General features: G+C 70.0%; 50 protein-coding genes and 1 pseudogene (1 of these 51 cut by a window edge). 29 read left to right on the top strand and 22 right to left on the bottom strand.

The features are described from left to right. Positions 1–128: 128 nt before the first annotated feature. The 4 genes and pseudogenes from ACGFNK_RS30150 to der all read left to right on the top strand — a co-directional run. A pseudogene (locus ACGFNK_RS30150) lies at positions 129–248 on the top strand (prephenate dehydrogenase); the annotation flags it as partial. 215 nt (positions 249–463) lie between these two features. After that, positions 464–1,159: a (d)CMP kinase gene (cmk, locus tag ACGFNK_RS30155; protein WP_393420929.1), complete on the top strand. Its 696-nt coding sequence runs from the start codon at positions 464–466 to the stop codon at positions 1,157–1,159. Beyond that, positions 1,117–1,830 carry a lysophospholipid acyltransferase family protein gene (locus ACGFNK_RS30160; protein WP_393420931.1) on the top strand — a complete coding sequence of 238 codons (714 nt, stop codon included), beginning with the start codon at positions 1,117–1,119 and terminating at the stop codon, positions 1,828–1,830. The genes cmk and ACGFNK_RS30160 overlap by 43 nt, the downstream gene beginning before the upstream one ends. Before the next feature lie 76 nt (positions 1,831–1,906). Further along, positions 1,907–3,376 (top strand): ribosome biogenesis GTPase Der, encoded by a 1,470-nt coding sequence (gene der / locus ACGFNK_RS30165; RefSeq protein WP_393420933.1) that lies wholly within the window; start codon positions 1,907–1,909, stop codon positions 3,374–3,376. A gap of 100 nt (positions 3,377–3,476) precedes the next feature. On the opposite strand, the gene ACGFNK_RS30170 is transcribed toward der, so the two are convergent. Beyond that, positions 3,477–3,800 (bottom strand): hypothetical protein, encoded by a 324-nt coding sequence (locus ACGFNK_RS30170; RefSeq protein WP_393420935.1) that lies wholly within the window; start codon positions 3,798–3,800, stop codon positions 3,477–3,479. A 198-nt stretch (positions 3,801–3,998) separates the two neighbouring features. After that, entirely contained in the window at positions 3,999–4,793 is a 795-nt protein-coding gene (locus tag ACGFNK_RS30175; protein WP_386344157.1) for a hypothetical protein, read from the bottom strand. A gap of 539 nt (positions 4,794–5,332) precedes the next feature. Here ACGFNK_RS30175 and ACGFNK_RS30180 point away from each other — a divergent pair. Both ACGFNK_RS30180 and ACGFNK_RS30185 read left to right on the top strand, forming a co-directional pair. Further along, positions 5,333–5,953, top strand: a complete 621-nt coding sequence (locus ACGFNK_RS30180; RefSeq protein WP_393420937.1) for a transglycosylase family protein — start codon at positions 5,333–5,335, stop codon at positions 5,951–5,953. Between the two features lie 130 nt (positions 5,954–6,083). After that, positions 6,084–6,713 carry a transglycosylase family protein gene (locus ACGFNK_RS30185; RefSeq protein ID WP_393420939.1) on the top strand — a complete coding sequence of 210 codons (630 nt, stop codon included), beginning with the start codon at positions 6,084–6,086 and terminating at the stop codon, positions 6,711–6,713. On the opposite strand, the gene ACGFNK_RS30190 is transcribed toward ACGFNK_RS30185, so the two are convergent. The 3 genes from ACGFNK_RS30190 to ACGFNK_RS30200 are packed head-to-tail and all read right to left on the bottom strand — an operon-like array spanning position 6,655 to position 10,797. Beyond that, complete coding sequence (locus ACGFNK_RS30190) at positions 6,655–7,332, bottom strand: ATP-binding cassette domain-containing protein (protein ID WP_393420941.1); 678 nt, start codon at positions 7,330–7,332, stop codon at positions 6,655–6,657. The two genes, ACGFNK_RS30185 and ACGFNK_RS30190, sit on opposite strands and share 59 nt — an antisense overlap. Next, positions 7,329–10,295, bottom strand: coding sequence for an ATP-binding cassette domain-containing protein (locus ACGFNK_RS30195; RefSeq protein WP_393420943.1), 2,967 nt, complete (start codon positions 10,293–10,295; stop codon positions 7,329–7,331). The genes ACGFNK_RS30190 and ACGFNK_RS30195 overlap by 4 nt, the downstream gene beginning before the upstream one ends. 13 nt (positions 10,296–10,308) lie before the next feature. Further along, positions 10,309–10,797, bottom strand: coding sequence for a hypothetical protein (locus ACGFNK_RS30200; RefSeq protein WP_393420945.1), 489 nt, complete (start codon positions 10,795–10,797; stop codon positions 10,309–10,311). A gap of 131 nt (positions 10,798–10,928) precedes the next feature. Between ACGFNK_RS30200 and ACGFNK_RS30205 the strand changes: the two genes are divergently transcribed. From ACGFNK_RS30205 to ACGFNK_RS30220, 4 genes are all read left to right on the top strand, one after another. Then, entirely contained in the window at positions 10,929–11,498 is a 570-nt protein-coding gene (locus ACGFNK_RS30205; protein ID WP_393421260.1) for a hypothetical protein, read from the top strand. Then, on the top strand, positions 11,473–12,774 hold the full coding sequence (locus tag ACGFNK_RS30210; protein WP_393420947.1) for an ABC transporter substrate-binding protein: 1,302 nt from the start codon (positions 11,473–11,475) through the stop codon (positions 12,772–12,774). The genes ACGFNK_RS30205 and ACGFNK_RS30210 overlap by 26 nt, the downstream gene beginning before the upstream one ends. Before the next feature lie 181 nt (positions 12,775–12,955). Continuing rightward, a complete protein-coding gene (locus ACGFNK_RS30215) occupies positions 12,956–14,227 on the top strand; it encodes a glycosyltransferase family 4 protein (protein ID WP_393420949.1) in 1,272 nt (423 codons plus the stop codon). Then, complete coding sequence (locus ACGFNK_RS30220; RefSeq protein ID WP_393420951.1) at positions 14,224–15,051, top strand: hypothetical protein; 828 nt, start codon at positions 14,224–14,226, stop codon at positions 15,049–15,051. The genes ACGFNK_RS30215 and ACGFNK_RS30220 overlap by 4 nt, the downstream gene beginning before the upstream one ends. Here ACGFNK_RS30220 and ctaD read toward each other — a convergent pair. Then, entirely contained in the window at positions 15,035–16,726 is a 1,692-nt protein-coding gene (ctaD, locus tag ACGFNK_RS30225; protein ID WP_393420953.1) for a cytochrome c oxidase subunit I, read from the bottom strand. The genes ACGFNK_RS30220 and ctaD overlap by 17 nt on opposite strands. Before the next feature lie 414 nt (positions 16,727–17,140). Between ctaD and ACGFNK_RS30230 the strand changes: the two genes are divergently transcribed. Further along, entirely contained in the window at positions 17,141–17,356 is a 216-nt protein-coding gene (locus tag ACGFNK_RS30230; RefSeq protein ID WP_165340214.1) for an I78 family peptidase inhibitor, read from the top strand. Between the two features lie 99 nt (positions 17,357–17,455). Here ACGFNK_RS30230 and ACGFNK_RS30235 read toward each other — a convergent pair whose 3' ends face one another. Both ACGFNK_RS30235 and ACGFNK_RS30240 read right to left on the bottom strand, forming a co-directional pair. After that, positions 17,456–18,529 (bottom strand): phosphatase PAP2 family protein, encoded by a 1,074-nt coding sequence (locus tag ACGFNK_RS30235; RefSeq protein WP_393420955.1) that lies wholly within the window; start codon positions 18,527–18,529, stop codon positions 17,456–17,458. Positions 18,530–18,778: 249 nt separating this feature from the next. Then, entirely contained in the window at positions 18,779–20,023 is a 1,245-nt protein-coding gene (locus ACGFNK_RS30240) for a glycosyltransferase family 39 protein (RefSeq protein WP_393420957.1), read from the bottom strand. 261 nt (positions 20,024–20,284) lie between these two features. Here ACGFNK_RS30240 and ACGFNK_RS30245 point away from each other — a divergent pair, with 261 nt between their 5' ends. Together ACGFNK_RS30245 and ACGFNK_RS30250 are read left to right on the top strand one after the other, a co-directional pair. Then, positions 20,285–21,901 (top strand): MFS transporter, encoded by a 1,617-nt coding sequence (locus ACGFNK_RS30245; protein ID WP_393420959.1) that lies wholly within the window; start codon positions 20,285–20,287, stop codon positions 21,899–21,901. Positions 21,902–22,149: 248 nt separating this feature from the next. Further along, entirely contained in the window at positions 22,150–23,340 is a 1,191-nt protein-coding gene (locus ACGFNK_RS30250) for an acyl-CoA dehydrogenase family protein (RefSeq protein ID WP_393420961.1), read from the top strand. Between the two features lie 41 nt (positions 23,341–23,381). On the opposite strand, the gene ACGFNK_RS30255 is transcribed toward ACGFNK_RS30250, so the two are convergent. Further along, positions 23,382–23,825: a cell division protein SepF gene (locus ACGFNK_RS30255; RefSeq protein WP_393420963.1), complete on the bottom strand. Its 444-nt coding sequence runs from the start codon at positions 23,823–23,825 to the stop codon at positions 23,382–23,384. Positions 23,826–24,400: 575 nt separating this feature from the next. On the opposite strand from ACGFNK_RS30255, the gene ACGFNK_RS30260 reads away from it, so the two are divergent. Continuing rightward, positions 24,401–25,303 (top strand): S1 family peptidase, encoded by a 903-nt coding sequence (locus tag ACGFNK_RS30260; protein WP_386344192.1) that lies wholly within the window; start codon positions 24,401–24,403, stop codon positions 25,301–25,303. A gap of 112 nt (positions 25,304–25,415) precedes the next feature. On the opposite strand, the gene ACGFNK_RS30265 is transcribed toward ACGFNK_RS30260, so the two are convergent. After that, positions 25,416–26,291 (bottom strand): alpha/beta fold hydrolase, encoded by an 876-nt coding sequence (locus ACGFNK_RS30265; RefSeq protein ID WP_386344195.1) that lies wholly within the window; start codon positions 26,289–26,291, stop codon positions 25,416–25,418. A gap of 89 nt (positions 26,292–26,380) precedes the next feature. Here ACGFNK_RS30265 and ACGFNK_RS30270 point away from each other — a divergent pair, with 89 nt between their 5' ends. From ACGFNK_RS30270 to ACGFNK_RS30285, 4 genes are all read left to right on the top strand, one after another. Further along, complete coding sequence (locus ACGFNK_RS30270) at positions 26,381–27,427, top strand: slipin family protein (protein ID WP_393421262.1); 1,047 nt, start codon at positions 26,381–26,383, stop codon at positions 27,425–27,427. Positions 27,428–27,713: 286 nt separating this feature from the next. Further along, positions 27,714–28,796 (top strand): S1 family peptidase, encoded by a 1,083-nt coding sequence (locus ACGFNK_RS30275; RefSeq protein WP_393420965.1) that lies wholly within the window; start codon positions 27,714–27,716, stop codon positions 28,794–28,796. A gap of 282 nt (positions 28,797–29,078) precedes the next feature. Continuing rightward, the gene (locus tag ACGFNK_RS30280; protein WP_393420967.1) at positions 29,079–32,552 is read left to right on the top strand and encodes a DNA polymerase III subunit alpha; all 3,474 of its coding nucleotides are present in this window, start codon (positions 29,079–29,081) and stop codon (positions 32,550–32,552) included. Then, entirely contained in the window at positions 32,549–33,526 is a 978-nt protein-coding gene (locus ACGFNK_RS30285; RefSeq protein WP_393420969.1) for a hypothetical protein, read from the top strand. The genes ACGFNK_RS30280 and ACGFNK_RS30285 overlap by 4 nt, the downstream gene beginning before the upstream one ends. Before the next feature lie 17 nt (positions 33,527–33,543). Here ACGFNK_RS30285 and ACGFNK_RS30290 read toward each other — a convergent pair whose 3' ends face one another. Further along, positions 33,544–33,918, bottom strand: a complete 375-nt coding sequence (locus ACGFNK_RS30290; protein ID WP_393420971.1) for a cupin domain-containing protein — start codon at positions 33,916–33,918, stop codon at positions 33,544–33,546. A 94-nt stretch (positions 33,919–34,012) separates the two neighbouring features. Between ACGFNK_RS30290 and ACGFNK_RS30295 the strand changes: the two genes are divergently transcribed. Both ACGFNK_RS30295 and ACGFNK_RS30300 read left to right on the top strand, forming a co-directional pair. Beyond that, complete coding sequence (locus ACGFNK_RS30295) at positions 34,013–34,459, top strand: MarR family winged helix-turn-helix transcriptional regulator (RefSeq protein ID WP_393420973.1); 447 nt, start codon at positions 34,013–34,015, stop codon at positions 34,457–34,459. A gap of 173 nt (positions 34,460–34,632) precedes the next feature. After that, positions 34,633–35,493 (top strand): esterase/lipase family protein, encoded by an 861-nt coding sequence (locus ACGFNK_RS30300; RefSeq protein ID WP_393420975.1) that lies wholly within the window; start codon positions 34,633–34,635, stop codon positions 35,491–35,493. Here ACGFNK_RS30300 and ACGFNK_RS30305 read toward each other — a convergent pair. Further along, positions 35,490–36,164, bottom strand: coding sequence for a response regulator (locus ACGFNK_RS30305; protein WP_388675649.1), 675 nt, complete (start codon positions 36,162–36,164; stop codon positions 35,490–35,492). The genes ACGFNK_RS30300 and ACGFNK_RS30305 overlap by 4 nt on opposite strands. Next, the gene (locus ACGFNK_RS30310) at positions 36,161–37,858 is read right to left on the bottom strand and encodes an ATP-binding protein (protein WP_393420977.1); all 1,698 of its coding nucleotides are present in this window, start codon (positions 37,856–37,858) and stop codon (positions 36,161–36,163) included. Before ACGFNK_RS30310 ends, ACGFNK_RS30305 begins: the two co-directional genes overlap by 4 nt. Before the next feature lie 97 nt (positions 37,859–37,955). Between ACGFNK_RS30310 and ACGFNK_RS30315 the strand changes: the two genes are divergently transcribed. The 6 genes from ACGFNK_RS30315 (at position 37,956) to ACGFNK_RS30340 (ending at position 43,243) form a co-directional block, all read left to right on the top strand. Beyond that, positions 37,956–38,966, top strand: a complete 1,011-nt coding sequence (locus tag ACGFNK_RS30315; protein WP_393420979.1) for a Bug family tripartite tricarboxylate transporter substrate binding protein — start codon at positions 37,956–37,958, stop codon at positions 38,964–38,966. Next, positions 38,963–39,496 carry a tripartite tricarboxylate transporter TctB family protein gene (locus ACGFNK_RS30320; protein ID WP_386344222.1) on the top strand — a complete coding sequence of 178 codons (534 nt, stop codon included), beginning with the start codon at positions 38,963–38,965 and terminating at the stop codon, positions 39,494–39,496. Before ACGFNK_RS30315 ends, ACGFNK_RS30320 begins: the two co-directional genes overlap by 4 nt. Next, a complete protein-coding gene (locus tag ACGFNK_RS30325; RefSeq protein WP_393420981.1) occupies positions 39,496–40,995 on the top strand; it encodes a tripartite tricarboxylate transporter permease in 1,500 nt (499 codons plus the stop codon). The genes ACGFNK_RS30320 and ACGFNK_RS30325 overlap by 1 nt, the downstream gene beginning before the upstream one ends. 17 nt (positions 40,996–41,012) lie before the next feature. Further along, complete coding sequence (locus tag ACGFNK_RS30330; protein ID WP_386344225.1) at positions 41,013–41,408, top strand: universal stress protein; 396 nt, start codon at positions 41,013–41,015, stop codon at positions 41,406–41,408. A gap of 97 nt (positions 41,409–41,505) precedes the next feature. Then, a complete protein-coding gene (locus ACGFNK_RS30335) occupies positions 41,506–42,651 on the top strand; it encodes a DUF475 domain-containing protein (RefSeq protein WP_393420983.1) in 1,146 nt (381 codons plus the stop codon). Between the two features lie 106 nt (positions 42,652–42,757). Then, complete coding sequence (locus tag ACGFNK_RS30340; RefSeq protein ID WP_393420985.1) at positions 42,758–43,243, top strand: GNAT family N-acetyltransferase; 486 nt, start codon at positions 42,758–42,760, stop codon at positions 43,241–43,243. A gap of 44 nt (positions 43,244–43,287) precedes the next feature. Here the strand turns inward: ACGFNK_RS30340 and ACGFNK_RS30345 are convergent, their stop codons facing one another. Continuing rightward, positions 43,288–43,422: a hypothetical protein gene (locus tag ACGFNK_RS30345; RefSeq protein WP_386344231.1), complete on the bottom strand. Its 135-nt coding sequence runs from the start codon at positions 43,420–43,422 to the stop codon at positions 43,288–43,290. 174 nt (positions 43,423–43,596) lie between these two features. On the opposite strand from ACGFNK_RS30345, the gene ACGFNK_RS30350 reads away from it, so the two are divergent. Beyond that, complete coding sequence (locus ACGFNK_RS30350; RefSeq protein WP_393420987.1) at positions 43,597–44,211, top strand: class I SAM-dependent methyltransferase; 615 nt, start codon at positions 43,597–43,599, stop codon at positions 44,209–44,211. 20 nt (positions 44,212–44,231) lie between these two features. Here the strand turns inward: ACGFNK_RS30350 and ACGFNK_RS30355 are convergent, their stop codons facing one another. Further along, entirely contained in the window at positions 44,232–44,732 is a 501-nt protein-coding gene (locus ACGFNK_RS30355) for a DUF402 domain-containing protein (RefSeq protein ID WP_393420989.1), read from the bottom strand. Beyond that, entirely contained in the window at positions 44,713–45,633 is a 921-nt protein-coding gene (locus ACGFNK_RS30360; protein WP_393420991.1) for a GNAT family N-acetyltransferase, read from the bottom strand. Before ACGFNK_RS30360 ends, ACGFNK_RS30355 begins: the two co-directional genes overlap by 20 nt. 69 nt (positions 45,634–45,702) lie before the next feature. Between ACGFNK_RS30360 and ACGFNK_RS30365 the strand changes: the two genes are divergently transcribed. Next, complete coding sequence (locus tag ACGFNK_RS30365) at positions 45,703–46,083, top strand: GntR family transcriptional regulator (protein WP_393420993.1); 381 nt, start codon at positions 45,703–45,705, stop codon at positions 46,081–46,083. 547 nt (positions 46,084–46,630) lie between these two features. On the opposite strand, the gene ACGFNK_RS30370 is transcribed toward ACGFNK_RS30365, so the two are convergent. Continuing rightward, positions 46,631–47,401, bottom strand: a complete 771-nt coding sequence (locus ACGFNK_RS30370; protein ID WP_393420995.1) for a DUF72 domain-containing protein — start codon at positions 47,399–47,401, stop codon at positions 46,631–46,633. Positions 47,402–47,440: 39 nt separating this feature from the next. Beyond that, positions 47,441–48,535, bottom strand: a complete 1,095-nt coding sequence (locus ACGFNK_RS30375) for a DUF5925 domain-containing protein (RefSeq protein ID WP_393420997.1) — start codon at positions 48,533–48,535, stop codon at positions 47,441–47,443. A 164-nt stretch (positions 48,536–48,699) separates the two neighbouring features. Between ACGFNK_RS30375 and ACGFNK_RS30380 the strand changes: the two genes are divergently transcribed. Continuing rightward, the gene (locus tag ACGFNK_RS30380; RefSeq protein ID WP_393420999.1) at positions 48,700–50,121 is read left to right on the top strand and encodes a xylan 1,4-beta-xylosidase; all 1,422 of its coding nucleotides are present in this window, start codon (positions 48,700–48,702) and stop codon (positions 50,119–50,121) included. Positions 50,122–50,156: 35 nt separating this feature from the next. Here the strand turns inward: ACGFNK_RS30380 and ACGFNK_RS30385 are convergent, their stop codons facing one another. From ACGFNK_RS30385 to ACGFNK_RS30400, 4 genes are all read right to left on the bottom strand, one after another. After that, on the bottom strand, positions 50,157–54,233 hold the full coding sequence (locus tag ACGFNK_RS30385; RefSeq protein WP_393421001.1) for a lipopolysaccharide biosynthesis protein: 4,077 nt from the start codon (positions 54,231–54,233) through the stop codon (positions 50,157–50,159). Then, positions 54,226–55,023, bottom strand: coding sequence for a polysaccharide deacetylase family protein (locus ACGFNK_RS30390; RefSeq protein ID WP_393421002.1), 798 nt, complete (start codon positions 55,021–55,023; stop codon positions 54,226–54,228). The genes ACGFNK_RS30385 and ACGFNK_RS30390 overlap by 8 nt, the downstream gene beginning before the upstream one ends. 82 nt (positions 55,024–55,105) lie before the next feature. Then, positions 55,106–56,110, bottom strand: coding sequence for a glycosyltransferase family 2 protein (locus tag ACGFNK_RS30395; protein ID WP_393421004.1), 1,005 nt, complete (start codon positions 56,108–56,110; stop codon positions 55,106–55,108). Beyond that, positions 56,107–56,757, bottom strand: the 3' portion of a protein-coding gene (locus ACGFNK_RS30400; RefSeq protein WP_344387801.1) for a glycosyltransferase family 2 protein. 165 nt of this gene lie beyond the right edge of the window; the window shows 651 of its 816 coding nt (coding positions 166–816); the start codon falls outside the window, past its right edge; it ends in the stop codon at positions 56,107–56,109. Before ACGFNK_RS30400 ends, ACGFNK_RS30395 begins: the two co-directional genes overlap by 4 nt.

Below are 56,757 nucleotides of genomic sequence, written 5' to 3' on the forward strand. Positions count from 1 at the left end.
CGATCCGGCAGTAGGGGGCTGAGGGGGGCCGGTGCTGTGGGTCGGCGGTCGGAGGCCGCCGCAGCCGTCCCGATGCCTGGGAGGCGCTCTGGCGCCTAGCGGTGTGAGGGCGGCGTCGGGGATTGGTCGTACGCATCGAGCATGCGACCGGGCAGCAGGCGGGCCTGGTGGAGCTGATGGTGAAGCCGGTGGTGGCTCCGGTGTTGACGGCGGCGTTGCGGGAGCGGGGTTGGGCGATCCGGCAGTAGGGGGCTGAGGGGGGCCGGTGCTGTGGGTCGGCGGTCGGAGGCCGCCGCAGCCGTCCCGATGCCTGGGAGGCGCTCTGGCGCCGAGCGGTGTGAGGGCGGTCGCGGGGATGGGCCGGAGGCCAGTAATACCGGGGTCGGGGAGACAGTAACCTTGTGCGGGGCGCGATCGTGCCCGTACCAGTCCACCACCCCGTATCAGGAAGGTGCCCGCACCCGTGGAAACCAGCGCCGCCCGGACCGCCCAGGCAGTGATCGTCGCCATTGACGGCCCCTCCGGCACGGGCAAGTCGAGCACCTCGAAGGCCGTCGCGGCCCAGCTCGGTCTGAGCTACCTCGACACCGGTGCCCAGTACCGGGCGATCACGTGGTGGATGGTGAACAACGGCATCGACATCAGCGATCCCACCGCGATCGCGGCCGTGGCCGCGAAGCCCGAGATCGTGTCCGGCACGGACCCCTCGGCGCCGACCATCACGGTGGACGGCACGGACGTCTCGGGCCCGATCCGCACCCAGGAGGTCACCTCCAAGGTGAGCGCGGTCAGTGCCGTGCCCGAAGTGCGCGCCCGGATCACCGAGCTGCAGCGTTCGGTCGCCGCGGCAGCCGAGCGGGGCATAGTCGTCGAGGGCCGGGACATCGGGACCACCGTGCTGCCCGACGCCGACCTGAAGATCTTCCTCACTGCGTCCCCGGAGGCCCGCGCCGCCCGTCGCAGCGGTGAGCTGAAGGGCGCCGACCTCCACACGACCCGCGAGTCCCTGCTGAAGCGGGACGCGGCAGACTCCAGCCGTAAGACCTCGCCGCTCGCCAAGGCGGACGACGCGGTCGAGGTGGACACCTCCGACCTCACGCTCCAGCAGGTCATCGAGTGTGTCGTCACCCTCGTCGAGGAGAAGCGGGCAGCGAAGTGACCCCTCCGTCCGAGAAGGGTGCCGAGATCGGGCGGCGCATCGGCGTCGGGCTGATGTACGGGCTGTGGAAGCCGCGCGTGCTCGGCGCCTGGAGGGTTCCCGCGACCGGCCCGGTGATCCTCGCCGTCAACCATTCCCACAACATCGACGGTCCGATGGTCATCGGCGTGGCGCCCCGGCCATCGCATTTCCTGGTCAAGAAGGAGGCGTTCGTCGGCCTGCTCGGCCCCTTCATGCACGCCGTCGGCCAGCTGAAGGTGGACCGTTCGATCGCCGACCGCACGGCCATCACCCAGGCCCTCGGCGTACTGGAGAACGGCGGAGTCCTCGGCATCTTCCCCGAGGGCACCCGCGGCGAGGGCGACTTCGCCTCGCTGCGCGCGGGGCTCGCCTACTTCGCCGTGCGCAGCGGAGCGCCGGTCGTTCCGGTCGCCGTTCTGGGAAGTACGGAGCGGCGCGGACGGTTGATAAATGGGCTGCCTCCGCTGCGCAGCCGGGTCGACGTCGTCTTCGGGGACCCCTTCGAAGCGGGCGACGGCAGCGGACGGCGTACGCGCAAGGCGCTCGACGAGGCGACCGGGCGCATCCAGAAGCAGCTCGCTGCCCACCTGGAAGACGCCAGGCGCCTCACCGGACGCCTGGAAAACGCCCGGCGTCTCACCACGCACTAGGCGACACTTGAGTAGTGGATCACCCGGAATCAGGGGTTCCACCGATCACCACGATGAACGACGAGGTACGGACTTCATGAACGACCACATCCAGCCCGACGGCTCGGAGCACGAGCACGGGGCACTTGGCGATGCCGAGTACGCGGAGTTCATGGAGCTCGCCGCGGAAGAGGGCTTCGACGTCGAGGACGTCGAGGGCGCGATCGAGGCGGCCGGCCACGGCCCGCTCCCGGTCCTCGCCGTCGTCGGCCGCCCGAATGTCGGCAAGTCGACCCTGGTGAACCGCATCATCGGCCGCCGCGAGGCGGTCGTCGAGGACAAGCCCGGTGTCACCCGCGACCGCGTCACCTACGAGGCCGAGTGGGCGGGCCGCCGCTTCAAGGTCGTCGACACCGGCGGCTGGGAGCAGGACGTCCTCGGCATCGACGCGTCCGTGGCCGCGCAGGCCGAGTACGCGATCGAGGCGGCCGACGCGGTCGTCTTCGTCGTGGACGCCAAGGTCGGCGCGACCGACACCGACGAGGCGGTCGTCCGGCTGCTGCGCAAGGCGGGCAAGCCCGTCGTGCTGTGCGCCAACAAGGTCGACGGCCAGAGCGGCGAGGCCGACGCGGCGTACCTGTGGTCCCTCGGCCTCGGCGAGCCGCACCCCGTCTCCGCCCTGCACGGCCGCGGCACCGGCGACATGCTGGACGCCGTACTGGAGGCGCTGCCGGACGCCCCGGCGCAGACCTTCGGCGGCGGCGTCGGCGGACCTCGCCGTATCGCCCTCATCGGCCGCCCGAATGTCGGCAAGTCGTCCTTGCTCAACAAGGTGGCGAACGAGGAGCGCGTGGTCGTCAACGAGGTCGCGGGCACCACCCGTGACCCGGTCGACGAGCTCATCGAACTCGGCGGAATCACCTGGAAGTTCGTGGACACGGCGGGCATCCGCAAGCGCGTCCACCTCCAGCAGGGCGCCGACTACTACGCCTCGCTGCGCACGGCCGCCGCCGTGGAGAAGGCGGAGGTCGCGGTCATCCTCATCGACGCCTCCGAGCCCATCTCCGTCCAGGACCAGCGCATCGTGACGATGGCCGTGGAGGCTGGCCGCGCGATCGTCGTCGCCTTCAACAAGTGGGACACCCTCGACGAGGAGCGCCGCTACTACCTGGAGCGGGAGATCGAGACCGAGCTCGGCCAGGTGGCGTGGGCGCCACGCGTGAACGTCTCGGCACTTACGGGCCGCCACATGGAGAAGCTGGTCCCGGCCATCGAGACGGCGCTGGCGGGCTGGGAGACCCGGGTCCCGACGGGCCGGCTGAACGCCTTCCTCGGTGAGCTGGTCGCCTCGCATCCGCACCCGATCCGGGGTGGCAAGCAGCCGCGGATCCTGTTCGGTACGCAGGCGGGCACGAAGCCGCCGCGGTTCGTGCTCTTCGCGTCCGGCTTCATCGAGCACGGCTACCGGCGCTTCGTGGAGCGCCGCCTGCGCGAGCAGTTCGGCTTCGAGGGGACGCCGATCCATATCTCCGTACGGGTGCGCGAGAAGCGCGGCAAGAAGAAGTAACGGGCGCCTGTGGTGAGTTGAGCGCGTTGAAAGGGCCCCCTGCTGGTGCAGGGGGCCCTTTCCGTACGTACGGGATGTTCCGTTTGCAGGAACAGCCGCGTCAGCGTTCCTTGCGTGGCCAGGGCGGCAGCGCCGGAATCAGCCCCGAGGCGTGCTGCCGCGCGACCGGCTGCCAGACGCCGGTGGTGCTGCGGCCGCGCGAGGCCAGGCGTCCGCTCGCGTTCTGCACGGTACCGAAGGCGGTGAAGCCCAGCTCCTCCTCGCCGCTGCGATCGCCCGGCAGGGCACGGAAGGACCGGCGGAACTCCGCGTAGAGCGCGTCGTAGATCGGCGTGGCCGACTGACCGGAAGAGTCCTGCGCCGGCCGCATGGCCGGGATCGGTGACGTGTACGGCAGGCGGCGAGGGGCGTCGTAGGTGTGCACGTACGTGCCAACGACCCCGAAGCCCAACGGATGCGCCCGACCTGGGCTGACGCGGGGTTCACCCCTTCAGGGGTGCGGGCTGTGACCCCATGCGGCTCCACCGCGATGGGGGCCTCATGAGCGGGGAGGGCCCGGCCGCGGACGGCCCGCAGCAAACCCACCGGCCTCAATACCCCGAACCCGGTGGAGCGCTCACGTTCACGTCCCTGCGAGCGGCATCGCGCAAGCCACCAGCTTGCCGTTGGCCGCCGCCTTGTCGAGGGCCTCGCGGAGCAGGTCCTCGCGGGGCTGGCGGCCGATCGAGCCGACGGGGGCCGCGAACAGCAGCACCTGCTGGTGCTTGTTGGCGGCCTGCCGCCAGCTGTCGGTGACCTGGAGCGGCTGGTGGGCCTGCCACCAGGCGACGGGCGAGCCGCCACCCGCGCCGGGCTGCAGGACCGCGTGCAGCTGACCCATGGCGAGCAGCACGGACCAGCCGTGCAGCACGGGCGGCACCTCGGTCAGCTGGGACAGCGGCATGAAGCCCTGCTCGATGAGGAGCGGCAGGAAGTCGTCACCGCCGCCTCCCGTCGTGCCGGGACGCGCGATGGGCCCGGTCGGCTCGACCACGAGCGCGGGGTGCAACTCGCCGCCGAGCAGGACGAGTCCGCTGGTGACACCGAGGACGGCCTGCTCGGGCAGGGTCTCCGAGGGGCGCTCGTGCCCGGCGACCGAGTCCTGTCCGGTGATCGAGCGGACGGCCCCCTGCAGCTGCTCCTCCGTGACCTGGACGACCTGCGAGGGCAGACAGGTGGCGTGGGCGAAGGCGAGGACGGCGGTCTCCTCGCCGATGAACAGGACGGTGCTGGTGCGCTCCTGTTCCGAGTCGCCCGGGGTGCGGCAGGACGTGCAGTCGTAACTGCCCGGGGCGTTCTCTCCGGCGAGCAGCCGGTCGGCTTCTTCGTCGCCGATCTCGGCGCGTACGTCGTCGCTGACGTCGAGCATGCGCGGCACGGGTGGCTCCTCGGGATGCGGTGCGTGGCGTCGCCGGGCGGCTCCCGGCTCATGAAGCGGGAGGGTTCCCGGTTCATGAAGAAGACAACGGGCGATCTGTGGCCGGAGTCACGCCCGGGAGCGAACGGAATCGCACCATCCTGCGCGCACCGTGAATCCGGCTGCGGAATCTGCTACTCCACGCCAACTTCTCGGATGTCCAAGGAAGTTGATCCGGTGAGGTGAGTCACAGATCACCGGCGTACCAGGTCGACAAATCCGGATATCGGCGAATGAAGTGGGTGGCTGGAATTCGCCGATACCACCGGTAACGGCGAACTGGCCTGGAATGACAAGGATTTGGTTGATATCGGGCCGCGCAACTCCATAGATTCCTCGGCCGTGTGCAACGAGCACCGCTCGGGTACGTCCGCCGGCCGCACCACAGCCAGCTCGGAGCACCACCGTCGGCGGACGGGGCGGAGCGGAGCGACCGCGGCCGAAGAGCGGCGAGTTCCGTCCCGCCTTGGGGGACCCCGAGTCCTTCGAGAGGGAACTACATGTCCGATTGTGCCGACAACACTCGCAAGGTACGAACGACCGCGGTCTTCGCCGGGGCGGCACTGCTCGCCCCCCTCGGACTGCTCGCCGCGAACGGCAACGCCGCAGCGGCGGACAGCGGAGTGTGGGATCGCATCGCCCAGTGCGAGAGCGGCGGCAACTGGCGCATCAACACCGGTAACGGCTACTACGGAGGACTCCAGTTCTCCGCGGCCACCTGGCGCGCGTACGGCGGCACGGCCTACGCGTCGACCGCCGACAAGGCCTCCAAGGCGCAGCAGATCGCTGTGGCCACCAAGGTGCAGCGCGCGCAGGGCTGGGGCGCCTGGCCCGCCTGCTCCTCGCGTGCCGGCGCGTCCGGCAGCGCGCCCGCGGCGTCCACGCCCAACACCAAGGCCGCCCCGTCCAAGCCCGCGAAGCCGTCGAAGGCGCCGGCCCGCTCGACGAGCCACACCGGCCGCGACGCGTCCCGCGGCGACTACACCGTCCGCTCCGGCGACACGCTGAGCGCCATCGCCGCGCGACACGGCACCACCTGGGAGCGGATCTACGCCGCCAACAAGGCCGCCATCGGCGCCGATCCCCACATGATCGTCCCCGGGCAGCGGCTCAACCTCTGAGCCCTTGCTCCCCCTGCCCTCGGGCACGAGGGGGCTTCTGGGCCCCATCCGGTCCTCCGACCGGGTGGGGCCCCACCCGCCTCAGGCGCGGCTGGGCGGACCTCCGTGGCCGCCTGCTTAGCGTGGCCCAATGCTGATCAAGCGCACGTGGTACGCGGCTGTCGTCGCCGTAGCCCTGACCCTGCTCGCCCCCGCCGAGGCGGCCCCGACGCCAAGGCCTCCGGCGCCCGGTCCGCCGACCGCGGCACGGGCGGCGTACGACTGTGAGAAGGACCAGTGGCCGTGGGGCTGTCTCGCCCAGTGCGAGAGCAGTGGGCGCTGGGGTGTGAACACCGGAAACGGCTACTACGGAGGGCTGCAGTTCCTGCAGTCCACCTGGGAGCTGTTCGGCGGGCTGAAGTACGCTCCGCGCGCGGACCTGGCCACCCGTCAGGAGCAGATCGCCATCGCCCAGGAGGTGCTGAGCGTTCAGGGATGGGAGGCGTGGCCCGTCTGCTCCAAGAGGTACGGACTCAAGGGGCGGGCGCATGTGGTGAAGTCCGGCGAGACGCTCTCGTCGCTTGCTCGCCGCTACAAGATCAAGGGTGGCTGGCAGGAGCTCTACCAGCTCAACAAGCAGGTCGTCGGGAAGGATCCCGACCGGCTGACTCCCGGCATGATGCTGAGCCTCCCCAAGGGCGCCGCCTCCGGCCAGGCAGCGGTCACTCACGGTCCGGTTCTGATGGGTCCGCCGCTGCCACCTCCGCCGCCTCGCCGCTGAACACGACCTCGCCACGCCGAAGTTCGTACACGACTGCCGCCCTGCCGCTCAGGCCGGGCGGCAGTCGCTGTTCGGCCACGATCACACAGGCGTCGAGGCCACCGAGCAGTTCGTACGTGCGGGCCGCGACCGGGGGTGACATGCCCTGCGCGGGTTCGTCGACGAGTACCACGCGCGCGCGTGCCAGGAGGGCGCGGGAGAGGGCCAGCATGCGCTGCTCGCCGCCGGAGAGAGTGCCGGCGTTCCTGGCGAGCAGGGGGCGCAGTGCGGGGTAGGCGTCCAGGGCGGGGCCGAAGTGGCCGCCGGTGGCCGCGAGTTCGAGGTTCTCGCGGACGGTGAGCGAACCGAAGACGGCCTGCCGCTCCGGCACCAGGCATACTCCGCGGCGGGCCCGTTCGTATGCGGGCATCCGCGTCACATCGGTGCCGTCCCACACCACGGCGCCGCGGGACAGGGGGACGGTCCCGGCGAGGGCGCGCAGTGCTGTCGTACGGCCCGAGCCGTTGCGGCCGAGCAGGACGGTGAGGCCGGGGGCGGGCGCGAGGAGGGTCACTCCGTGCAGGGCCTCCAGCGGACCGTACCGCACGCGCGCGTGGCGCAGCGCAATGCCGGTGTTCATGGTTCGACCGCCGTGTCGAGTCCTTCGAGGCTGTCGAGTACGTGGCGGGCGGGACCGGAGGCCACGATGCGACCCGCCGTCATGACGTGCACCGTGTGGGCCAGGTCGGCCACGAGGTCCAGGTCGTGCTCGACGACGAGCAGGGCCATGCCGTCGGCGGCGAGGGCCCGCAACACGCGGGCCAGCGCGGCTACTTCGCCCGTGTCGAGGCCCGCGGCGGGCTCGTCGAGGAGCAGGACACGCGGGCTGCCCGCCAGGGCGCGGGCGAGTTCGACACGCCGCAGGGTGCCGGTCGGCAGCCCCGCCGCGGGCAAGGCCCGTACCGCCCCGTCGAGTCCGAGCAGCCGCGACACGCGCTCCACGGCGCCCGGATCGACGACGCGCCCCTGCTCGGCGCCGACCCGCACGTTCTCTGCCACCGTCAACGTCGGGAAGACAGCGAGCTGTTGAAACGTCCGCGCCACGCCGAGACGCGTACGGGCGTGAGCCGGAAGCCGGGTCACATCCGACTCCCCGAACGTGACCCGCCCCGCGTCCGGTCGCACGGTCCCGGCGAGACAGTGGAACAGGGTGCTCTTCCCGGCCCCGTTGGGGCCGACGACGGCGGTGACCGCACCCGGCCGGAGCTCGAGATCGACACCGTCGAGGGCGGTGAAGCCGCCGTAGGTGACACGCAGGCCGCGGGCACGGAGGAGGCGCCCGGCCGGCGCACCCCGCCGCTTCGGGGGCTGCACAGGGCCGCGGGCTGAGGGAGGCCCGGCCGACTCGTACGCGGAGTTTCGGTCAGGTGCCGCGAGGTCGGGGCCGGCGGGCGTTGTGCCCGGCTCGGGTGTCCCGCCGGGGCCGTGGGCCGTGCCCGGGCGGGGTGTGCCGCCTGGGCGGCCTGCCTCGGCGGGACCGCCTGCCGCGGCCGGGCCGGCGGGTGTGGTGCCCGGCTCGCGCGTCCCGCCCGGGCCCTGGGTCGTGCCCTGACGGGGCGTGCCACCCGCGCCATTCGCCCCGGCGGGACCACCTTCCCCGGCGGGACCGGGTGCCTCCGCCGATTCTGGCGCTCCCGCCGAGACCCCCGTCGCCCCCGCCGCGACCCGCACCCGGCGCGACACGGGCGGCTTCGGGCGCAGCCTTTTCCGTACGCCGGCCCCCAGCGGCGTGAGCGTCGCCTCGCGGCGCAGGCGGAGACGGCTCGCCGCCAGGCGCAGTGCCTCGTAGGGCCCGCCGGGGAAGCGGCCCACCAGCACGGCCAGGAGGCCGATCAGCGCCGCCGCCACACCGCCGCGGGTGCCCGCGTCCAGGCCCACCAGGAGCGCCGCCGCGGCCAGGGCGCCGAGGACGCTGTCGGCGCCGAGGACGACGATCGCCGCGAACCAGAGGAGGCCGCGCACGGGGTCGTACGCGGCGGGGTCGAAGGCGCGCAGGCCCATGCCGAGCATTCCGCCGCCCAGGGCGGCCAGGGCCGCGCCCGCCACGAAGGCCGTCAGCTTCAGTGCGGGCACGCGGACGCCCGCCGCCGACGCGCCCGCCTCGTGGTCGCGCATCGCGGCCAGGGCGCGGCCGGTGCGGCCCCGGCGCAGTGCGTGCGCGGCGAGCAAGGCGCCTGCCAGGAGGCCGAGTTCCAGTACGTAGTACGTGCGGTCGTTCTCGAAGCCCGCCGGGCGGCCCAGCGTCAGACCCGCCGTCGCGTACGGCTGGGCGAAGACAAAGCGGCTGACGCCGACGCCCACCGCGAAGGTCGCGAGGGCGAGGGCGAGACCGTGCCGGCTGATGGCGGGCCATCCGGTCAGCAGGCCCAGCGGTGCCACCAGCAGGACGGCGACCACCAGCGCGGCCAGTTCGGGAAGCTCCGGCAGGCCCGGGAAACGGCCCGCCGCCAGCAGTGCCGTGAAGAGGGCGCCGAGACCCGCGTACGCCGCCTGACCGAGCGAGATCTGGCCGCCGCGACCCGTGACCACGACCAGCGAAAGCAGCACCACCCCCAGCGCCGGGACCTGCACGGACGTATGCAGATCCCGGCCCGCGAAACCAAGCGGGATCAGGAAGAGGACCACGGCCACGATCCACGCGCCCGGCGGTGTCGCCACCCGCGCGGTCGCGGTGCGCGGCAGCGCGTCCCGGGCGCCTGTCCCCGGCAGCACCAGCGCCGCGATCAGCAGCGCGACGACGAAGAGGTTCGCCCCCAGCGCCTGTACCAGTGGCTCGCGCCAGCCCGACGGGTGGAGCCGCGTCAGCTGGCTCTGGGCGACCCCGATGCCCAGCGCCACCACCACGGCCACGGGCAGCTTGCGCATCCGGGCGGCCACCGCGACCGCCACCACCTCCATGACCAGCAGCGGCAGGCCGTACGGATCGAGGCGTACGTAAGGCGCCAGGAGCACCCCCGTCAGTCCCGCCGTGAACGAGCCGAAGGCCCAGCCCGCGGCGGCCACCCGGTCCGCGTCGATGCCGCCGAGAACGGCGAGCGAACGGTCGTCGACGACGGCGCGCAGTTCTCTCCCGAAGCGCGTCCAGCGGGTCATCGCCCCCACGCCAACGGCCAGGACCAGCGTCACCGCCAACTGCCCCCAGGGATCCGCCGATACGAGCGTCGGCGCGTCCGAGTGGGCGCCCGGACCCCAGATCAGCGCCGCTCCGCCGACCAGCAGCACGAACACGCCGATCGAGGCGACCAGTGTCTGCGCCGGATCGCTGCCGAGGACGGACAGCGGACGGAATACGAAGCGTTCCAGGGCCAGGCCGATGCCCGGCGCCACCACGAGCAGGGTGAGGGCGGCGGCGAGCGGGAGCGGCCAGTCCCACTCGACCGCGAGCTGGCGCAGCAGATAGGCGCACACCATCGCGATCGCGCCGTGCGCGAAGTTGAGCACGCCGGTCGCCCGGTGGGTGACGATCAGCCCGATCCCGGTGAGCGCGGCGGCACTGCCGACGGAGAGTCCGGCGAGCGTGAGGTCGTACGTCAGCGAGGCCATCAGCCGGGAGCCATCAGTCGACCGAGGGGGCGTCCGAGGCGGACGGCTCGCAGATCGGGCAGGGATCGAGCTCCCCGCCCGCGAGGACCCGCGAGTCGACCGGCAGGGCGTCCGTCTTCCCAGCGACCAGCGGGCAGTCGGCCCGGTGCCACAGCGTGCCGCCCGGCACCATCAGCAGCTCGCCGCTGACGGCGACGGGTGCCGTCGCGGCCTGCCCGGACTCGTCTGCGTCGGCGGGTTCGGCGGCCACCAGGAGCCCGTACAGCTCCTCCACGCGCGCCGCCGCGAGGCCGTTCCTGCCGTGGGTGAGCAGCACGGCGCCCGCGATGATCAGCGCGGCGCCGGGCACCGTGCAGGACGCGAGATAGGGCAGTTGCCGCTCGGCGAACCGCTCGCCCGAGATCCCGTACCAGCCGATGACGCACAGCACCGCTCCGGCGGCGAGCGCCGCCCACCCGGCCCAGAGGACGGGATGCACAGTCCGCAGTCGAGCAGTCCTCATCGGAGCTCCCACGTCATGTGTCTGTCACGTATCTGTCCATGCCAGCCAATGGCTTGCACTATGCCCTGTGGAAGCTGACCCTGAAAGAACCGGGCGCACATGGCCCGGACCGACACCCGGTGGTGAGCCAGATGGTTCTCGGCAGCGACCTCGAGCGGGGGAGCGGCAGGCGGATGCGTGGTCCCGGACGGCGTACGGCGGCGTGGCTGGCAGCCACGGTCCTGGTGGCGGGCCCGGCCCTCACGGCCTGCGGTGACGACAGCGGCGGCGGCGGTGACGCGACGCTGCCCTCGCCCACCGTGGAGGAGCCCACCCGCACCGAAGAGAGCCCCACGGCGCCGGAGGATGCTGCGGCGGCGGAGCGGGAGATCAAGGAGAACTGGGTGAAGTTCTTCGACCCCGCCACGCCGCTGAAGGACAAGCAGGCCTACCTGGAGAACGGCGACCGGATGGCCCCGGTCCTGCAGGCCTTCAGCGGTGACGAGCGCGGTGGGCAGGTGCAGGCAGAGGTCAACAAGGTCGAGTTCACCTCGGAGACCGAGGCGAACGTGACGTACACCCTCACTCTGAAGGGCGCCACGGTCATGCCCGACGCCAAGGGGACGGCCGTCGAGCAGGACGACGTGTGGAAGGTCTCCGTCAAGACGCTGTGCGGCCTGGTCGGGCTGAGCGGCAATGCGTCGCCGCTTCCGGGCTGCTGAGTGCGCCGTCGCGGGCTTGCTGCTCCTGCTGAGCACGGCCTGCGGCAGCCGCCTCCCGGAGAGCGACTTCGAGAACCGGCCGGACGGCAACGCCCCCACACGGGCTGGCGGCGAGCCGATCCGCGTCGGCATCATCACCAGCGCCACCAGCCCGGTCGGCGGCGACGCGTTCACCGGCCCGCGCGACGGCGCGAAGGCCTACTTCGAGCGGCTGAACGCGCGCGGCGGCATCGACGGCCGCCGGGTCGAGGTCCTTACGTGCGACGACGGCGGCAGTGGGGTCGGCAACAACGAGTGCGTGCACAAGCTCGTCGACGAGGAGAAGGTCGTCGCCCTGGTCGCCGGCGCGTCTTTGGACTACGCGGGCGCCTCCCGTGTCTCACGCGCGCGCGTGCCCGACATCGGCGGACAGCCCATCGGCCCGGCGTACGACACGTATCCGCACCTCTACAGCATCTATGGCAGCCTCGCGCCTCGGAACGGAAAGCCCGGCTGGGACGGCAAGCTGTACGGCGGTACAGAGGTGTACCGCTACTTCAAGCGTGAGCAGGGCGCCCGTACGGCGGCGGTCGTCTCCTACAACCAGCCGGCGTCGGCCGCGTACGCGCGGCTCATCACCCGGGGCCTTGAGGCCGAGGGCTACGAGGTGGTCACCGAGCAGGTCGACTTCTCGCTGCCCAACTTCCGCGCCGCGGCGGCCGACCTGAAGGAGCAGGGCGCCGACCTGGTCTTCGACGCCATCGACTCGTACGGCAACGCCCAGCTGTGCAAGGCCATGGACGACGTAGGCGCCGAGGTCCTCGCCAAGGTCACCAATGTGCAGAACTGGTCGTCCACCGTCCGCGAGGACTACAAGGACTCGCCGCGCTGCCGCAACGCCCTGTGGGCGACGGGCTCCAGTCGCAACTACGAGGACACGGACCACGAGGCCGTACGGGAATTCCGGGACGCTACGAAGGACTTGAAGACCCATTCCCAGTGGCAGCTGGAGGGCTGGGCGGCCGCGATGTGGTTCACGGACGCGGCCGAGTCCTGTGCGCAAACGGGCATCACGCGCGCGTGTGTCGACCGCTTCGTGGCCGAGGGGAGCGGGGGGAAGTCGTATACAGCCGACGGCTTGCTGCTGCCCGTCACCTACGAGCGCCTGTCCGAGCCCCCGAAGACCCGCAGGACCTGTGTGTCCGTGGCCCGTTGGGAGGACAACGAGGCGTGGGTGAGCCAGGGAGACATGAACAGCAACTGTTTCGAGGTACCGCAGCTGGCCTACGAACCCTGAGGCGCACGCTCCCGGCGAGGCCCTCCACTTGCCCGGATGCATGAACATGACGAAAGGTTCCGCATATCTGTTACCAAATGGGAAACTTTTAGGGAACAAGATGATGATGGAGCCCAACCATCTCCCAGTGGCCCAGGTCTAACCACACGCGGTAGCGGACGAGACAGGGGATTCGGGACGTATGCATATTTCTTTCCTCCTACACAACGCGTACGGGATCGGGGGGACGATCCGCACCACGTACAACCTCGCCGCTACTCTGGCCGAGCAGCACGACGTCGAGATCGTCTCGGTGTTCCGCCACCGCGACGAGCCGGTCTTCGCTCCCGACCCGCGCGTCCGTCTGCGCCACCTCGTCGACCTCCGCAAGGAGAGCCCGGGATATGAGGGCGAGAACCCCGAGAACAAGCGTCCTGCCAGGGTCTTCCCGCATGCCGAGGGCCGCTACGAGCAGTACAGCGCCCTCACCGACCGCCGCATCGCCGAGCACCTCGCGAAGGTCGACGCCGATGTCGTGGTCGGCACCCGACCCGGCCTGAACGTGCATCTCGCCCGTGAGACCCGGCGCGGCCCGATCCGCGTCGGCCAGGAACACCTCACGCTCGACAGCCACTCGGCCGCCCTTCGCGAGGAACTGCGCGGCGCCTACCCCAGGCTCGACGCGCTCACGACGACCACCGAGGCGGATGCCGGCGCGTACCGCAAGAAGATGCGGCTGCCCGGCGTACGCGTCGAGGCCGTGCCCAACTCCGTGCCCGCGCCCGGCATCCAGCCCGCGGACGGCTCCGGCAAGTGGGTCGTGGCGGCCGGGCGGCTCGCCCCGGTCAAGCGGTACGACCTGCTGATCAAGGCCTTCGACCGGGTGCGCGACCAGCGGCCCGACTGGCGCCTGCGGATATACGGCGGCGGCAAGCAGAAGGACAAGCTGCGCGCCCTCATCGACGACCTCGGTCTCTACAACCACGTCTATCTGATGGGCCCCGCACACCCCATCGAGCCCGAGTGGACCAAGGGCTCCATCGCCGCCGTCACCTCCAGCCTGGAGAGCTTCGGCATGACGATCGTCGAGGCCATGCGCTGCGGTTTGCCCGTCGTCTCCACGGACTGCCCGCACGGCCCCGGCGAGATCATCGACAACGGTGTCGACGGACGCCTCGTCAAGGTCGGCAGCGTCAAGGCCATCGCCGACGGCCTCCTCGAGCTGATCAACGACGACGCGCTCCGCCACCAGATGGCGAGCGCGGCCCTCAAGGACTCCGAGCGCTTCGACCCGAGCCGGATCGCCGAACGCTACGAGTCGCTGTTCTCCGGCCTGGTCACCCGCGGCGGCGACTCGGCGGGTGGCCGGATGCTCGGCTCACTGCACCGCACCCGCGCAGCGCTGCTCGGTGGCGCGTATGCCGTTCGGGATGCCGGCCGCACGGTACTCAAGAAGGGGCACATCGCATCATGACGCTGGCTCCGCAACCGGTGCCCCAGCACACCGACGAGGACGCCGCCATGCCTCCGCGCGCCGACTGCGTCGCCGACTCCGCGGGCGGGCTCACCTTCGACATCACCGGCACCGCCCGGGCAGGCGCCGCGTACCTGGTGCTGCGCCGCCGCGGCTGCGACGAGGAGGTCAGCCTCCCGTTCACGCCTGCCGCCGACGGCAGACTGCGCGCCGGGCTGCCCAGCTGTGTCGAACTGCCCGAGGGCCGCTGGGACGCCTACGCCCAGCCGGCCGACGGCGAGCCGCAGCGCCTCGTGCCCGGCCTCAACGACCTGCGCTCGCTCGTCGACCGCGTTCCCGACGCCGCCGCCGGCAACGTCGCCGTCCGTATCCCGTACGCCACCAAGCACGGGAACCTCACGATCCGCAGCTGGCTGCGCGCCCCGCACGCCGAGGCGGGCGAACTGTATGTGAAAGAGGGGGAGTTGAGCGTACGAGGCCGGCTGTACGACGAAACGCTCACCCCGGACGCGTACGCCGAAGTGCTCGCCCGTCAGGCACCGCCGACCGCGCTGCGAGCCGACATCACGGCTGATGGGACCCAGTTCCGGTTCACGGTCGACTACGGAGCCCTGACGGAGGGCGTCTGGGACCTGTGGCTGCGCCCGGCGGGGGAGAGCGGGCCGCGGGTACGGATCGCCCGGCTGCTCGACGACGTCGCCGAGAAGAAGCCGATCTTCACCTACCCGAAGGTCACACTGAAGACGGAGCAGGGCCCGGCGCTGGCGGGGCCGTACTACACGGCGGACAACGACCTGTCGGTGACGGTCACTGCGGAGAGCTGAAGCCCCGCTCCTGACCTGACCGGGTCTGGGGCGGTGCGATCGCCGCGTACTGCGGGTGGTGGAGATCGAACGCCGGGGACTCCGAGCGGACCTTGGGCAGCGTGAGGAAGTTGTGCCGGGGCGGCGGGCAGGAGGTCGCCCATTCCATGGAGCGGCCGAAGCCCCAGGGGTCGTCGACCTCCACCTTCTGCCCGTACCTGGCCGTCTTCCAGACGTTGTAGAGGAACGGCAGCGTCGACAGGCCGAGCAGGAACGAGCCGATCGTCGAGACGGTGTTGAGCGCCGTGAACCCGTCGGCGGCCAGATAGTCCGCGTACCGGCGCGGCATGCCCTCCGCGCCGAGCCAGTGCTGCACCAGGAACGTGACGTGGAAGCCGACGAAGAGCGTCCAGAAGTGGATCTTGCCGAGCCGCTCGTCGAGCAGTTTCCCGGTGAACTTCGGCCACCAGAAGTAGAGGCCGGCGAAGGTCGCGAAGACGACGGTGCCGAACACCACGTAGTGGAAGTGCGCCACCACGAAGTAGGTGTCCGTGACGTGGAAGTCCAGCGGCGGTGACGCCAGGATGACCCCGCTCAGCCCACCGAACAGGAAGGTCACCAGGAAGCCCGTGGACCACAGCATGGGTGTCTCGAAGGACAGGGATCCCCTGAGCATCGTGCCGGTCCAGTTGAAGAACTTCACTCCCGTCGGCACCGCGATCAGGAACGACATGAACGAGAAGAACGGCAGCAGCACCGCTCCCGTCGCGAACATGTGGTGCGCCCACACGACCACCGACAGACCGGTGATGGCCATCGTCGCGCCGACCAGCGTCAGATAACCGAAGATCGGCTTCCGGCTGAACACCGGCAGGATCTCGGTGACGATGCCGAAGAACGGCAGCGCGATGATGTAGACCTCCGGGTGCCCGAAGAACCAGAACAGGTGCTGCCACAGCAGCGCCCCGCCGTTGGCCGAGGCGAAGACCTGCGAGCCGAACCGCCGGTCCGACTCCAGGACCAGGAGCGCCGCGGCGAGCACCGGGAACGCCATCAGGATGAGGATCGAGGTGAACAGCGTGTTCCAGGTGAAGATCGGCATCCGGAACATCGTCATGCCGGGGGCGCGCATCCCGACGATGGTCGTCAGGAAGTTCACCGCACCGAGGATCGTGCCGAAACCGGCCAGCGCGAGCCCCATGATCCACATGTCGGCACCGATGCCGGGCGACCGTTCCAGGCTGTTGAGCGGGGCGTAGGCGAACCAGCCGAAGTTGGCGGGCCCCTCCGGCACCAGCAGCGAGCCCAGCACGATCAGCCCGCCGAAGAGGAACAGCCAGTACGACAGCATGTTCAGGCGCGGGAAGGCCACGTCGGGCGCGCCGATCTGCAGCGGCATGATCTCGTTGGCGAAACCGGCGAAGGTGGGCGTCGCGAAGAGCAGCAGCATGATCGTGCCGTGCATGGTGAACATCTGGTTGAACTGGTTGTTGTCGATCAGCTGCGTGCCCGGACGGGCGAGCTCGGCCCGCATCAGCAGCGCCATCAGACCGCCGACCATGAAGAACGCGAACGACGTGATCAGGTAGAGATGGCCGATCTTCTTGTGATCGGTGGTGGTGAGCCAGTCGACGATCAACCGCCCGGGCTTCACTGGTACGGCCCGGACCGGTGCCTGCACGGTCTCAGTGCCCATTGCTGCCCCCTCGCTCGTCGCGCCACGGGCCTCCTGAAGCTCACGCCATGATGCTCGCGTCGCGCGGCGCTTCGACAGGGGGCGTACGTCGGTTCTGTGCTTGAACCATGTATTTCCTGTGGTGTGTCACCTTTCGGGACGCACCGCGGATTCGGAACGAAAAGGCATGCGCGCCGGGTGTGCGCCGCGCATTCCCCCGGGTTCCCTCGTGTTTATGCGGATCGCCGTCAAGCTAGTCAGGAATTACGTTCGGCAGTGCGCGAAACGCGTCGGGAACCGCCCGTTCGTGTGACTCAGTTCGGCCCAATCGAGTGTCGTGGTCCTGTGACAGAAGCGTGACCGGAGAGGTACCGGTGACGGATCGTGGCGGGTATCGGGCTTCCCCGTCCGTATTCCGGCGCCTAACGTGGCGGCATGGCACCGATTCCCACCCCATCCGCAGAGCCCCAGGACAACCCGGACACGTACGTCGGTCTGGAGGCGAGTGGCGCGGAGCAGCGCGCGCGTGAGCGCGGCTGGTCCACCGTGAGGTCGCTGCCCCCGGGCGCGATGATCACCATGGAATACCTGAGCGGGCGCCTGAACTTCGAGGTCAGCGACGGCGTCGTGAAACGCTGCTGGAAGGGCTGAAGGTCCCCGGCCGCCCACTGCGAAGGCCCTCGGCTCCCAGAGCCGAGGGCCTTCGCGTGCGGGGAGCCGTGTGTGCGTACCGTCCCCGCTGTCTGCTGCTCAGCCGCCCGTCACGGGGCGGGTCTGGGTGGTGTGAGGATTGCCACGTGTCACTCGCTCCGAGTGCGGAGGTCTGCGGCTTCCGGCGGGCGTCACCGGCGTACGCTCCCCGCGGCTCGTGTGCGGGCCGGGCGCCAGGTAGACGGGCGCGGAGGGCGTCCGGGATGTACGTGGCGCGCTGACCGGCTCGCGGGGCGCGAGCGCAGGCTCCTCCTCGGCGGCGGGGACCGCGCTGTCGGCGGGTGCTCCGTGCGGCGAGAGCATCGCGGGGGCGCGCACCCGGGCGTTGGCCGGCACCGGTGCCGCACTGCCGGCGCGGCGGCTGCGCCAGTCGTCCCGCATCGCGAAGATACGGGCCTCTGCGCGGGCGATCAGCGGCTCGAACCAGGGCAGCGCCAGCAGGATCAGCAGACCCGCGGCCCAGCCCAGGACCACATCGCTCAGCCAGTGTGTGCCGATGTAGACGGTGGTCAGGCCGACGCCCAGGGAGATCACGGCGGAGACGGCCGACAGCCAGCGGCGGGCGCGTGGCGTCGAGGCCAGATAGGCGAGGATGCCCCAGGTCACGACGGCGTTGGCGGTGTGGCCCGAAGGGAATATATCGCCGCCGAGCCACATCTCGTTCGAGCCGATCGTGGTCGCGTAGTGCGGGCCGAGACGGCCCATGCCGATCTTGGCGGCGCCGACCGTGACGTTCAGCAGAAGCAGCGAGACGCCGAGCGCGAGCAGCGGGCGCAGCGTGTGCATCCGCCAGGAACGCCAGCCCAGCCAGGCCGTGACCATCACGGCGGTGGGGCCGCGCTGGCCGAGCACCACGTAGTAGTCGAGGAACGCGTGGATCTCCGGCCACTGCTGGTAGGGCCGGAAGAACATGACCTGCCAGTCGAGGGTGACCAGCCAGGAGTTGACGATCACGGCCCACACGATGGCCGCGTAGAAGGCGAGTGTGGCCGCGAGGAGAACCACCCTGTGCCGGCTCATCCTGGGCACGTCGATATGGGCCGGTCGTTCCGGCTCACGGTCCAGCCGGGCGAAGACCCGGTCCAGACGAGTCAGCTTTCGTTCGGTACGCACGTATTCGACGTTACAGCGAGTGAGCTGTGTGCAACGCCGGAGCGCGCTCTTTGTGATGACGATGTGATGTGGGATTCCTCTCAGGAGGGGGTTTATCGCCGGTGATTATGGATTTCACTGAGTGCGCCCTCCCTGCAATTCCATTGCTCTGTCCGGTGAGTTGTTTTGGTGCGTCTGAATTTGTTCACCAAAAACTTGCACGCAATTTCCCGACTGCTCACCGTGGGTCAGGGGAGGGCAGGGAGCCGGTCAGGGCGGACCGGAGCCGTTCAGCCAGAACGCGCCGTACACGGCCGCCACCATCGCCACGCTCCCCAGCACCCACGCCGACCTGGAGGTTCGCAGCCGGGCCAGGGCCAGTGCCAGGGGCAGCAGCAGGGGGAAAGCGGGCAGCAGCAGGCGCGGTTTCGAGCCGAAGTAGCTCGACGCGCACAGGGCGAGCGCGGTGACGACCCCCGCGTACACCAGCAGCGGCAGCGGCTGAGCCTGTCGTACGCAGATCACATACAGCCAGATCACCAGGGCGACCCCGATGATCAGCCCGAGCCCGGAGAGGGCGGAGGGAAACGACGTGAACTTGTCGGCGACGAACCGGGCGAAGGCGTAGCCGCCGTCGAAGCCGTTGCCCCAGCCCGCCTGGACGTCGAGATAGCCCAGCGGGCCCTTGCCCGTGTGCTGCCCGACCCACAGGACGTAACCGGCGGCGCCCAGCGGTGCGAGGAGCATGCCCAGTGCGCGCCGCCACAGGGGTGCGCTGTCCGGTGCCGGACCACTCCGTTCCCGTACGGACGAATCCGGTGTGGACGAATCCCGTACGGACGAATCCTGTGCGGGCGGATCCTGTGCGGACGAGTCCCGTCCGTACGAGGCGATCGCCGCCACCCATACCGCCGCGATCACCGCGGCGCCCACCGGGCGGGTCAGGCCGGCGAAGGAGGCGAGCAGGCCCGCCGTCAGCCAGCGGCCGGTCAGGACCGCGTACAGCGACCAGGCCGCGAGCGCCGTGAACAGTGACTCGCTGTACGCCATCGACTGCACGATCCCGACGGGCAGCACCGCCCACAGCAGTACGGCACAGACGCCGGCCCGACGGCCGTACACATGGTCCGCGACCGCGAAGATGCCCCAGGCCGCGGCGAGTGACGCCAGCGTGCTGATCAGCAGGCCCGCGTCCGCGTACGACAGCGGGGTCACCGCTGACACGGCCCGCTCCAGCCACGGCAGCAGCGGGAAGAACGCCAGGTTGGAGTGCACGTCGCCGTTCGGGAGGCGCACCTCGTAGCCGTAACCGAGTTCCGCGACCCGCGTGTACCAGAGCGAGTCCCAGCGTGCCGTGAGCAGCTGGTGCGGGCTCTTGTCGCGGGTGGCGCTCCACAGGGCGAGCGCCACCAGGCCCAGCGCGCGGACCGCCGCGTACCCCAGCAGGGCGGGGGCGACGCGGCGCGGCCACGGTCCCTCACGGGCCGGCGCGACAGGCGTTTCAAGATCGGTCACGGGCTCGATTATGGGCCGCGCCCGGAACCGGGTGGCCCCGCGGGGCGTGGTCGGAAACGGGGGAGCGTGGCGCATGCCACACGTTGTCTGTGAGGAAGGTGAGAGACCCGCCGCTGGCCACTGGCGGGATCTCGCGTACTCTGACGTACTCACTCGCCTTTGTTGCGTGAGACCGGGACACCGCTCCTCCCGGCCGCAACCGCAGGGAGTCCCCACCCCGCGGATCCGCCGAACGCGAGGGAACATCTGGGAGGTACGTGCATGTCCGGGACGACCACGGCCGCTTCGCGGTGCCGTCGGGAGGCCGGGGCCGGTGCAAACCGCTGGGTTGTCCTCGTCGTCCTCTGCGTCAGCCTGTTGCTGGTCGCCGTGGACGCAACCGTGCTGCATGTCGCGGTGCCCGCCGTCACCGAGGATCTCAAGCCCGGCGCGATCGAACTGCTCTGGATCGTCGACATCTATCCGCTGGTCTGCGCCTCGCTGCTGATCCTCTTCGGCACGCTGGGCGACCGGGTCGGCCGCAGACGGATTCTCCTCCTCGGATACGCCCTCTTCGGCGTCGCCTCCGCGCTCGCGGCCTGTGCCGACAGCGCGCACGTCCTGATCGCGGCGCGCGCCCTGCTCGGTGTCGGCGGCGCGATGATCATGCCCGCGACGCTTTCGATCCTGCGGCAGGTCTTTCCCGACCGACGTGAACGGGCCCTCGCGATCGGCGTCTGGAGCGCGGTCGCCGCGGTGGGCGCGGCCGTCGGGCCGCTGCTCGGCGGGTTCCTGCTGGAGCACTTCTGGTGGGGTGCGGTCTTCCTCATCAACATCCCGCTGATGCTGGTCAGCCTGCCCGTCGGGCGGTTGCTGCTGCCCGAGTCGACCGGGGACGGCAAGGGGCCGTGGGACGTCGTCGGCGCGCTGCTGGCCGCGGCCGGACTCTTCGGCGTCGTCCTCGGCGTCAAGCGGCTGGGCGCCGGGGAGATGCCGCTGAGCGTCCCCACGATGGCGCCGCTGCTGGTGGGGGCCGGGCTGCTCGTCGCCTTCGTACGGCGGCAGCGGCGGCGCAAGCATCCACTCGTCGATCTTCGGCTGTTCGCCAGGCCCGCCTTCAGTACGTCCGTCGGGTGCATCGTGCTCGCCCTGCTCGCGCTGGTCGGTCTGGAACTGATCGCCGCGCAGTACCTCCAGCTCGTGCTGAAGCTTTCGCCGCTGGAGACCGGGCTGCGGCTTGTGCCGCTCACCTTCGCCGCGATGGCCGCGGGCCTTGTCGGTGCGAAGCTGCTGCACCGCTTCGGGCCGCGGACCATGGTCAGCCTCGGCTTCTGCCTCACCGCCGCCGCCGTCATCATGCTCACGGGGATGGGCCGCAACGACAACGCTCCGCTGCTGCTGACGGGGTTCGTGCTGCTCGGGTTCGGGCTCGAGGTGACGTTGTTCGGGGCGTATGAGTCGATGCTCAGTGAGGCTCCGCAGTCGCAGGCGGGTGGGGCCGCCGCGATCGGGGAGACGTCGTATCAGCTGGGGGCGGGGATCGGCGTTGCGCTGCTCGGGAGCGTGATGAATGCGGCGTACGCGCCGGGGCTTGCCTCTGTGCAGGGGGTGCCTGCTGCGGATTCGGCTGCGGCCAGTCATTCGTTGGGTGAGGCGTATGAGGTCGCTGCTCGGCTCGGCGGGGGGCCGGGGGAGGCGCTGCGGCATGCTGCCCGGGACTCGTTCGTGCACGGGTTGCATGTGACCTTGCTCGTCAGTGCGGTGTTGCTGTTGCTCGGGGCCGTGATGGCCTTGCGGTTGCCGAGAGCCATGGAGTGCGAGGCGCCTGCGGCGGGCTTGGCGGAGGTTCCTGCGCCTCGGGAGGCTTCGGGACATCTGCGTGCGGAGTCGTCTGTCTGATCGTGCGTTGTGGTCGCGGTCAAGACTTTTTCCACCCACGCACCACCCGGTTCGACTTTTGCTGACCTCTGCGGGTTTCCTGTGGGGGTGCGGCGCCGTTGGCGGCTGCGGGTTCGTTCATCGCGGTTCGCGTTTCCCGCTCGCGGGTCGCGGGAGGGAACACGCCCTCGACTTGCGTGACACTGCGTCGTAACGTCAGCCGTGCGTTGTGGTTAACAGTGCTAGTTTTCGTCGTCGGAGGCCCCCCCATGTCCGCTGCCTCGAAGTTGCCGTCCTTCGATCCCGCCGACCCTCTCGGGCTCGACGAGCTTCTCGCGCCGGAGGATCTGGCGATTCGGGACACCGTGCGGGACTGGGCCGCGGATCGGGTGATGCCGTATGTCGCCGAGTGGTACGAGACGGGGGAAGTGCCCCAAATCCGCGAGTTGGCGCGGGAGTTGGGGGAGATCGGAGCGCTGGGCATGTCGCTCAGCGGGTACGGGTGTGCGGGGGCCAGTGCTGTGCAGTACGGGCTGGCCTGCCTGGAGTTGGAGGCCGCCGACACCGGGATCCGGTCGCTGGTGTCCGTGCAGGGGTCGCTCGCCATGTACGCGATCCACCGGTTCGGGTCCGAGGAGCAGAAGCAGCGGTGGCTGCCGCCGATGGCCGCCGGTGAGGTCATCGGGTGCTTCGGGCTGACCGAGCCGGATCACGGGTCCGACCCCGGGTCGATGCGTACGTACGCCAAGCGCGACGGGACCGACTGGGTCCTGAACGGGCGCAAGATGTGGATCACCAATGGCTCGGTCGCCCAGGTCGCCGTCGTCTGGGCGCAGACCGACGACGGGATCCGCGGCTTCGTCGTGCCCACCGACAGCCCCGGCTTCTCCGCACCCGAGATCAAGCACAAGTGGTCCCTGCGGGCTTCGGTCACCAGTGAGCTCGTACTCGACGATGTGCGGCTGCCCGCCGATGCCGTACTGCCCGAGGTCACCGGGCTGAAGGGACCGCTCGGCTGTCTCTCGCACGCCCGCTACGGGATCGTGTGGGGTGCGATGGGCGCCGCGCGGTCGAGTTTCGAGGCGGCGGTCGAATACGCGAAGACGCGTGAGCAGTTCGGGCGGCCCATCGGCGGATTCCAGCTCACCCAGGCAAAGCTCGCCGACATGGCGGTCGAACTGCACAAGGGGATTCTGCTCGCCCACCATCTGGGGCGGCGGATGGACGCGGGACGGCTGCGTCCCGAGCAGGTCAGTTTCGGCAAGCTCAACAACGTACGAGAAGCGATCGAGATCTGCCGTACCGCCCGCACGATCCTGGGCGCCAACGGGATCTCGCTCGAATACCCCGTCATGCGGCACGCCACGAATCTGGAGTCGGTGCTGACCTACGAAGGCACCGTCGAGATGCACCAACTGGTGCTGGGCAAGGCGCTCACCGGGCTCGACGCCTTCCGGTAGCCCTCGGGCTCCGGAAGGCGGGGCCGGTGAACGGCCTTGCCTCAGCTCTGGTTGAAGAAACCGTCTGTCCTACGGCCCGCCGGCTCCCCGCTGACGATCTCGGTGTCGGCGGGGGTCAGCAGGAAGACACGGCTCGACACACGCTCGATCGAGCCGCGCAGGCCGAAGATCAGGCCGGCCGCGAAGTCGACGACGCGCTTGGCGTCGCCCGGCTCCATGGCCGTGAGGTTCATGATGACGGGGACGCCGTCCCGGAAGAGCTCGCCGATACCACGGGCGTCCCGGAAGCTGTCCGGGGTGACCGTGCCGATCCGGCGGCCCTTCTCCTCGGCCGCCTCCGACGCCACCTTCACCCGCGGATCCGTGACCCAGGCATCCCGGGGCTCGGAACCTTCGGCGTAGTCGTCGTCGTAGTAACGCTCGTCATCGTTGTTGTTGTCGTCGACGAGGCCAAGCCAGGCACTCGCCTTGCGCACCGATCCCATGGACGCCTCCTCTCGCAGCGGTCTTATTCTCTTTCCGCCTCCCCATGGTCGTCCATGATGCGGATGTCGCGCCAAGGGGATAGACGCCGCGCGGGGGTTTCGTGACGGTACTGGTGCACAACGAATTAGTCGAGAGCCCGCGTTTCCCAAGGGCCCTGCCGTATACGGCTGCTGACTAAGAGTGAAATATGATTCTTCACGGCGTATGGGTGACGGTCGGAGCGTACGGGTGAACGAGGTGGTCGATCCGGCGCCGTAACTGGCCGTCTGACGGTGATTCAACGCCTGCCGAGGGTTGTCTGATGGTGTGTTCCGGGGAATACCCTGGGCATGTTGATTGCCACGGGGGGAGCGCAATCCGGCCTCTGACCTGAGCAACCTCCGCGGGGCGTACGCAAGTTGAACGCTGCACGGCCGAAAGGCGCCCTTGCGCAGGTCGGCCGGGCGGTCGAATATTCGTCCAGCGCCTGTCAGGGGCACAACGTGTTCGGAATCCGGATATGTGGCTTCTGGCTGCGCCTCACGGGCCCCGACCCCACGCGGGCCCCCGACTTCCCATGTGGAGGAACGAAAAAGTGAGGACCAAGCGCACCACCCCCCGCAGCGGCATAGCGAGACGCACCCGGCTGATCGCCATCGGTGCCGGACTCGTGGCCGCGGCCGCCGTCACCGTCCCCAACGCGAACGCGAGCGACGCACAGACCTTCAGCACGGCCCAGCTCAAGAAGGCCGGCGCCTCGGTGCTCCAGGCCGATGTGCCGGGCACAGCCTGGGCGGTCGACTCCAAGACCAACAAGGTCACGGTCACCGTCGACAGCACCGTCTCCGACGCGGAGATCGCGAAGATCAAGGAAGCGGCGGGCAGCAACGCCGACGCCCTTCAGATCAAGCACACCCCGGGCAAGTTCAACAAGCTCATCCAGGGCGGCGACGCCATCTATGCGAGTAGCTGGCGCTGCTCCCTCGGCTTCAACGTCCAGAACAGCAGCGGTACGCAGTTCTTCCTGACCGCCGGTCACTGCACCGACGGCGCCGGCACCTGGTACTCCAACTCCGGCCGCACCACGGTCATCGGCTCGACCACCGGCTCCAGCTTCCCGGGCAACGACTACGGCATCGTGCGGTACTCCGGGTCCGTCAGCAGGCCCGGCACGGCGAACGGCGTGGACATCACCCGCGCGGCCACGCCGAGCGTGGGCACCACCGCCATCCGTGACGGCTCCACCACCGGCACGCGCAGCGGCCGGGTCACCGCCCTGAACGCGACCGTCAACTACGGCGGCGGCGACGTCGTCTCCGGCCTGATCCAGACCAACATCTGCGCCGAGCCCGGCGACTCCGGCGGCTCGCTCTACGGCAGCAACGGCACCGCGTACGGCCTGACCTCAGGCGGCAGCGGCAACTGCTCCTCCGGCGGCACCACGTTCTTCCAGCCGGTCACCGAGGCCCTGAGCGCCTACGGAGTCAGCGTCTACTGATCGGCGCGCACGGCACGAAGCAAGGCACGAAGGAACACAGGCACGCAGCCAGCAGTGGACGAGCTTCCGCACCCCCGCGGGTGCGGGGGCTCGTCCTCCTCGTCCGGGCCGTTCAGGCGGACGCTCGCGGAGCCAGCCAGTCGAGTACGTCCGGAAGAGCCTCCAGAGCCGCGAAGTGACCCGCCTCCGGGTCCAGTACGGGCCGGACGCGCGGGATGCGCTCGGCCAGCCACTCGAAGTGGCTCACCGGGGAGAAGGTGTCCTGGGCGCCGTGCCACAGCAGTACGGGCCGGGTGATCGACGCCGGGTCGAAGCCCCAGTTGCTCAGCAGGGCGAGATCGTCGTCGATCCAGCCGTACGCCGAACTGCGCAGCGCCTCGCGGAAGGTGCGCAGCAGCATCTCGCTGATGGCCGGCTGGGCGATGATCCGCCGGTCGGAGTCGGTGAGGCCGTCACGGATCGACACGAGGAGCTGGGCCGGGTCCTTGCGGATCGCGGCGGCCCGCGCGGAGATGCGCTCGGCGAAGTCCAGTGGGTCGGTCAGCGCCTGGGCGAACTCCTCGACGTTGGACTCGGCCATCCCGTCGAACCAGCGCAGCCCCTCGGCGTCCGGCGGTGCGAGACTCATCATCGCCGCCGTGCGCCGTACCCGGTTCGGCAGCAGTGCCGCGCAGGCCAGCGCGTGCGGGGCACCGCCGGAGCGGCCGAGCACCGCGAACCGGCCGAGCTTCAGCGCGTCGGCCACCGCGGCCACGTCCCGCGCGGCGTGGGCCACCCTGCGGCCCGGGCCTCTGTCCGAATCCCCGTACCCCGGGCGGTCGTACGCGATGAACCGCACCCCGGGGCGCGCGGCCACCAGGTCCTGCGGCACCGCCCCGGACCGGCAGCCCGGTGTGCCGTGCAGCACCACCACCGGCGTACCGTCCGGGTCGCCCCACTCCTCGATCGCCAGCCACCGTCCGTCCCGCATCCTTACGCCGTTCGGCACCTGTGTCCTCCATCTCCCCTTCGTGTCCGCCCCGGAGTTACCTTCGAAGTACACACCTGATGCGCCCGACACGGACCCTGGGGGTCGCAATGATCGAGGAGCTGGTGGCGGCCGGAGTAGCTCTCGGATCCGTCGGAGCGGTGTACGTGATGGCGGCGGCGCGGGTCGTCAAACAGTACGAGCGGGGCGTGGTCCTCCGGCTCGGCAAGCTGCGATCCGAAGTGCGTGGGCCCGGATTCACCATGATCGTGCCCTTCGTGGACCGGCTCCAGAAGGTCAACATGCAGATCGTGACGATGCCGGTGCCCGGGCAGGAGGGGATCACCCGGGACAACGTCACGGTGCGCGTGGACGCCGTCGTCTACTTCAAGGTGGTGTCCGCCGCCGACGCGGTGATCCGGGTCGAGGACTACCGGTTCGCGGTCGCGCAGATGGCGCAGACGTCGCTGCGCTCGATCATCGGCAAGAGCGAGCTGGACGATCTGCTCTCCAACCGCGAAAAGCTCAACCAGGGCCTGGAGTTGATGATCGACAGTCCGGCCGTGGAGTGGGGTGTGTCCATCGACCGGGTCGAGATCAAGGACGTATCGCTGCCGGAGACGATGAAGCGGTCCATGGCGCGGCAGGCGGAGGCCGACCGGGAGCGGCGGGCCCGGGTCATCAACGCGGACGCCGAGCTGCAGGCCTCCAAGAAGCTGGCCGAGGCCGCCGGGGTGATGTCCGACCAGCCCGCCGCGCTCCAGCTGCGGCTGCTGCAGACCGTGGTGGCGGTCGCGGCCGAGAAGAACTCCACGCTCGTGCTGCCCTTCCCGGTGGAACTGCTGCGCTTCCTGGAGCGTGCGCAGCAGCCGGCGCCGCGCGCCCAGGAGCAGCCTTCGCTGCCCTCCCCGGAGTTGTTCGCCCAGCTTCAGAAGCTGTTGTCGCAGCCCCAACAGCAGTTGTCCGAGGCGAAGGAGCGCTCGGCCGAGCCTTCGTCCGAGTCGCCTTCAGAGTCTTCGCACGAGTCGTCGTCCGAGCCGGAGCGGTCGGTGCCGTCAGCGCCGTCGATGGCGGAGCAATCGCTGCGGGAGCAACTCCCGCCGGTTCCCGAGCCGTTCGATCTGGACACCGGAGAGTCGAAATCCGGACAGGTGTAGTCCTCACAGAGCGCCAATAGTTACTCGCCCGTAGTGCTTGTCGCGGCTATTGACGTGGTGTTTATTCCGGCAGTTCAACGCGCGTCAACCTGCGGGGGGCGCACGCTCGTTGCCGTATGCGCGTCCTGAAGTAGACCTTGTGTGCTCCCCGTAAGGATCGGAATAGTGGGCGCCGTCCGTTGGCGTGGACGTGGCTTTTACTGTTTGTCGTGTCCATGCCCGTACACCTTCCGGTCGCGACGGCCCCCACAGCCGCCGCGGCCGACCCCCCACAGGAGGACGTAAGTTGAAGCACCGACGCATACCCAAGCGGCGTGCCGCCGTGGCTGGTGCGGGCATCGCCGCACTCGTGGCCGCGGGAGTCACCTTCCAGTCCGCGAACGCGAGTGAGACCACGGCGGCACCCACGCCCGAAACTCTCTCGATCAAGGCGGCCGGAAAGCTCGCCTCGACGCTCGACAGGGACCTCGGCGCCGACGCGGCGGGAACGTACTACGACGCGAAGGCCAAGAACCTCGTCGTGAACGTCCTCGACAAGGCCGCTGCCGAAGCCGTCGAGTCGGCGGGAGCCAAGGCCAGAGTCGTCGAGAACTCCCTCGCCGAGCTGAAGAGCGCCCGTACGACGCTGAAGCAGGACGCGACGATCTCCGGCACCTCGTGGGCGACCGACCCGACGACCAACAAGATCGTCGTCACCGCGGACCGTACGGTCAAGGGCGCGAAGATGGCCCAGCTGACCAAGGTCGTCGAGAAGCTCGGCGCCAAGGCCGAACTCAAGACCACGAAGGGCGAGTTCAAGAAGTTCATCGCCGGCGGTGACGCCATCACCGGTGGCGGCAGCCGCTGCTCGCTCGGCTTCAACGTGGTCCAGGGCGGCGAGCCGGCCTTCCTGACCGCCGGTCACTGCACCGAGGCGATCACCAGCTGGTCGGACGCGGACGGCAACGTGATCGGTGAGAACGCCGACTCCAGCTTCCCGGGCGACGACTACGGCCTGGTCAAGTACACCGCGGACGTGGAGCACCCGAGCGAGGTGAACCTCTACGACGGCTCCGCCCAGGAGATCACGGGCGCCGCCGAGGCCACCGTCGGCATGGAGGTCGTCCGCAGCGGTTCCACGACCCAGGTGTCCGACGGCACGGTCACCGGCCTGGACGCCACCGTGAACTACGGCGGCGGCGACGTCGTCGAGGGGCTCATCCAGACCGACGTCTGCGCCGAGCCCGGTGACAGCGGCGGCTCGCTCTTCTCGGGCAGCAGTGCGATCGGCCTCACCTCCGGCGGCAGCGGCGACTGCACCTCCGGCGGCGAGACCTTCTTCCAGCCGGTCACCGAGGCCCTCGAGGCCACCGGTACCGAGATCGGCTGACAGCTCCACCAGCTCGCTCCATCGCCACGAAGGGTCCCGTCCCCGCGCAGCTTCTGCGGGGGCGGGACTCTTCGCGTTTCCCGCGCACTTCCCGGCGTTTGCGCTGGTGGGGCGGGGTAACTGGGCAAGTGGGAGGGGATTGGACGGCTCCCGGAAGGGGCCTGGGTCAATCTCAGACGGATATCGCACACTCGTTCGAGTAATTGGTCTATGGTGGGGGTGAGGGAGCAGGAACGAATGTTCGTGGGCTGGTGTGGGAGCCCCTGGAGAGTGGAGGTGCGCGTGCCGGACTTCACGCATCTGCACACCGTCTCCGGGTTCTCGCTGCGCTACGGGGCCTCCCACCCGGAACGGCTGGCAGAGCGCGCCTCCGAGCGCGGTATGGACGCCCTCGCGCTCACCGACCGGGACACCCTCGCGGGTACGGTCCGGTTCGCCAAGGCCTGCGCCGCCGCCGGTGTACGTCCGCTTTTCGGGGCGGAGCTCGCGGTGGCCCCGCCGGAGGGGAGCACGGGGCGGGCGCGGCGGCGCACTCCTGTACGCGGCGGTGCCTTCATCGACGAATCGACACCCCGCGTGACTTTCCTTGCCCGGGACGGCGCCCTCGGCTGGGCCGAGCTGTGCAGGATCGTCACGGCCTCGCATGCGGGCGACGGCGACACGGGCACGCCCCTGCTGCCCTGGGCGGACAACCACGCCGAGGGGCTGACCGTACTGCTCGGCCCCGCCTCCGACGTGGGCCGCGCGCTCGCCGCCGGCCGCCCCGACCGGGCCGCGAAGCTCCTCGCGCCCTGGCGGGAGATCTATGGTGACGCCCTGCGCCTCGAAGCCGTCTGCCACGGACGCGAAGGCACCGGAGCCGGTTCGCTGCGCCTGGCCGCCCGCACCGTCGGCTTCGCCGCCGAGCAGCGGGTGCGCCCGGTGCTCAGCAACGCCGTCCGGTACGCCGACCCGGGCATGGGCCCGGTCGCCGACGTACTGGACGCCGCCCGCCGCCTCGTACCCGTCGACCCCCGCAAGCTGGACAGCGGCGAGGCCTGGCTCAAGGACGCGGGCGCCATGCACGGCCTGGCCGAACGGATCGTGGAGGCTGCGGGCTACCGCCGCGACGCCGCGTACCACCTGCTGGAACAGACCCGGGCCACGGCCGACGAATGCCTCGTCGATCCCGAGGACGACCTCGGTATCGGCGCCGTCCACTTCCCCGAGCCGCATCTCGTCGGCGCCGACCGCCGCACCGCACAGCGCGTGCTGGCCTCGCGCGCGGCGGCGGGCATGGTGCTGCACGGCTATGACGCGCGGCCCGTGTACTGGGAGCGGATGCACCAGGAACTGGACATCATCGCCCACCACAACTTCGCCACCTACTTCCTGACGGTCGCTCAAGTAGTTGACGACGTACGGAAGATGGGCATCCGAGTGGCCGCGCGCGGCTCCGGTGCCGGATCCCTCGTCAACCACCTCCTCGGCATCGCGCACGCGGATCCCGTCGAACACGGGCTGCTGATGGAGCGGTTCCTGTCCAAGCGCCGTGCGGTCCTGCCCGACATCGACATCGACGTCGAGTCCGCGCGCCGGCTTGAGGTCTACCGCGCGATCATCGACCGGTTCGGCACCGAGCGCGTCGCGACCGTCGCCATGCCCGAGACCTATCGCGTACGGCACGCCATCCGTGATGTCGGCGCCGCCCTCTCCATGGACCCCGCCGACATCGACCGGATCGCCAAGTCCTTCCCGCACATTCGCGCCCGCGACGCCCGCGCGGCCCTGGACGAACTGCCCGAACTCCGTGAACTCGCGGGGGAGAAGGAGAAGTACGGCAGGCTGTGGGAGCTGGTCGAAGCGCTCGACGCACTCCCGCGCGGAGTCGCCATGCACCCGTGCGGGGTGCTGCTCTCCGATGCCTCACTCCTTTCCCGTACGCCGGTCATGCCGACCAGCGGCGAAGGGTTCCCGATGGCGCAGTTCGACAAGGACGACGTCGAGGATCTCGGGCTGCTCAAGCTCGATGTGCTGGGCGTGCGGATGCAGTCCGCGATGGCGCACGCGGTGGCGGAGGTGAAGCGGGCGACCGGTGTTCCCGTGGACCTGGACGCGGTGCCCGACGGCGACCCGGCGACGTATGAACTCATTCAATCCACCGAGACGTTGGGCTGCTTCCAGATCGAGTCGCCGGGCCAGCGGGACCTGGTCGGCAGGCTGCAGCCGGCGAACTTCCACGACCTCGTGGTCGACATCTCGCTGTTCCGTCCCGGGCCGGTCGCCGCCGACATGGTGCGGCCGTTCATCGCGGCGCGGCACGGCCGGGCGCCGGCCCGCTATCCGCACCCGGACCTGGAGAAACCGCTGCGGGAGACGTACGGAGTCGTGGTCTTCCATGAGCAGATCATCGACATCGTGCACCTCATGACCGGCTGTGGACGCGATGAGGCCGACCAGATCCGGCGCGGCCTTTCCGACCTCGAGTCGCAGGGACGGATCCGCCTGTGGTTCGCGCGGCACGCCGCCGCGAAGGGGTACTCCACGGAAACGATCGCGCACGCCTGGGAGATCCTCGAGGCCTTCGGCTCGTACGGCTTCTGCAAGGCGCACGCGGTCGCCTTCGCCGTACCGACGTACCAGTCGGCGTGGCTCAAGGCCCATCACCCGGCCGCGTTCTACGCGGGGTTGCTCACGCACGACCCCGGGATGTACCCGAAACGGCTGCTGCTCGCGGACGCGCGGCGGCGAGGGGTGCCGATCCTGCCGTTGGACGTGAACCGGTCGGCGGTCGCCCACCGTATCGAACTGGTGTGCGGTGAAGGGGGTTTGCCGGACCGGTGGGGCGTACGGCTGGCCCTCTCCGACGTGCACGGCATCAGTGAGGCCGAGGCGGCGCGGATCGCGGACGGGCAGCCGTACGCCTCCCTGCTCGACTTCTGGGAGCGGGCCCGGCCGAGCAAGCCGATCTCGGGGCGGCTCGCGCAGGTCGGAGCGTTGGACGCGTTCGGCGCCAACCGCCGTGATCTGCAACTGCACCTGGCCGAGCTGCACCGGGGCGTGCGCGGCGGGCGCGGGGCTCAACTCCCCTTGTCCGGTGGCCGGAACACCGCCTCCGCCGGGCTGCCCGACCTTGACGACGCGGAGAAGCTCAGTGCCGAGCTGGGGGTGCTCTCCATGGACGCCTCGCGCAATCTGATGGACGATCACCGGGAGTTCCTGGAGGAGCTGGGCGTGGTCACGGCGCGCCGGCTGCGGGAGGCGCGGCACGGCGAGACGGTCCTGGTCGCGGGCGCCAAGGCGGCCACCCAGACCCCGCCGATCCGCTCCGGCAAGCGGGTCATCTTCACCACCCTGGACGACGGCACAGGACTGGTCGACCTCGCCTTCTTCGACGACTCCCACGACGCCTGCGCCCACACCGTCTTCCACTCCTGGCTCCTGCTCGTACGCGGTGTGGTCCAGCGCCGCGGACCGCGCAGCCTCAGCGTGGTCGGTTCGGCGGCCTGGAACCTCGCCGATCTGGTGGAACTGCGGCACGAGGAGGGGCTGGACGGGGTGGCACTGCGGCTGGCCGAGCCGAGCGGGGATGCCGGGGGAGTGGGGGAAGCGGGGGTTTCCGATGGCTCTCGGGGCGAGGGAGATTCGACGGGCGACCGGCGAATCCATATGCCCACGGGATACGAAATGCATCCGTGGGCGGATCTGCGCCCGGCGGGCGAAGGGCCCGCGAGCGGGAGGAAGTTGTGGCACCAGAGTCCGGGGAGTGCGGGATGACCATCCTCTGCGTACGTTTTCAGCTGAGTCCGGTGTACGAGGCTGCCCTGCCCCAACTCCTCGGCATGATCGAGGAGTTCACCCCCGTCGTCGAGGCACTGCCACCCGACGGCGCGCTGCTGGACCTGCGGGGTGCCGAGCGGTACTTCGGGCGGGACGTGGTGGGACTGGCCTCGCTGATACGGGTGCGGGCGCTCGCCTGGTACGGGGTGGAGTGTGCGATCGGGGCCGGGCCCGGACCGATGCTCGCCCGTATGGCGCTGCGCGGCACCAGGCCGGGGGAAACCCGCGTGGTCCCCGAAGAGCCCGGCGCCCGCGCGGAGTTCCTGGACGAACAGCCGGTCGCCGCCCTCCCCGGAGTCGGCGCCGCCACCGCCCGCACCCTGGGCGAGTACGGCCTCGACACCGTCGGCAAGGTCGCCGCCGCGCCCCTGTCGACCCTGCAACGGCTCACCAGTGCCCGTACCGGCCGCGAACTGCGCGAGAAGGCGCAGGGCATTGACCGCGGCCGGGTCGTGCCGAATGCGGTCTCCCGCTCGCTCGCCGCCGAACGCCCCTTCTCTCGCGACGAGTTGGACCCCTCCCGGCACCGGCGCGCCCTGCTCTCCGCCGCCGAGGAACTGGGCGCCCGGCTGCGCGCCTTGGAAAAGGTGTGCCGCACGCTCACCCTCACCGTGCGCTACGCCGACCGCTCCATGACCACCCGCAGTCGTACGCTCCCCGAGCCGACCGCGCATTCCCCGGCGCTCACCGACGCCGCGTACCGCATGTACGAGGCGCTCGGCCTCCAGCGCGCCCGGGTTCGCGCGATCGCCCTGCGCGCAGAAGGCCTGGCCCCCGCCGACCAGGCCTCCCACCAGCTCACCTTCGACGCGCTGGACGAGAAGGCCCGCCGTATCGAGGAGGTGGCGGACCGGGCGCGGGCGAAGTTCGGGCCACGGGCCGTGATTCCGGGGTCGCTGGCCTTAGCGTAAGTCGCCCTGCGAGGCGGTTAGTTGGCCCAGGGCGGAGTGATCCGGCTACCGTCGGCCAGCTTCGCCTCCAGGCCGATCGAGGTGGTGACCCAGGAGATCGCGACCTCGGCGGTCGGATTCTCGACGCCCAGGGTCGCCCCTGGGTTGATGATCAAGGTGTCGCCCGCGGAGATGCGTTCGGTGCGGCCGTCAAGCGTGATCAGCAATTCGCCGTCGAGCAGATGGAAGATCTCCTCCCGGTTGACGGTGTGCAGAGGGGCTTTGGTCCCCGGGGGGATCTCGCCCCGCCAGGCGCAGAGTTCCTTGCTGCCGGTGCGGGGAGTGGCGTACGAGATGAATCGGGCGCCGTGGATCTCGTGGGTCACGGCTTCGGACGAGCGGACTACGGGCATGGCGGCCTCCGACCGGCAGATGGTCAAGCTGCTTGACTATACGACCTATGGTCAAGCAGCTTGACCAATTCGTCAAGGGTGTTTCAATGCATGCGTGCAGAACTCCGAGGCCATGGCCCTGTCCGCCGCCCTGCTCGCCGTCGCCGGCGAACTCACGCAGCGCATCCACGATGGGGTTGAAGCCCGCGGCTTCGAAGGGCTGCGGCCCGCGCACGGGTTCGCCTTCGCCCGGCTCGCCCCGGATGGTGCGACGGCCACCGAGCTCGCCGCCCATCTGGGAGTGACGAAGCAGGCCGCGAGTCAGCTCGTCGACGAGATCGTGCGCAAGGGGTACGCCGAGCGGCAGCCCCATCCCGAAGACGCGCGCGCTCGGCTGGTCGTGCTGACCGAGCAGGGGTGGGCCTGTACTCGGGCCGCGGAGGAAGCGGCGGCGGAGGCTGTGCGGCCGTGGGTCGAGCTGCTCGGCGAACGTGAAGTCCGGGCGCTGCGGGAGCGGTTGGTGCGCATCGCGCCCTCTGGGCCCATCAAGCCCGTTTGGTGACGGTTCATCAGTACGCGTCAGCGTAGTCGTCGGCTATCACTGGAAGTTTTTGCTGACGCGTACTTCACAGTTGCACTACTCGATCGTAACTTGACAAGTGAACAGCATCCTCGTGATCCGGATCACAGGGCGTACGTCGTCGCAACTCCCTTGAGCCGCAAGGAGATCACTCGATGCTGCCCTGGAAGCGAGTGGCCAGATCTCTGGCCGCGCTGCTGCTTACCGCCGCAGTCCTCGTCACCCCCGCCGCCACCGCACAGGCAAAGGCCGCCCCCAGCTCGGGCTGGAACAACTACTCCTGCAAGCCCTCCGCCGCCCACCCCCGCCCCGTCGTCCTCGTCCACGGCACCTTCGGGAACTCCGTCGACAACTGGCTGGCCCTCGCGCCGTATCTGAAGAAGCGCGGCTACTGCGTCTTCTCGCTTGACTACGGCCAACTCCCCGGCGTCCCCCTCTTTCACGGCCTCGGCCCGATCGACAAGTCGGCAGAGCAACTCCAGGCCTTCGTCGACAAGGTGCTCACCGCGACCGGCGCCGCCGAGACCGACCTCGTCGGCCACTCACAGGGCGGCCTGATGCCCCGCTACTACCTGAAGTTCCTCGGCGGAGCCGCCAAGGTGAAGGCTCTCGTCGGCCTCGGGCCCAGCAACCACGGGACCACCCTGAACGGCCTCGCCAACCTGCTGCCGTACTTCCCCGGCGCGGGCGACCTGCTGTCCAAAACCACGCCGTCCCTCGCCGAGCAGACGGCCGGATCCGCCTTCCTGGCCAAGCTCAACGCGGGCGGCGACACGGTGCCGGGCGTCGACTACACGGTCATCGCCACCAAGTACGACGAGGTGGTCACGCCGTACCGTTCGCAGTTCCTCGACGGCCCGAACGTACGCAATGTCCTGCTCCAGGACCTGTGCGCGGCCGACCTCTCCGAGCATGTGGCGATCGGTCTCTTCGACCGCATCGCCCATCACGAGGTGGCCAACGCCCTCGATCCGGCGCACGCCAAACCGACCACCTGCGCTTCTGTCTCCGGCTAGGCCTGCCACTGGTAGCGGCGCTCGGGCCGGCCTGCGTGCCCGTAGCGCAGCGACACCTCGGCCCGGTCCGTGACGGCGAGGTGCTCGAGGTAGCGGCGCGCGCTGACACGGGAGATGCCGACCCGGGTCGCGCACTCGGCCGCGGACAAGGTTCCTTCGGCTGTGCGCAGTGCGCGTTCGACCAGTTCCGCGGTCTCCACGCTCATCCCCTTCGGCAGCGTGGGTGTCCGAGCCGGCGCCGTCACCCGGCCCAGTGCCCGGTCCACGTCGGCCTGCCCGCTGACCACGGCGGCGTGCAGGTTGCCGCGCCGGGCGCTGTAGCGCTCCAGTCGCTCCTTGAGGTCGTCGGCGTCGAACGGTTTCAGCAGGTAGTCGACCACGCCTTGGCGGACGGCGCCCCTGACGGCCTCTGCCTCGCGGGCAGCGCTGATTACCAGCACATCGCAGTCATGGCCCGCCGTCCGCAGCCGGGGAATGACATCCAGACCGAACATGTCGGGCAGATAGAGGTCGAGCAGGACCAGGTCGGGCTGCAACTCGGCGACGGCGGCGAGCGCCTGCTCCCCGCAGTTCACCGTTCCGACCACACGGAAGCCCTCGACACCGTCGACGAATCCGCGGTGGATCCGCGCCACCATGAAATCGTCCTCGACAACCAGTACGTCGATCACCGGACTTCCTCCGTCTCGCGATCGGACAACTGCCCCACGGACATCCGGGCCGTGAACATGGCGCCCTGCTTTGTATTGGCCACCGACACCTCGCCACCTCTGCGCGTGCAGACCAGCCGGGTGAGCGCCAGGCCGATACCCCGGTCGCCGCCCTGTGCCGCCTTCGTGGTGAAGCCGTGGGAGAACACCTCCTGCGCGAGCTCGGGAGCCACGCCGGGGCCCGAGTCGCGTACCACGATCTCCACGCTCGAGGCGTCCTGGCGCAGCTCGACCTCCACCCAGGCGTCGTCCTCGTGGTCCGAGGCCGAGGCCCAGGCCGCAGCCGCGTCGAGGGCGTTGTCGACGAGATTGCCGAGCACCGTCGCCACGTCCGCGGCGTCCATCGGCTCCAGCCTCTCCAGCGCCGTGAGCTCCGAGATCCGCAGCCGGACCTTGCGCTCCGCCGCGAGCGCGGACTTGGCCATGAGCAGCGCGGCGACGGCCCGGTCGCGGACCCGGCTGGTGAGGGTCAGATCGAGCGACTCACGGTGTTTCCGCAGGGCCCGGACGTAGCGTACGACCTCGTCGTGCTCGCCGATCTGGATGAGTCCGGAGATGGTGTGCAGCTGGTTGGAGAACTCGTGGGCCTGCGCACGCAGTAGTTCGGTGCTGCTGCGGAACGAGCCCAGTTCGCGTTCGAGCTGGGCCAGCTCGGTACGGTCCCGCAGGGTTGTCACCGAGCCCAGCCGACGGCCGTCCTTGGTGACGTCCATCCGGTTCATCACCAGCACCCGGCCCCGGCGTACGACCACCTCGTCGCGCCGCTCAGTGCCGTGTTCGGCGGCGTGTTCCGCGCCGTGTTCGGCGCCTTGCTCACCGCCGGTCCCGGCCAGTACGTCGTACAGCCTGCCCGCGATCCCCAGGTCGCCCAGGCTCATTCCGACGCAGTCCTCGGGAAGCTCGAGCAGTCTGCGGCCGACCTCGTTGACCAGTGTGATCCGTAGCTGTGGGTCGAGCGCGACCACGCCCTCGGCGATGCCGAACAGCATCGCCTCGCGGTGCTCGGCGAGACCGGCGATCTCGCGGGGTTCGAGGCCGAGGGTCTGACGCTTGATCCGCCGGGCCAGCAGCCAGGACCCGGCCACCCCGAGCACGCTCGCGATGCCGAGGTAGGTGAGCAGATACGACGAGGCGCCGCTCAGCCGCTGCCAGACCGTCGGTGAGGCCCGCCCGACCATGACCGTGCCGAGATGCTCGCCGACGGGCTTCGTGTTCACACCGAGCACCGGGGCCTGGGCCACCAGCTCGCGGACCCCGTCCACGGGCAGCTCTCCCGACCAGCCGCGCGCCCGCGAGACGCTCGGCCCGTCGACCGGCAGCCGCGTCCCCACCAGCGTGGGATTGGTGGCCGCGACGATCCGGCCGCCGGCGTCGGCGACCGTGACGGAGGTGACGTTCTCCCGCGTCACCTTGGTCTGGAGCAGCGGTGCGAGGGTCTCGGCGGGTGCGGGACGGACGAGCTGGCTGCGCATGAGTGGGTTTCCGGCCAGTTCCTCGGCGAGGGCGGTCACCCGGCGGCCCTCGACCCGGTCGAACGTCGCCTTCGACTGCGACAGCGAGACGGCGGCGACCGCGACAAGCACGACCACCACGCCGGCGAGCTGCAATACCAGCAGCTCACCGGCGAGTGTATGGCGGCGGGACGTCACGACCACTATGAACTCAACCTTCAATGCTCACACAACGGAGACGGACTGTCCGAGGAACCGCACAATCATGGCGCCGGACCCGCCCAAGCGAAAGAGATGAGCCATGAGAACTCGCAGAGCCGCACTTCTCGGTGCTCTTGCCACCGTGTCGATGCTCGCTGCCAGTGCCTGCGGCGCCACCGCGGACAAGAAGGAATCGGAGAGCGCAGGCGCGGCCGACAAGCCCGTCACAGGTCTGCGCCTCATGGTGCCCAACACTCCGGGCAGTGGCTACGACGTCACCGCCCGCACCGTCTCCCAGGTGATGCAGGACTCCAAGGTGGCGTCCGGCATCCAGGTGTACAACCTGCCCGGCGCCGGCGGCACCGTGGGCCTGCAGCGCCTGGTGAACGAGAAGGGTAACGGCAAGCTGGCCATGCAGATGGGGCTGGGCGTCGTCGGTGCCGCGTACACCTCGAAGTCCGAGGCGGGGCTGACCGACACCACGCCGCTGGCCAGGCTGATCGAGGAGGCCGGCGCGATCGTCGTGTCGAAGGACTCCCCGTACAAGACGATCGACGACCTGGTCACCGCGTGGAAGAAGGACCCCAAGAAGGTGCCCGTGGGCGGCGGCTCCTCGCCGGGCGGCCCCGACCACCTGCTCCCGATGCAGCTGGCGAAGGCCGTCGGCATCGAGCCGAAGAAGGTCAACTACGTCGGGTACGACGGCGGCGGTGAGCTGCTGCCCGCCATCCTCGGCAACAAGGTCGCCTTCGGCGCCAGCGGATTCGGCGAGTTCCTCGACCAGATCGAGGCGGGACAGGTGCGCGTGCTGGCGGTGACCAGCGAGAAGCCGATCGACGCCGTGAAGGACGCCCCCACCCTCAAGGACTCCGGGATCGACCTGGTCTTCACCAACTGGCGCGGCATCGTCGCCCCTCCGGGGATCACCGACGAGCAGAAGAAGACCTGGATCGACGCCCTGACCAAGATGCACGACTCCCAGCAGTGGCAGGACGAGCTGACCAAGCGCGGCTGGACGGACGCCTTCGTCACAGGTGACGAGTTCGGCACCTACCTGAAGGAGCAGGACAAGGCCGTCGCCGACCTGCTGGCAGAGCTCGGTCTGGCATGAGCTCCGAGCTGAACGAACGGACGGTGGAGGACACCCGTCCGCCTGGGGGTGGGGACCGCGCACAGTACGGCGTGTGCGCGTTCCTCGCCCTGCTGGGCACGGCCGTCATCGTGGACGGGTTCGGGATAGCGCAGGTCACCAGCAGCACCGACCCGGTCGGGCCGCGCGCGGTGCCGCTGCTCCTGGGTGTGCTTCTCCTGGTGGTCGCGGTGCTGTACGCGCTCGACGTCGCCCGGGGCGGCCACGGCGAGCCGGAGGCCGGCGAGGACGTCGACCTTTCCACGGGCAGCGACTGGCGCACCGTACTGATGCTGATCGCCGCTTTCGTGGTGAACGCGGTGCTGATCGAACCGCTCGGCTGGGTGATCAGCGGCACGCTGCTCTTCTGGGGCACCGCCTTCGCCCTCGGGAACCGGCACTACGTCCGCAATCTGCTGATCGCGGTGACGCTGTCCCTCACCACGTTCTACGCCTTCGCGATCGGGCTCGGCGTCAACCTCCCGGCCGGTGTGCTGCAAGGAATCCTGTGATGGACAACCTGAACAATCTCATGCAGGGCTTCGCGGACGTCATGGATCCGATGAACCTGCTGCTGGCGCTGATCGGCGTCCTCGTCGGCACCGCTGTGGGTGTGCTGCCGGGCATCGGCCCGGCGATGACGGTGGCGCTGCTGCTGCCGATCACCTACGGCATGGAGCCGGAGCAGGCGTTCATCATGTTCGCGGGCATCTTCTACGGCGGCATGTACGGCGGCTCGACCACCTCCATCCTGCTGAACACGCCCGGGGAGTCGTCCTCGGTGGTGACGGCCATCGAGGGCAACAAGATGGCCAAGGCCGGACGGGCCGCGCAGGCGCTCGCCACCGCCGCGATCGGTTCCTTCGTGGCGGGCACGATCGGCACGCTGCTGCTGGTGCTGGTCACGCCGATCGTGGTGGAGTTCGCGGTCAGTCTGGGTTCGCCGGACTACTTCGCCCTGATGCTGCTCTCCTTCATCGCGGTCACGTCGGTGCTGGGCTCGTCACGCGTCCGGGGCCTGGTCTCGCTGCTGCTGGGCCTGACCATCGGCCTGGTCGGCATCGACGGGGTGTCCGGACAGCAACGGCTCACCCTGGGCGTCCCCCAGCTCGCCGACGGGATCGACGTGGTCGTCGTGGCCGTCGGTATCTTCGCCGTCGGCGAGGCGCTGTGGGTGGCCGCGCATCTGCGGCGCAGGCCCGCCGAGATCATCCCGGTCGGCAGGCCGTGGATGGGCAAGAAGGACTGGAAGCGGTCGTGGAAGCCCTGGCTGCGGGGCACGGCGTACGGTTTCCCGTTCGGTGCGCTCCCGGCAGGCGGTGCGGAGATCCCGACCTTCCTGTCGTACGCGACGGAGAAGCGGCTGACCAAGCACCCCGAGGATTTCGGCAAGGGCGCGATCGAGGGCGTGGCCGGTCCGGAGGCGGCGAACAACGCCTCCGCGGCGGGCACCCTGGTCCCGATGCTGGCCCTCGGCCTGCCGACGAACGCGACCGCCGCGGTCATGCTCGCGGCATTCCAGTCGTACGGCATCCAGCCCGGCCCGCTGCTGTTCGAGCGCGAGGCGAGCCTCGTCTGGGTGCTGATCGCCAGCCTGTTCGTCGGCAATCTGCTGCTGCTCCTGCTGAATCTGCCGCTCGCACCCGCCTGGGCCAAGCTGCTGCGGATCCCGCGCCCCTATCTGTATGCGGGAATCCTGTTCTTCGCGTCGATGGGTGCGTACGCCGTCAACGCACAACCCCTGGACCTGTTCGTGCTGCTGGCGCTGGGGCTCCTCGGATTCGCGATGCGGCGGTTCGGCCTGCCGGTGCTGCCGCTGATCGTCGGCGTCATCCTCGGTCCGCGAGCCGAGCTGCAGGGACGGCGCTCCCTGCAACTGTCCGGCGGCGAACTGTCCGGGCTGATGGGCGGGCCGGTGTCCTACGTGGTCTACACGGCGATCCTGCTGGTGCTCGCCTGGCCGCTGATCCGGCGGTTCGTCGTACGTCCCCTGCGTGAGCGAAGTGCCTGAGAGAAGGGAGAGCAGACATGACCGTACTGGTCGGATACGTACCCTCGCCCGAGGGTGAGGCCGCGCTGCGCGCGGGGATCGACGAGGCCCGCCTGCGCGGCGAGAAGATGCTGGTGGTGAACACCTCGCGCGGTGACTCCTACGCGGATCCGCGTTTCGCACAAGAGCCCGATCTGGCCCATGTCCGTGAGGACCTGGCCGCGCTGGAGATCGAGTTCGACATCCGCCAGGTGCTCGGCGGAGGCGACGCCGCCGAGGAGATCATCGAACTGGCGGAGCAGGCCGATGTGTCCCTGGTGGTGATCGGGCTCCGGCGCCGGAGCGCGGTCGGCAAGCTGATCATGGGCTCCGCCGCGCAGCAGATCCTGCTCGGGGTCGGCTGCCCGGTCCTCGCTGTGAAGGCCGCTTCCTGAGCCCGGGGCCCCTGCTCCGGAGCTTCCCGAGCCCGCGGCTTCCTGAGCCCAGGGCTCTGCCCCCTCTCGGTACCCACCCTCTCCGTATGGGACAAGGATGATCTTCAGAACATTCGGCTGGTCGTTCGCCGTCACGGCGCTCGGTCTCGCCTTCGCCGCGTGGCAGTGGGGCTGGGAGGCCTTCGGGATCGTACTGATCCTTTCGATCCTCGAGATCTCGCTGTCCTTCGACAACGCGGTCGTCAATGCCGGAATCCTGAAGAAGATGAATGCCTTCTGGCAGAGGATCTTCCTCAGCATCGGCATTCTGATCGCGGTGTTCGGTATGCGGCTGGTCTTCCCGGTCGTGATCGTCGCCATCAGTGCCGAAGTCGGCCCCATCGAGGCGGTGCAGCTCGCCCTCGAGGAACCAGGCCGGTACGAGGACCTGGTCACCGACGCCCACCCGGCGATCGCGGCCTTCGGCGGCATGTTCCTGCTGATGATCTTCCTTGACTTCATCTTCGAGGACCGGGACATCAAGTGGCTCGGGTGGCTGGAGCGCCCGCTCGCCAAGCTCGGCAAGGTCGACATGCTGTCGGTCTGCGTCGCGCTCATCGTGCTGCTGCTCTCGGCGCTGACCTTCGCCACCCACGCGCACATCAGCACGGGCCACGCGGACAAGTCGGCGACGGTACTGCTCGCCGGAGTCGCCGGTCTGATCACCTATCTCGTGGTCGGCGGTCTCTCCGGATACTTCGAGGACAGGCTGGAGGAAGAGGAGGAACACGAACACGAGGAGGAGGAGAAGGCAAAGGCCGAGGGCAAGCCGGTCTCAGCGGTTGCCCTCGCCGGCAAGGCTGCGTTCTTCCTCTTCCTGTACCTCGAGGTCCTGGACGCGTCCTTCTCCTTCGACGGTGTGATCGGAGCCTTCGCCATCACCAACCACATTTTCTGGATGGCGCTCGGCCTCGGCATCGGCGCCATGTACGTCCGGTCGCTCACGGTCTACCTGGTCCGCCAGGGCACCCTCGACGACTACGTCTACCTTGAGCACGGCGCCCACTACGCGATCGGTGCCCTCGCCGCGATCCTGCTCATCACCATCCAGTACCAGATCAGCGAGATCATCACCGGTCTGGTCGGTGTCTTCCTGATCGCGGCATCCTTCCTCTCGTCCGTCCGCCGCAACAGGTCGCTCGAGACGTCCGAAGTGAAAGTCCTGACCTCGGACGAGAAGACCGAGGCCTCGTCCGGGGTGTGACGGGCCGGCGACCAGGAGCCGCGAGCGACATCGCACGGTGCGCACGAATGGCTGCCGGCTGGCCACTCTTGAAGAAACTGGTCGTGCGCCGACGTAGCGTTCAGGCATGACCGCAGGTATGACTCCTGGCACGACCGAAGGCACGACTGACGACATCCGCCTCGCCGAAGCCGGCGACGAGCACGCCGTGAAGGCCGTGATCGACGCGGCGTTCCAGCCCTACATCGAGCGCATCGGGCTGATACCCGTGCCGATGGAGGCGGACCACGCGGCGAACATCGCGGCGGGGCGGGTGTACGTCACCGGGAATCCGATCGTGGGCCTCCTGGTTCTGGAGGCCCACGAGGACCATCTCTACCTCGACGTCATCGCCGTCGACCCGGACGCCCACGGGCAGGGCATCGGGCGGCGGCTGCTCGCATTCGCGGACGCACGCGCGCGTGCGCTCGGACTGGCCGAGGTCCGGCTCCTCACGAACGCGAAGATGTGGGAGAACCAAAAGCTCTATCCCAGATACGGGTACGAGCTCGTGGAGCGTCGCGTGGAGGGGCCGTACGACCGGCTCCACTACCGCAAGCGGCTGGCGCCCTGAGGGTTCTCATCGCTTCGGTGTTGGAGACCTGGTGGCCGGACGGGTCAGCCGTCCGGCCACCAGGTGCGTTGGATGTCTTTTCGGACTTCTGGGCGCTCGGCGGCGCGTTCGTCGGCCTCTTCCCGGACACGGCGGGAGTCCGACTTCCTGAGGGGCTTCTGCAGGGTCACACGACGCATGACTGCCTCCTTGGGCCTACCGGGTAGCGCGGTTGTATGGGTAGACCGTTCCCGGGAGCGTGACTCATCGATGGCCCCCTGTCTGTGGCGGCGGTCACGCTCTGGCCTGCGGCTTCAGTGGCGGTCGTCACGCTCGGGCCCGGCGCTGTCAGTGGCGGGTGTCACTCTGGGCACATGACGAGCAAAGGTGAGCGCGATACATGGGCCGACGTCGACTGGGACGCCGAGTCCGCCACCTTCGACGACGAACCGGACCACGGCCTGCGCGACCCCGCCGTGCGCGAGGCCTGGTCGGCCCGGCTTCGCGGCTGGCTGCCACGCGCCCCGTCCGACGTACTGGATCTGGGCTGCGGCACCGGCAGTCTGTCACTCCTCGCCTCCGAGCAGCGCCACCGGGTCACGGGCGTCGACCTCTCGCCCCGCATGGTCGACCTTGCCCGCGCCAAGCTGGCCGGCCGTGACGCGGTCTTCCTTGTCGGCGACGCGGCGGCTCCGCCGGTCGGAGAGCAGCGGTTCGACGTCGTGCTCGTACGTCATGTGCTGTGGGCGTTGCCCGATCCCGAGCGCGCGCTGCGGCACTGGCGCGGGTTGCTCCGTCCCGGCGGACGGCTCGTGTTGATAGAGGGTTTGTGGGGGACGGTGAGCCCGGTGGGGATATCCGCCGACCGGCTGACCGCACTGCTGACGCCGCTGATGCGGGACGTGCGCGTGGAGCGGCTGTCGGACGAGGCGTTGTTGTGGGGGCGGGAGGTGGAGGACGAACGGTTTGCGGTGGTGGCGGTGGTCTGAGCTGTGCGCCGGCGCGCTGCCTAGTCGAGGAGCGCCTCGAAGTCGCCCTCGCGGGCCAGGAGTTCCAGTTCGTCCAGGGCGGCCACGGCGGCAGATGCGGCGTCGGGGTCCGTCTCCGGCAGACCGCTCTCCGCGAATTCGTCCTCGTCCAGGCGCAGTACGGTCCTGCCGTCCGCGGAGCGCCAGAGGTCCAGATCGAGGTCCTCTACGACCAGTTCGGTGCCGGAGAGGACGGCCGGGCGGGTGATGTCGGTGTACCAGCCTTTGAGGGTGCCGGTGGAGTCGCGGACCTCCTTCACCGCGTACCAGCGGTCGCGCCAGTAGTACTCGGTGAAGATGTCGCCGGACTCGAACCGTACGAAGCCGAAGTCGCGGGCGACGTCTCCGGCCCAGGGGGCGCGGACGGTGATCCGAGTGCCGTCGTCGGCGAGCAGTTCGGCGGCGTAACGGATTTTCGTACGGCCGCCCTTGACGAGGACGACGTCCAAGTGCCCGGTGGATTCAGCCGAGTTCGCGGACATGGTGCACCTCCGTGGCGCAGATCTCGTAGCCGAACCACTTGTTGATGGCGAGCATCGGGCCGTTGCCGGCGTCGTTGCCCGTGAACGCCTCCGTGTAGCCGGCGGCACGGGCGCGGTGCAGGGAGTCGTTCTTGGCGAGCTTGGCCAGGCCGCGGCCGCGGTGGGCGCGGGCGGTGCCGGTCATCACGGTGCCGTACCGGGTGCCGCCGTCGGTGCGGGCCGCGCTGAAGGCGGCGGGGCGGCCGTCGGCGACCACGACCGACGTGAGTTCGTGGCTGAGAAGGGGGTGGTGCCAGGTTTCGCGGAGCCAGGCCTCGTAGTCGGTGAACTCGTGCGCGATGTCGCTCGGTTCGTCCGCCAGCGTCTCGGCGTCCAGGGCGAACAGGGGGCGTGGGTCGTCCGCGAAGTCCGCGCCCGTGCGGAGCTGGACGTCCTTCGGGAGGGGGCGGCGGGGCGGCAGCGTGGCGTGCGCCAGGTCGAGGCGGAGAAATTGTGCTGAGCGGCTTGCGTGATAGCCGTGCTTTTCTGCGAAGGCGCGGTTCGCGGGGGTGTCCGTGACGAAGGCGAAGAGCTTTGTCGCGCCGACGGCGGCCAGGTGCTCCTCTGCCGTGCGCACGAGCAGGGAGCCCGCGCCTCGGCGCTCCCGCTCCGGGTGCACGTACACGTTCAGGTAGCCCTGGCCGGGCTGGGGGCTGTCGTACGCGATCCCCACCTGGGCCGTGCCGATGAGTTCACCGTCCTCCTCGGCGACCAGGGGCCGGAAGTGGGCGTCCGGGTGGGCGTGCGCGACGTCGTAGGCGATGGACTCGGCCGTGCAGAGCATGAAGGGGAGGGCCAGCTGCCGGATCCGGGCGAAGCCCTCGGCGTCTGCCGGGCGGAAGTCGCGGACGATCACTGTCATGTCGTTGACGCTACGTGGAGGCGTTGTCGGGTGCCTCTGATTTTTGCGGGGGTGCGGGACAATCAATCCGTGACGTTGAAGATCGACATCGATGACGGTGCGGGGGTTGCGCCCTATGAGCAGGTGCGCGCCCAGATTTCCGAGCAGGCGCGGGCTGGTGTGCTGCCGGTGGGGTATCGGCTGCCGACCGTGCGGGGGCTGGCCGAGTCGCTGGGACTCGCTGCGAACACGGTTGCCAAGGCGTATCGGGCGTTGGAGTCGGACGGGGTGATTGAGACGCGGGGCCGTAACGGAACGTTTGTCGCGTCCGCGGGTTCGGCGGCTGAGCGTGAGGCGGCGTCCGCGGCTCGGGCCTATGCCGAGCGCGTCCGCCGCCTCGGGCTCGCCGATGGGGTGGCCCTTGACGCAGTGCGGGATGCGCTGCGCGCGGTTTACGGGGACCGGGGGTAGTCGCTCCGCGGGAGGCGGTTCGTTGTCGGGTGCAGGTTGAGTGTGGCTGGTCGCGCAGTTCCCCGCGCCCCTAAATGCAAAAGCCTGCGCCACGACGAACCCGCGCCCTCCCACCGGCGGGAGGGGACGTGGGCCGGTGCGTCGTATGCCCGTCGCGTAGGTTCTGTCTCGGCCCACCCGCGCCTTGTGTCAGCAAAGGGCCGTATGCCCTGTTGGCGACGGGCTGACGCACCGGCCCGCGGCCCCGCACCCACCACCCACCCAAGGGGCGCGGGGAACTGCGCGACCAGCCACAACGAACCGGCAGTCGCCCACAAACCGAACCCCACCCACCCGGTAGGCGCCCCGCCCAACCGCCGGAGGCACCCCGCGGGGAACTGCGCGACCAGCCACAACGAACCGGCAGTCGCCCACAAACGGAACCCCACCCACCCGGTAGGCGCCCCGCCCAACCGCCGGAGGCACCCCGCGGGGAACTGCGCGACCAGCCACGACGCACCCGCAGCCGCGACGCGACGTGTCACCCCCCGCCCCCTGGGCGCGCTCCTCACTGGGTGCTCAGCTGTCGCGGCGTTCGCGTCACCGTCAGGCCCGCTGCCCTTGCCAGGCGGGCGAAGAGCAGGGCGTCCTGGACCGCTGCTGCCTGTGGGTCGTTGTTGAAGTACGTGTAGATCTGCTGGTTGTCGGGCCAGGTGGCTGCGATGCGGTGTGTCCAGGTTGCCAGCGACTGGCGGCCGTAGTGGGGCCAGTGGTGGGCTCGGCCGACGTGGAAGCGCAGGTAGCCCCAGTCCGTGGTGCGCCACAGCGGGGTTACCGGGCGGGAGAGGACGTCGGCCCAGACGAGTGCGGCGTGCCGGGACTCCAGGATCTCGCGTACCTCGGGGGTCCACCAGGAGTCGTGGCGGGGTTCTACCGCTACCCGGGTGCCGGGTGGGAAGCAGGCCAGGCAGGTGTCGAGGAGGGCCGGGTCGGCGCGCAGTGTGGGTGGGAGCTGGAGGAGGATCGGGCCCAGGCGGTCGGAGAGGCCGGCGGCATGGGTCATCAGGCGGTGTACCGGTTCCTCGGGCTCCCGTAGGCGCTTGATGTGGGTCAGGAAGCGGCTCGCCTTGACGGCGATGACGAAGTCCGGCGGGGTGCGGTCCCGCCAGGACTCGAAGGTCTCCTGCGACGGCAGCCGGTAGAAGGCGTTGTTGATCTCAAGCGTGGCGAACCGCGTCGCGTACTCCTCCAGCCAGAGCCGCGTGGGCAGTCCGGCCGGGTAGAGGACTCCTCGCCAGTCCTTGTACTGCCAGCCGGACGTGCCCACGAAAAGGGTCATAAACCCATCAAAGCACCAGCCGGGAAGGCTCAGCGTGGCCTACAGATACAGCCCCGCGTCCGCGCTCTCCCGCGCCCCGGGCACCGACGTCGGCGACGTGCCCCGGCGCAGGGCGTACAGTTCGGCCAGCGTGGCGCCTTCGCGGCCGATCCCTTTCTCCGTGCCCAGCCAGGTCACCGACTCGCGGTGGGTCAGCGGGCCGACCTCGATACGGGCCAGGCAGCGGCCGGGGCGGACGACTGCGGGGTGGAGGCGCTCCAGGTCCTCGTTCGTCGTCACGCCCACCAGGACGTTGCGGCCCTGGCCGAGCAGGCCGTCCGTGAGGTTGAGCAGTCGCGACAGCGCCTGACCCGCCGTGTGCTTGGCCTCGCCGCGGATCAGCTCGTCGCAGTCCTCCAGCAACAGCAGCCGCCAGCGGCCCTTGCCCGTGCCGTCCTCCTCGCCGATCGCGATGTCCATCAGATAGCCGACGTCGGAGAAGAGGCGCTCCGGGTCGAGCACGCAGTCGACCTGGCACCAGTCGCGCCAGGAACGGGCCAGGGTGCGCAGCGCCGACGTCTTGCCCGTACCGGGCGGGCCGTGCAGCAGGAGCAGACGGCCCGCGATGTCCTCCGGCGTCGTCTTCATCAGGCGGTCCATCGCGTCCGCGACCGGTGCCGTGTAGTTCGGGCGGACCTCTTCCCACGTACCCGCCGAGATCTGCCGGGTCGTACGGTGCGGTCCGCGCCTCGGCGAGACGTACCAGAAGCCCATCGTCACGTTCTCCGGCTGCGGCTCGGGCTCGTCCTCCGCGCCGTCCGTGGCCTGGCCGAGCACCTTGGCGGCCAGCTCCTCGCTGGTCGCGGTGACCGTGACATCGGCACCGCGGTTCCAGCGCGAGATGAGCAGCGTCCAGCCGTCGCCCTCGGCGAGCGTCGCGCTGCGGTCGTCGTCGCGGGCGGACCGCAGCACCGTGGCCCCCGGTGGCAACAGCGTCGCCCCGGACCGTACGCGGTCGATGTTCGCCGCGTGCGAGTGCGGCTGCTCGCCCGTCGCGAAACGGCCGAGGAACAGCGCGTCGACGACGTCCGACGGGGAGTCGCTGTCGTCGACGTTGAGCCGGATCGGCAGTGCGTCGTGTGGGTTCGCAGACATGCCGCCATGATCCGTCACGCGCGCGTCCCATGCACGCGGATTCCGTGTTGGACCCCGAGTGTCCGATGTGCGCCGACCTCCCCGTGTATCCCCTCCGTCCTGTTACGAGGCTGTGCACCGGAACCCATCCCAACCGGCCACCCCCGCCACTACTGTTGTCCTTGATGGGACGTCATGGGTGGAATTCGGGGGCACGGCGGTGGCGGCTCACCGCGCTGCTCGGTGTGGGCGCGGCGGCTCTGGCCCTGGTGCTGACCTTGATCAACACGCTGCCCGGGGACGGCGGGAGCGCCGCCGGTACGACCCGTGACGGCGACAAGGTGCACGGCACGCCCGCTGTTCCTCCACAGGAGGCGGGACCGGACGTCGGCTGGGGCTTCACCCACACCCAGTTCAGCGCCGACGAGGGCAGCGGCGCCGCCACGCGGCGGGTGGCGGAGCGTCTCGGTGAGCAGCCGCTGCCGCAGATCCAGCACATCATGGGCTGGGGTGCGGACAATCCCGAGCCGGTCAAGGGGCGTTACGACTTCGAGGACCTGGACCGGCGTATCGACTTCGTCCGGGAGTCGGGCGGCACTCCGGTGGTCACCCTGTGCTGCGCCCCGGACTGGATGAAGGGCGGCAAGTCCGGGACGGACAACACCAATTGGAGCCAGGAGGCCCTGGAGACCGCCCCGCGGCCCGAGCACTTCGACGACTACGCCGCGCTTGCCGCGACCGTTGCCAAGCGCTATCCGGATGTACGCCACTTCATCGTCTGGAACGAGTTCAAGGGCTTCTGGAACGACGCCGAGGCCCGCTGGGACTACGAGGGCTACACCGAGCTCTACAACCAGGTGTACAAGGCACTCAAAGCTGTCGACGAAGACATCCAGGTCGGCGGCCCCTACCTGGTGATGGACAGCCTCGACCCGCGCCAGAAGGAAGATGCCTCGCCCACGGTGAAGGGCTCGTGGGGCGCCATGGACCAGCGGGTCCTCGACGCCTTCGACTACTGGAACAAGAACAAGGCGGGCGCGGACTTCGTCGTCGTGGACGGCTCCAGCTACACCAAGGACGACGAGCTGCTGCCCGACGAGTTCGCCGCCGCCGACAAGTTCACGGCCGTCAGCCGCTGGGTGCGCGAGCAAACCGGCGATCTGCCGCTGTGGTGGGCCGAGTACTACGTCGAACCCTCCGACGCCGACGACGAGCGGGACGACTGGTCCGAGGCCCGCCGCGGCGCCGTCCAGGCCTCCGGAATGATCGCGATGGCCCGCGGCGGCACCACCTCCGCCTTCTACTGGAACCCCGAGAACGAGAAGGGCTCCGACTGCGCCGGCTGCCTGTGGACGCCCACCGACAGTGCCGACGGCGGCAAGCCCCTGCCGATGCTCGACCTCATCTCCCGCTTCAACAGGGAGTTCCCGCCGGGCACGGAGTACGAGCAGGTGTCCATCGCCGCCGGCAGCGCCCCGAACGTACGGGTCCTCGCCGACGACAAGGCGGTTCTCGTGGTGAACACCCTGGACCGGAAGATCAGTACCGAGGTCGACGGCCGGCGGTTCGACCTGGGCCCGTACGAGGTGAAGTGGCTGGCCCGCTGAGCCACTTCGCGCACCAGCCCCCTATGCCCAACTCCCTACGCCATCGTCAAGAACCGCTGCACCAGCGAAGCCAGCAGCACCGCCAGCAGCGGCAGGGAGAACCAGAAGCTGCTCTGCAGCCACCGCAGTTGCCGCACGCTCGGCCGGACGGCCACCCGGATCACCTCGCGGGTCGTCAGCAGCACGAGCAGTGCTATCGCCGCGAGGCCGCCCACGACGGACCATGGTGTCCAGGTCACCTGAGGACCGATGGGCCCGGGGTCGGCCTTCGGGACGCTGCTGTCCGGCTGCTCGCGCAGCGCGTACACGGTCGCGTCCTTGTTGACGAAGACCTTTCGTAGTTCCTTGCGTTCGTCGAGGTTGCGGATGAGCCGGGAGTCCCAGCTCGCCGAGTAGCCCACGTCCATCTGGAGAGAGATCACCTGGCTGCGGTTGATCATGAGGAACGAGTTCGGGCCCGCGTCCTTGAGCGACTTGACCAGCCCGGACACCAGGACCGGGTCGGGCGGCGCGAGCGTCGGAACGTACTCCACCCGCTCCATGTCCCTCGAGCCCCAGGGCATCGCGGGCGTCACGGTGTTGACCGGGTCGTCACTCAGCCACAGCAGCCGCGCTGTCGGCTTGTCGTGCTCGTACACGTACTCCATGGCCGCGATCTCGCCCGGCCGGACCCGCTCGAAGGGCTCGTTGCCCCAGCGGGCCACCAGGAAGCCGCCGACCAGGACGAGGCCCGCCATCAGGGCGGCGAGGGGAGCGAGGCTGAACTGGTCGCGCTCGCGCTCCTTCGCGGTGACCCCGGTGCGCGGGAAGAGGGCGAGTGCGGCGAGCAGGGCCGCGCCCGGCAGGGCGAACATGAAGACCCGCAGCGCCATTTCGCCGCCGTACGACTGCATGCCGAAGCCCAGGAACGGCACGAAGGTGAGGACGAGCAGCGAGCGTTCGCGGTACTTGTGGTCGCGTCGACGCCACCAGCCCCAGCAGGCGAGGGCCATCACCGAGCCGGCGAGCGCCACGCGCGCGTACAGCACGAGTTTGTGGACCGAACTGCCGCCCTCGATACGGCCGGAGACCGACGACGACACATTGCCGCCGACGCCGCCGAGCCCGCCGAACAGCTCGTCGAAGTGCCCCCGCCAGTACGGCTCGGCGAGGAAGCCCACCCAGACGGCGACCATCACGGCGAACAGGATGGGCAGTCCGCGCAGTTCGGAGCGCCCGACCACGACGAGGATCGTGAGGACGCCGAGCATCACGAACGGGGTGAGCTGGTGGGACGGGACGGTCGCCGCGAACAGGCCGATCAACACCATGAGCAGCACGGCCCGTTGGCGCCGGTCCGTCGGCTCGACCTCCAGCTCGCCGGGCCGCCGCTTGGTCCACAGCACGCGCGGCGCCCGGAACCACACCAGCAGGATCGCCACGAAGACGATGTAGAGCAGGTACGTGAAGCCCTGCGGTGAGAAGTAGTCCTGGCCCACCCAGCCGCTGAGCACGAAGATCCACACGCCGGTCCACTTGGCGCGCCAGCTCGCCCGCATGTGGCGTACGAGCAGGAACATCGGGGCCAGGTAGAGGAGTTGCATGGCCGTCGGCCACCAGCGGATGACCTCGGTGAGGTCGTTCACCCCGCAGGCCTTCGCGACGAACGCGGCGGCCGCGAAGAAGCCCGGCCAGCTCCAGCGCGCGTCCAGGTCGGGCACGGCCGAGCCGGTCCGGTCGATGTACTCCAGGAACCCGAGGTGCTGCCAGGCCGTCGCGAACCGCGGCTCCGTCTCGATCACCGCGGGCAGCGCGTGCAGCGACACCACGGTGACCAGCAGGGTGACCAGGAGCAGCCCTCGGTACTCGCGGTTCCGCCAGAGCAGCGAGGCGAACACCGTGACCAGCAGGGCGGCCCCGGCCAGCGTGGGCACGGGCAGGACGGAGATCAGGCCGAGCCCGCCCATCCGGTCGAGATCCCGCTCGCCGAGGCCGAACACCGGCACCCAGTACAGGACGAGCGCGGCGATCAGCAGACAGCCGAGTACGACGCCTACGCGGGTGGGGCGCAGCCGCTCCCACGGGGACGGAGAAGGCGGGTAGGGGGAGGGGGAGGGGGCAGGTGGCGGTTCGGGCGGCGCACCGGTCCCGCGTTCCCGGAGTACGAGCGCGGAGGTGCCGGAGGACGGTGCCTCGGCCTCCGACTCTGCCCCCGACGTGGCCTCTGGCTCGGCCCCCGACTCGGCCTCGGGCTTTGCTTCGGAGGCGGCTTCGGACTTGGACTCGGTCTCGGCTTCAGCCGTGGCTTCGGACTTGGTCCCTGCTTCGGCTTCGGGTTTCGCTTCGGCCGGTCCCAGGGAGGCCTCGCTGCCCGGCTCGCTCCCCGACTCTCGACTTCGCTCGAGCGGGGGGACCCCCATCTCGACGGGCAGGCCCAACTCGGAGCGAGGCGCGGGGAGTTGGAGGGGTGCCTTGAGCGCCCAGGTCGGCCGGTGGTCCGGTTCGTGGTCCTGCCCGTGCTCCGGGCGTTGGTCCGGTGGGACGGGCCACTTCACCGCAGTCCCGGTGGGCGGCGTCCCCGGCCCGGGTCGTACGTCAGGCCGCCGCTCCTGGTGGTCGAAGTCGAGGTGCACGCCGAGCGCCAGGGTGTCCTGGTCGAGCCGCTGCGCCCAGGCCGGGCCGCGGCCCTTCTTCGGCCCGCCCGTGGCCGACGCGGGGACCTCGCGGGCGCCCAGGTCCGCCAGGTCGCCGTCCGGCGGCGCATCCTCGGGCACGGCGGCGGGCGGCGCCGTACTGACGATCCGGTACAGCCTGGGCGAGGCGATCGCCACGATCACCGCGAGGGCGGCGACCTCCGCGACGCCCGCACCGGTGAGGCCCATGGTCGGAAGCAGAATCACCGTGAGGCCGAGCACCAGCACGCACAACAGGCCTTGCAGCCATGCGAGTCCGGCGGTACGGCTCTGTGCGCGCAGCACCGCGAAGTAAGTCTCCATCACGACCCGCAGCACCCCGCCGACCGCGAACCAGCGCAGCAACGGGGTCGCCGCGTCCGCGTACCCCTGGCCGAACACCCCCAGGACGAACGGCGCCCCGAAGAACAGCACCCCGCCCACCGGCAGCATGATCCGCGCCATCCGGATCAGCGCGGCCCTGGTGTTCGCGGCGAGCCGAGCCGGGTCGTGCGAGCCCTCGACGGTGAGCGAGGCGCCCATGTTGATGGCCAGCAGGTTGACGGTGCCGCCGATGGTGATCGCGATGTAGAAATACGCGTTGTCGGCGGAGCTGACCTGCGCGGCGACGATCACCGGGACGAGGTAGACCACGGCGAGCGAGAACAGCGAGCCGGTGTAGTCGCCCGCGAGGAAGCGGCCGATCTCCTTCAGTGTCGGCGGCTCGGCGTGCTCCTCGGTCGCCTTCACATGCCGGGGCACCAGCCGCCGGAACACCAGCCAGCCCAGCGGCAGCACGGACACCGCGATGGCCGCGACCCAGGACACGAACACGCCCATGGTGGGGATCGCGGCGGCGAACAGCACCAGCAGCATCAGCTTGACCGCCGAGAACACCGTGTTGCCCACCGGCACCCATACCGCGCTGCGCAGCCCTGTCAGCACCCCGTCCTGGAGGGTGAGCACCGACCAGGCGACCACCGCCAGCACGAACACCAGCGCGTGCAGGGGATCGTGCAGGAAGCGGTAGGAGGGCCCCCACAGGCCCAGCGTCAGTAGGAACAGGCCTGCCGCCACCGCCACGACCAGTGAACTTCCCGCGTACGTACGGAAGATCAGGCGGCCGGTGCCACGTCCCGCGACCGGGATGAACCGGGCGAGGGCGCCCGTCAGCGTCACCGCCGTGAGGCCCGCGAGGAGCTTCATCGCGGCGATCGCGGCGGAGCCCTGGCCGACCGCGTCCTCGGTGTAATAGCGGGCGGCGGCCAGCCAGTAGCCGAGGCCGAGCACGGCGGAGATCCCGGTGTTGAGCATCAGGGCATAAGCGTTCCGGAACAGCGGGCTGCCTCCGGATCCCTTGGAGCCCCTGCTCAGTCCGGGCAGCCGCAGCCGGCGGCCGGACTGCTTCTCGGGCGCCTCGGTCGTGGGCGTGTCGGGCTGGGCTGTGGTCGTGTCAGACACGGGAACGGATGGCCTTCCGGCGGATCTGGCGTGCTCTGCGGACCATGGCGTACCCCTTGGTGAGGGCATGGTCCCTGGCGAAGGTGCGGGCGATCGCCTGGCCTTCGACCAGCCGCTCGAACTCCTCGATGCGGGTGGAGCAGCGCACGGTGACGCGTTGCAGGGCGTACGGGCCCTGGCGGCGGTTCGCCAGGCGGTTGCCGACGGCGAGGGACTGGGCGAAGCCCGCCTCGCGCACCGTGCGGCGCACCCGGCGGCTGGAGTAGCCGTAGGGATACGCGAACGAGGCGGGGCGGGTGCCGAGTTCGCCGGCGATGATCTCCTTGCAGCGCAGCACCTCGAACCACAGCGCCTCGTCCGTGAGCTGGTCGAGCTGTGGATGCGTATGGCTGTGGCCGCCGATCTCGACGTCCGCGCCGGCGAGTTCGCGCACCTGGTCCCAGTCGAGCATCGTGTCCAGGGCACCCCCGGTGTCGTACGAACCCCGCAGCCAGCCCGTCGACACGAACAGCGTGGCCGCGAAGCCGTGCTTGGCGAGCACGGGCAACGCATGCCGGTGCACGCCTTCGTAACCGTCGTCGAAGGTGACGAGGACGGGACGCCCGGGCAGCGGCCTCCCCGAGCGCCAACTGTCCGCCAACTGGGCGGTGCTGACCGGCGTGAACCCGAGATCGTCCAGCAGAGCCATCTGCTCGGCGAACGCCTCCGGCGTGACGGACAGGGCACGTGTGGCGTCGTTGGGCGAGGTGGAGACGGCGTGGTACATGAGGATGGGCACGGGGGTGTTCATGCCGAACCACCTCCGACCGCGGGGCCCCGCCCGGCGCGGGGCGTCGCCGCGCCGCGCGCCGTCATCGGCAAGCGTCCCTTTCTCATGCTGCTGCCCCCTCGCGCCCGGGACCTTCCTCTATCTCGACCACCGAGAAAGTAGCGCCACCCCTGCGTGCCCGAACGCTCCCGAGTACGTACCCGCCCGCTGCCGTCACCACTCCGGTGACGATGGCGGCGGCCCGGCCCGCGCCGCCGGGACGGGCGAGGAGGGCGTCGCGCAGGCCGCGGGCGACCCCTGCGGGGAGGACGCGTGTGGTGTAGCGGCGCTCGGACTCCAGGCCCTTGCCGGCGCCCACGCTTCGGGCGACCAGGGCCTTCGAGAGGCCTTCCGCGTACGTACGGGTGCGGAAGTAGGCGAAGTGCTCGCGCACCTCGGGCACCCGGTGGTGGATCACCGCGCGGTCGTCGATCAGCAGGATCGCGTCCGGCTGGGCGCGGGTGAGGCGGATGCACAGCTCCGTCTCCTCACAGCCCAGCGGACGCTTGTCGCCATCACGCCCGATACCGGTCGCGAAGCCGCCCGCCACGTCGAAGGCGCTGCGGCGGAACGAGGCGTTGCCGCCCAGCACGTTCCGCACCTGTACGCGCCCCGGCGGCAGCCCCTTGTACGTACAGCCGACGACCCAGTCGAACTCCTCCGGGAACCAGGCAGGCCGCCGGCCGGACGCCCAGATCGGAAAAGTCCGCCCGCCGACGGCCATCACCCGCGGATCCGTGTACGCCTCGGCGAAGTGATGAAGCCAGTCGCGCTCGGCGACGGCGTCGTCGTCGAGGAACGCGATGACCTCACCGCGGGAGACCGCGATGCCGGTGTTGCGGCCCGCGGACAGGCCGCGAGGGCCCGCGTTGGCGAGCACCCGCACCTCCCGCGTCTCCTTGTACTCCTTCGAAAGCCGGTCCAGGAGCGCCTCGTTGTGGTCCACGACCAGCAGCGTCTCCAGAGCGGGCCGGGACTGCGCCCGCACCGAGGAGACCGCCGCGAGGATGTCCTCCCAGCGGTCCTCGGTGTAGACGCAGATCACCACCGAGATGTCGCTCGTGCTCAAGACACCTCTCCTCGCGTGGTGCCCAGCGCCAACGCGTGCGCACGGCGCAGCGAACGGCGGTTGGAGCGCTCCTTGAGGATCACCCTGAGTACCCGCAGCCCGTCCCGTACGGCCCGGAGGTTGCTGGCGCCGTGGATCCGCAGATACTCGTGGCTCGGGATCTCCTGCACCTTCAGCCCGGCCTTGACCACCCGGATGTTCATCAGGGTCTCCACCTCGAAGCCGGTGCAGTCGAGGTCGATCTTGTCGAGGCAGTGCCGCCAGAACGCGTTGTACCCGTAGCAGAGGTCGGTGTAGCGGGCGCCGAACTTGCGGTTGACGACCGTGCACAGCGCCCAGTTGCCCAGCTTGCGGATGGGCGTCATGTCGTCCGTGCCGCCGCCGTTGGCGAACCGCGAACCCTTCGCGAAGTCCGCCCCGGAGACCAGCGCGGAGACATACGACACGATCTCGTTGCCGTCGGCCGAGCCGTCCGCGTCGACCATCACGATGATGTCGCCGGTGGAGGCCGCGAAGCCGGTGATCAGGGCATCTCCCTTGCCCTTTCCGATCTGCTTCACCACTTTGACGTCCGGCCACAGTTCGCGGGCCACTTCGACGGTGTTGTCGGTGGAATTTCCGTCGACGAGAACCACTTCGTGGATCCA

The sequence above is a fragment of the Streptomyces sp. NPDC048825 genome (genome assembly GCF_043198355.1).
In the GTDB taxonomy this organism is placed as follows: Bacteria; Actinomycetota; Actinomycetes; order Streptomycetales; family Streptomycetaceae; genus Streptomyces; species Streptomyces xiangluensis.

Bases quoted from the DNA above. Each gene is read 5' to 3' on its own strand.
- der (WP_393420933.1), top strand. From the start codon at position 1,907: ATGAACGACCACATCCAGCCCGACGGCTCGGAGCACGAGCACGGGGCA.
- ACGFNK_RS30180 (WP_393420937.1), top strand. From the start codon at position 5,333: ATGTCCGATTGTGCCGACAACACTCGCAAGGTACGAACGACCGCGGTC.
- ACGFNK_RS30185 (WP_393420939.1), top strand. From the start codon at position 6,084: ATGCTGATCAAGCGCACGTGGTACGCGGCTGTCGTCGCCGTAGCCCTG.
- ACGFNK_RS30190 (WP_393420941.1), bottom strand. From the start codon at position 7,332: ATGAACACCGGCATTGCGCTGCGCCACGCGCGCGTGCGGTACGGTCCG.
- ACGFNK_RS30195 (WP_393420943.1), bottom strand. From the start codon at position 10,295: ATGGCCTCGCTGACGTACGACCTCACGCTCGCCGGACTCTCCGTCGGC.
- ACGFNK_RS30200 (WP_393420945.1), bottom strand. From the start codon at position 10,797: ATGAGGACTGCTCGACTGCGGACTGTGCATCCCGTCCTCTGGGCCGGG.
- ACGFNK_RS30205 (WP_393421260.1), top strand. From the start codon at position 10,929: ATGGTTCTCGGCAGCGACCTCGAGCGGGGGAGCGGCAGGCGGATGCGT.
- ACGFNK_RS30210 (WP_393420947.1), top strand. From the start codon at position 11,473: ATGCGTCGCCGCTTCCGGGCTGCTGAGTGCGCCGTCGCGGGCTTGCTG.
- ACGFNK_RS30215 (WP_393420949.1), top strand. From the start codon at position 12,956: ATGCATATTTCTTTCCTCCTACACAACGCGTACGGGATCGGGGGGACG.
- ACGFNK_RS30220 (WP_393420951.1), top strand. From the start codon at position 14,224: ATGACGCTGGCTCCGCAACCGGTGCCCCAGCACACCGACGAGGACGCC.
- ctaD (WP_393420953.1), bottom strand. From the start codon at position 16,726: ATGGGCACTGAGACCGTGCAGGCACCGGTCCGGGCCGTACCAGTGAAG.
- ACGFNK_RS30230 (WP_165340214.1), top strand. From the start codon at position 17,141: ATGGCACCGATTCCCACCCCATCCGCAGAGCCCCAGGACAACCCGGAC.
- ACGFNK_RS30245 (WP_393420959.1), top strand. From the start codon at position 20,285: ATGTCCGGGACGACCACGGCCGCTTCGCGGTGCCGTCGGGAGGCCGGG.
- ACGFNK_RS30250 (WP_393420961.1), top strand. From the start codon at position 22,150: ATGTCCGCTGCCTCGAAGTTGCCGTCCTTCGATCCCGCCGACCCTCTC.
- ACGFNK_RS30255 (WP_393420963.1), bottom strand. From the start codon at position 23,825: ATGGGATCGGTGCGCAAGGCGAGTGCCTGGCTTGGCCTCGTCGACGAC.
- ACGFNK_RS30270 (WP_393421262.1), top strand. From the start codon at position 26,381: ATGATCGAGGAGCTGGTGGCGGCCGGAGTAGCTCTCGGATCCGTCGGA.
- ACGFNK_RS30285 (WP_393420969.1), top strand. From the start codon at position 32,549: ATGACCATCCTCTGCGTACGTTTTCAGCTGAGTCCGGTGTACGAGGCT.
- ACGFNK_RS30290 (WP_393420971.1), bottom strand. From the start codon at position 33,918: ATGCCCGTAGTCCGCTCGTCCGAAGCCGTGACCCACGAGATCCACGGC.
- ACGFNK_RS30300 (WP_393420975.1), top strand. From the start codon at position 34,633: ATGCTGCCCTGGAAGCGAGTGGCCAGATCTCTGGCCGCGCTGCTGCTT.
- ACGFNK_RS30315 (WP_393420979.1), top strand. From the start codon at position 37,956: ATGAGAACTCGCAGAGCCGCACTTCTCGGTGCTCTTGCCACCGTGTCG.
- ACGFNK_RS30320 (WP_386344222.1), top strand. From the start codon at position 38,963: ATGAGCTCCGAGCTGAACGAACGGACGGTGGAGGACACCCGTCCGCCT.
- ACGFNK_RS30325 (WP_393420981.1), top strand. From the start codon at position 39,496: ATGGACAACCTGAACAATCTCATGCAGGGCTTCGCGGACGTCATGGAT.
- ACGFNK_RS30330 (WP_386344225.1), top strand. From the start codon at position 41,013: ATGACCGTACTGGTCGGATACGTACCCTCGCCCGAGGGTGAGGCCGCG.
- ACGFNK_RS30335 (WP_393420983.1), top strand. From the start codon at position 41,506: ATGATCTTCAGAACATTCGGCTGGTCGTTCGCCGTCACGGCGCTCGGT.
- ACGFNK_RS30340 (WP_393420985.1), top strand. From the start codon at position 42,758: ATGACCGCAGGTATGACTCCTGGCACGACCGAAGGCACGACTGACGAC.
- ACGFNK_RS30345 (WP_386344231.1), bottom strand. From the start codon at position 43,422: ATGCGTCGTGTGACCCTGCAGAAGCCCCTCAGGAAGTCGGACTCCCGC.
- ACGFNK_RS30350 (WP_393420987.1), top strand. From the start codon at position 43,597: ATGACGAGCAAAGGTGAGCGCGATACATGGGCCGACGTCGACTGGGAC.
- ACGFNK_RS30355 (WP_393420989.1), bottom strand. From the start codon at position 44,732: ATGTCCGCGAACTCGGCTGAATCCACCGGGCACTTGGACGTCGTCCTC.
- ACGFNK_RS30360 (WP_393420991.1), bottom strand. From the start codon at position 45,633: ATGACAGTGATCGTCCGCGACTTCCGCCCGGCAGACGCCGAGGGCTTC.
- ACGFNK_RS30370 (WP_393420995.1), bottom strand. From the start codon at position 47,401: ATGACCCTTTTCGTGGGCACGTCCGGCTGGCAGTACAAGGACTGGCGA.
- ACGFNK_RS30375 (WP_393420997.1), bottom strand. From the start codon at position 48,535: ATGTCTGCGAACCCACACGACGCACTGCCGATCCGGCTCAACGTCGAC.
- ACGFNK_RS30380 (WP_393420999.1), top strand. From the start codon at position 48,700: ATGGGACGTCATGGGTGGAATTCGGGGGCACGGCGGTGGCGGCTCACC.
- ACGFNK_RS30390 (WP_393421002.1), bottom strand. From the start codon at position 55,023: ATGAACACCCCCGTGCCCATCCTCATGTACCACGCCGTCTCCACCTCG.